At 55.5% G+C, this 57,671-nt stretch carries 47 protein-coding genes (2 of these 47 running past the window's edge); 25 read left to right on the forward strand and 22 right to left on the reverse strand.

Going from position 1 to position 57,671, the window contains the following annotated elements; translation table 11 throughout:
- Window positions 1–167 carry the final stretch of an HD domain-containing protein gene (locus tag RA157_RS17095; RefSeq protein WP_350334323.1) on the forward strand. Its footprint begins 1,117 nt before the window's first position, so the window shows 167 of its 1,284 coding nt (coding positions 1,118–1,284); its start codon lies off the left edge, out of view; the stop codon is at window positions 165–167.
- The gene (locus RA157_RS17100; protein WP_350334324.1) at window positions 168–2,039 is read left to right on the forward strand and encodes a 5'-methylthioadenosine/S-adenosylhomocysteine nucleosidase family protein; all 1,872 of its coding nucleotides are present in this window, start codon (window positions 168–170) and stop codon (window positions 2,037–2,039) included.
- On the opposite strand, the gene RA157_RS17105 is transcribed toward RA157_RS17100, so the two are convergent.
- Entirely contained in the window at window positions 2,026–2,934 is a 909-nt protein-coding gene (locus tag RA157_RS17105) for a winged helix-turn-helix domain-containing protein (RefSeq protein WP_350334325.1), read from the reverse strand. The genes RA157_RS17100 and RA157_RS17105 overlap by 14 nt on opposite strands.
- A gap of 398 nt (window positions 2,935–3,332) precedes the next feature.
- Complete coding sequence (locus RA157_RS17110) at window positions 3,333–4,235, reverse strand: LysR family transcriptional regulator (protein WP_350334326.1); 903 nt, start codon at window positions 4,233–4,235, stop codon at window positions 3,333–3,335.
- Window positions 4,236–4,411: 176 nt separating this feature from the next.
- Here RA157_RS17110 and RA157_RS17115 point away from each other — a divergent pair, with 176 nt between their 5' ends.
- The 4 genes from RA157_RS17115 to RA157_RS17130 all read left to right on the forward strand — a co-directional run bounded on the left by RA157_RS17115 (window position 4,412) and on the right by RA157_RS17130 (window position 10,719).
- A complete protein-coding gene (locus RA157_RS17115) occupies window positions 4,412–5,671 on the forward strand; it encodes a urate hydroxylase PuuD (protein ID WP_350334327.1) in 1,260 nt (419 codons plus the stop codon).
- Between the two features lie 182 nt (window positions 5,672–5,853).
- Window positions 5,854–8,574, forward strand: coding sequence for a TrlF family AAA-like ATPase (locus tag RA157_RS17120; RefSeq protein WP_350334328.1), 2,721 nt, complete (start codon window positions 5,854–5,856; stop codon window positions 8,572–8,574).
- Between the two features lie 573 nt (window positions 8,575–9,147).
- On the forward strand, window positions 9,148–9,495 hold the full coding sequence (locus tag RA157_RS17125; protein ID WP_350334329.1) for a hypothetical protein: 348 nt from the start codon (window positions 9,148–9,150) through the stop codon (window positions 9,493–9,495).
- Window positions 9,496–10,092: 597 nt separating this feature from the next.
- Entirely contained in the window at window positions 10,093–10,719 is a 627-nt protein-coding gene (locus tag RA157_RS17130; RefSeq protein WP_350334330.1) for a dioxygenase family protein, read from the forward strand.
- A gap of 48 nt (window positions 10,720–10,767) precedes the next feature.
- On the opposite strand, the gene RA157_RS17135 is transcribed toward RA157_RS17130, so the two are convergent.
- Window positions 10,768–11,202, reverse strand: coding sequence for a DUF4265 domain-containing protein (locus RA157_RS17135; protein WP_350334331.1), 435 nt, complete (start codon window positions 11,200–11,202; stop codon window positions 10,768–10,770).
- A gap of 116 nt (window positions 11,203–11,318) precedes the next feature.
- Entirely contained in the window at window positions 11,319–12,260 is a 942-nt protein-coding gene (locus RA157_RS17140; protein ID WP_350334332.1) for an aminotransferase class IV, read from the reverse strand.
- Window positions 12,261–12,390: 130 nt separating this feature from the next.
- On the opposite strand from RA157_RS17140, the gene RA157_RS17145 reads away from it, so the two are divergent.
- Window positions 12,391–12,873 carry an Lrp/AsnC family transcriptional regulator gene (locus RA157_RS17145; RefSeq protein WP_350334333.1) on the forward strand — a complete coding sequence of 161 codons (483 nt, stop codon included), beginning with the start codon at window positions 12,391–12,393 and terminating at the stop codon, window positions 12,871–12,873.
- Between the two features lie 378 nt (window positions 12,874–13,251).
- Here the strand turns inward: RA157_RS17145 and RA157_RS17150 are convergent, their stop codons facing one another.
- Complete coding sequence (locus tag RA157_RS17150) at window positions 13,252–15,243, reverse strand: methyl-accepting chemotaxis protein (RefSeq protein ID WP_350334334.1); 1,992 nt, start codon at window positions 15,241–15,243, stop codon at window positions 13,252–13,254.
- Window positions 15,244–15,709: 466 nt separating this feature from the next.
- Here RA157_RS17150 and xdhA point away from each other — a divergent pair, with 466 nt between their 5' ends.
- The 6 genes from xdhA (at window position 15,710) to RA157_RS17180 (ending at window position 25,903) form a co-directional block, all read left to right on the forward strand.
- Window positions 15,710–17,191, forward strand: coding sequence for a xanthine dehydrogenase small subunit (gene xdhA / locus RA157_RS17155; RefSeq protein WP_350334335.1), 1,482 nt, complete (start codon window positions 15,710–15,712; stop codon window positions 17,189–17,191).
- Between the two features lie 14 nt (window positions 17,192–17,205).
- The gene (gene xdhB, locus RA157_RS17160; RefSeq protein WP_350334336.1) at window positions 17,206–19,554 is read left to right on the forward strand and encodes a xanthine dehydrogenase molybdopterin binding subunit; all 2,349 of its coding nucleotides are present in this window, start codon (window positions 17,206–17,208) and stop codon (window positions 19,552–19,554) included.
- The gene (gene xdhC, locus RA157_RS17165) at window positions 19,547–20,410 is read left to right on the forward strand and encodes a xanthine dehydrogenase accessory protein XdhC (RefSeq protein WP_350334337.1); all 864 of its coding nucleotides are present in this window, start codon (window positions 19,547–19,549) and stop codon (window positions 20,408–20,410) included. The genes xdhB and xdhC overlap by 8 nt, the downstream gene beginning before the upstream one ends.
- A 195-nt stretch (window positions 20,411–20,605) precedes the next feature.
- Window positions 20,606–22,201, forward strand: coding sequence for a xanthine/uracil/vitamin C permease (locus RA157_RS17170; RefSeq protein ID WP_350334338.1), 1,596 nt, complete (start codon window positions 20,606–20,608; stop codon window positions 22,199–22,201).
- Between the two features lie 75 nt (window positions 22,202–22,276).
- The gene (gene guaD, locus RA157_RS17175; RefSeq protein WP_434058456.1) at window positions 22,277–23,584 is read left to right on the forward strand and encodes a guanine deaminase; all 1,308 of its coding nucleotides are present in this window, start codon (window positions 22,277–22,279) and stop codon (window positions 23,582–23,584) included.
- A 246-nt stretch (window positions 23,585–23,830) separates the two neighbouring features.
- Entirely contained in the window at window positions 23,831–25,903 is a 2,073-nt protein-coding gene (locus RA157_RS17180) for an ATP-binding protein (RefSeq protein WP_350334339.1), read from the forward strand.
- A 398-nt stretch (window positions 25,904–26,301) separates the two neighbouring features.
- On the opposite strand, the gene RA157_RS17185 is transcribed toward RA157_RS17180, so the two are convergent.
- From RA157_RS17185 to RA157_RS17210, 6 genes are all read right to left on the reverse strand, one after another.
- Complete coding sequence (locus RA157_RS17185) at window positions 26,302–26,661, reverse strand: hypothetical protein (protein WP_350334340.1); 360 nt, start codon at window positions 26,659–26,661, stop codon at window positions 26,302–26,304.
- A 232-nt stretch (window positions 26,662–26,893) separates the two neighbouring features.
- Window positions 26,894–28,402 carry a trimethylamine methyltransferase family protein gene (locus RA157_RS17190; protein ID WP_350334341.1) on the reverse strand — a complete coding sequence of 503 codons (1,509 nt, stop codon included), beginning with the start codon at window positions 28,400–28,402 and terminating at the stop codon, window positions 26,894–26,896.
- On the reverse strand, window positions 28,390–29,220 hold the full coding sequence (locus RA157_RS17195) for an SDR family NAD(P)-dependent oxidoreductase (protein ID WP_350334342.1): 831 nt from the start codon (window positions 29,218–29,220) through the stop codon (window positions 28,390–28,392). The genes RA157_RS17190 and RA157_RS17195 overlap by 13 nt, the downstream gene beginning before the upstream one ends.
- Window positions 29,221–29,223: 3 nt before the next feature.
- The gene (locus RA157_RS17200; RefSeq protein ID WP_350334343.1) at window positions 29,224–30,015 is read right to left on the reverse strand and encodes an SDR family NAD(P)-dependent oxidoreductase; all 792 of its coding nucleotides are present in this window, start codon (window positions 30,013–30,015) and stop codon (window positions 29,224–29,226) included.
- Window positions 30,012–31,073, reverse strand: coding sequence for an LLM class flavin-dependent oxidoreductase (locus RA157_RS17205; RefSeq protein WP_350334344.1), 1,062 nt, complete (start codon window positions 31,071–31,073; stop codon window positions 30,012–30,014). The genes RA157_RS17200 and RA157_RS17205 overlap by 4 nt, the downstream gene beginning before the upstream one ends.
- Window positions 31,074–31,178: 105 nt before the next feature.
- Window positions 31,179–32,153, reverse strand: a complete 975-nt coding sequence (locus tag RA157_RS17210) for a LysR substrate-binding domain-containing protein (protein ID WP_350334345.1) — start codon at window positions 32,151–32,153, stop codon at window positions 31,179–31,181.
- A gap of 95 nt (window positions 32,154–32,248) precedes the next feature.
- Between RA157_RS17210 and RA157_RS17215 the strand changes: the two genes are divergently transcribed.
- A complete protein-coding gene (locus tag RA157_RS17215) occupies window positions 32,249–32,746 on the forward strand; it encodes a flavin reductase family protein (protein WP_350334346.1) in 498 nt (165 codons plus the stop codon).
- A gap of 63 nt (window positions 32,747–32,809) precedes the next feature.
- On the opposite strand, the gene RA157_RS17220 is transcribed toward RA157_RS17215, so the two are convergent.
- The 5 genes from RA157_RS17220 to RA157_RS17240 form a co-directional block, all read right to left on the reverse strand.
- Window positions 32,810–33,628, reverse strand: a complete 819-nt coding sequence (locus tag RA157_RS17220; protein WP_350334347.1) for a hypothetical protein — start codon at window positions 33,626–33,628, stop codon at window positions 32,810–32,812.
- A 150-nt stretch (window positions 33,629–33,778) separates the two neighbouring features.
- Window positions 33,779–34,675 (reverse strand): DNA/RNA non-specific endonuclease, encoded by an 897-nt coding sequence (locus RA157_RS17225; protein ID WP_350334348.1) that lies wholly within the window; start codon window positions 34,673–34,675, stop codon window positions 33,779–33,781.
- Window positions 34,676–34,909: 234 nt separating this feature from the next.
- Window positions 34,910–36,481 carry a putative bifunctional diguanylate cyclase/phosphodiesterase gene (locus RA157_RS17230; protein WP_350334349.1) on the reverse strand — a complete coding sequence of 524 codons (1,572 nt, stop codon included), beginning with the start codon at window positions 36,479–36,481 and terminating at the stop codon, window positions 34,910–34,912.
- Window positions 36,482–36,682: 201 nt separating this feature from the next.
- Window positions 36,683–37,966 carry an ABC transporter substrate-binding protein gene (locus tag RA157_RS17235; RefSeq protein ID WP_350334350.1) on the reverse strand — a complete coding sequence of 428 codons (1,284 nt, stop codon included), beginning with the start codon at window positions 37,964–37,966 and terminating at the stop codon, window positions 36,683–36,685.
- A 120-nt stretch (window positions 37,967–38,086) separates the two neighbouring features.
- Window positions 38,087–38,773 carry a hypothetical protein gene (locus RA157_RS17240; RefSeq protein WP_350334351.1) on the reverse strand — a complete coding sequence of 229 codons (687 nt, stop codon included), beginning with the start codon at window positions 38,771–38,773 and terminating at the stop codon, window positions 38,087–38,089.
- A gap of 135 nt (window positions 38,774–38,908) precedes the next feature.
- Here RA157_RS17240 and RA157_RS17245 point away from each other — a divergent pair, with 135 nt between their 5' ends.
- From RA157_RS17245 to RA157_RS17290, 10 genes are all read left to right on the forward strand, one after another.
- On the forward strand, window positions 38,909–39,562 hold the full coding sequence (locus tag RA157_RS17245) for a TetR/AcrR family transcriptional regulator (RefSeq protein WP_350334352.1): 654 nt from the start codon (window positions 38,909–38,911) through the stop codon (window positions 39,560–39,562).
- Window positions 39,563–40,030: 468 nt separating this feature from the next.
- Window positions 40,031–41,407 (forward strand): Na(+)-translocating NADH-quinone reductase subunit A, encoded by a 1,377-nt coding sequence (locus RA157_RS17250; RefSeq protein ID WP_350334353.1) that lies wholly within the window; start codon window positions 40,031–40,033, stop codon window positions 41,405–41,407.
- Window positions 41,408–41,412: 5 nt separating this feature from the next.
- On the forward strand, window positions 41,413–42,621 hold the full coding sequence (locus RA157_RS17255; RefSeq protein WP_350334354.1) for an NADH:ubiquinone reductase (Na(+)-transporting) subunit B: 1,209 nt from the start codon (window positions 41,413–41,415) through the stop codon (window positions 42,619–42,621).
- Window positions 42,614–43,417, forward strand: a complete 804-nt coding sequence (locus tag RA157_RS17260; protein ID WP_350334355.1) for a Na(+)-translocating NADH-quinone reductase subunit C — start codon at window positions 42,614–42,616, stop codon at window positions 43,415–43,417. The genes RA157_RS17255 and RA157_RS17260 overlap by 8 nt, the downstream gene beginning before the upstream one ends.
- Window positions 43,417–44,070, forward strand: a complete 654-nt coding sequence (locus RA157_RS17265) for an NADH:ubiquinone reductase (Na(+)-transporting) subunit D (RefSeq protein WP_350334356.1) — start codon at window positions 43,417–43,419, stop codon at window positions 44,068–44,070. Before RA157_RS17260 ends, RA157_RS17265 begins: the two co-directional genes overlap by 1 nt.
- The gene (nqrE, locus tag RA157_RS17270) at window positions 44,070–44,678 is read left to right on the forward strand and encodes an NADH:ubiquinone reductase (Na(+)-transporting) subunit E (protein ID WP_350334357.1); all 609 of its coding nucleotides are present in this window, start codon (window positions 44,070–44,072) and stop codon (window positions 44,676–44,678) included. The genes RA157_RS17265 and nqrE overlap by 1 nt, the downstream gene beginning before the upstream one ends.
- A 14-nt stretch (window positions 44,679–44,692) precedes the next feature.
- A complete protein-coding gene (gene nqrF, locus RA157_RS17275; RefSeq protein WP_350334358.1) occupies window positions 44,693–45,913 on the forward strand; it encodes an NADH:ubiquinone reductase (Na(+)-transporting) subunit F in 1,221 nt (406 codons plus the stop codon).
- A gap of 382 nt (window positions 45,914–46,295) precedes the next feature.
- Window positions 46,296–46,856, forward strand: a complete 561-nt coding sequence (locus tag RA157_RS17280) for an META domain-containing protein (protein ID WP_350334359.1) — start codon at window positions 46,296–46,298, stop codon at window positions 46,854–46,856.
- A 290-nt stretch (window positions 46,857–47,146) separates the two neighbouring features.
- Complete coding sequence (locus RA157_RS17285) at window positions 47,147–48,556, forward strand: DUF4856 domain-containing protein (protein WP_350334360.1); 1,410 nt, start codon at window positions 47,147–47,149, stop codon at window positions 48,554–48,556.
- Window positions 48,557–48,635: 79 nt separating this feature from the next.
- Window positions 48,636–49,757, forward strand: coding sequence for a sterol desaturase family protein (locus RA157_RS17290; RefSeq protein WP_350334361.1), 1,122 nt, complete (start codon window positions 48,636–48,638; stop codon window positions 49,755–49,757).
- 101 nt (window positions 49,758–49,858) lie between these two features.
- On the opposite strand, the gene RA157_RS17295 is transcribed toward RA157_RS17290, so the two are convergent.
- The 4 genes from RA157_RS17295 to RA157_RS17310 all read right to left on the reverse strand — a co-directional run bounded on the left by RA157_RS17295 (window position 49,859) and on the right by RA157_RS17310 (window position 54,776).
- The gene (locus RA157_RS17295; RefSeq protein WP_350334362.1) at window positions 49,859–51,013 is read right to left on the reverse strand and encodes a sirohydrochlorin chelatase; all 1,155 of its coding nucleotides are present in this window, start codon (window positions 51,011–51,013) and stop codon (window positions 49,859–49,861) included.
- 124 nt (window positions 51,014–51,137) lie between these two features.
- Entirely contained in the window at window positions 51,138–52,511 is a 1,374-nt protein-coding gene (locus tag RA157_RS17300) for an MmgE/PrpD family protein (protein WP_350334363.1), read from the reverse strand.
- 3 nt (window positions 52,512–52,514) lie between these two features.
- Window positions 52,515–53,717: a pyridoxal phosphate-dependent aminotransferase gene (locus RA157_RS17305; protein WP_350334364.1), complete on the reverse strand. Its 1,203-nt coding sequence runs from the start codon at window positions 53,715–53,717 to the stop codon at window positions 52,515–52,517.
- Window positions 53,718–53,867: 150 nt separating this feature from the next.
- Window positions 53,868–54,776, reverse strand: a complete 909-nt coding sequence (locus RA157_RS17310) for a LysR substrate-binding domain-containing protein (RefSeq protein WP_350334365.1) — start codon at window positions 54,774–54,776, stop codon at window positions 53,868–53,870.
- A gap of 152 nt (window positions 54,777–54,928) precedes the next feature.
- Between RA157_RS17310 and RA157_RS17315 the strand changes: the two genes are divergently transcribed.
- Entirely contained in the window at window positions 54,929–55,681 is a 753-nt protein-coding gene (locus RA157_RS17315; protein ID WP_350334366.1) for a VOC family protein, read from the forward strand.
- A gap of 39 nt (window positions 55,682–55,720) precedes the next feature.
- On the opposite strand, the gene RA157_RS17320 is transcribed toward RA157_RS17315, so the two are convergent.
- Window positions 55,721–56,584, reverse strand: coding sequence for a DNA adenine methylase (locus tag RA157_RS17320; RefSeq protein WP_350334367.1), 864 nt, complete (start codon window positions 56,582–56,584; stop codon window positions 55,721–55,723).
- Window positions 56,581–57,671 carry the 3' portion of a hypothetical protein gene (locus tag RA157_RS17325; RefSeq protein ID WP_350334368.1) on the reverse strand. Its footprint extends 397 nt past the window's final position, so only the last 1,091 of its 1,488 coding nucleotides appear in the window; its start codon lies off the right edge, out of view; the stop codon is at window positions 56,581–56,583. Before RA157_RS17325 ends, RA157_RS17320 begins: the two co-directional genes overlap by 4 nt.

Genomic DNA, 57,671 nt, shown 5'->3' on the forward strand with positions numbered 1-57,671 from the left:
TGAGGGTAACAAGACTGGCTGAACGTGGTCAGGGGTTCGACTTGGTGAAAGATGGCTCACATCGGTCTGAAACTGAATTAGACCATGTGGACGTGGATTATACTGTCGATAATAGTGGAAATATTGATGCGCTTGAAGCCTCCGTAAGGCCTCTGATCGGCTATTAAATGCGCAAGAACATTTTTCTCCATTTCTTGAACCGTGATACTCGCGAGATTTTCCGTGTTTATGATGTACTCCGACGGCCTGATCATGCAGCAATCTTGCGCCAACCTCTGAACGCTGCTGCCATTCTTTGCGAAGATACGTGCTACGCGCCTCCTGGATTTGTACTTGAGGATGATATTGCGTTTGAATTGTTTGAGGGCCAGTCGTCTTACCTTCGTACGGGCTTGATAAAGTTACCTATTCGTGAAAGGAGTTTGGTCGACTATGCCGAGAAAAAGCGCGGCGAATACGCTCCTGCGAGAAATCGATACTCTGGATTGTTCGATGACAGTAGGCTTATGTCTTTGTCTTCTTACAGCGATGCGCTGGTCGATCGAAAGGCGCAAATTGGGCCTGCCATAATTGCAGGTTTTGAAGGAGGAGTTGATTCCAAAGCAAAAGTTTGGAAGCACATCAAAGAAAATGCCTCAACTGACGCAATTGACAATCTCAGAGAAACACCGGCAATTCTTGCAGATCAAGGGAAAGCTTTGACTTGGTCGATCATCTCACCTCATCTGATAGACGAGACAGCTCCCATCCATAAGGAGATGAGAGATGCACTACAGCATGTGTATTTTAAAGAGTATTGCAGTGAGTTCAGGCTTATTTTGTTATCAGATGTCCCTTACATGCCAGAGCTGTTTTTCTTGCCTTCGGATCGTAAGGTTTACAGCTTTCGGAGATTGAAAGTGTTCCTTGAAGCTTTCTGTAGCTCGACACTGTTCCTCAGAGCGTCCGCTGATTTTATTACAAGAATGAGGCGAGCTACAGGATTTACTGATTTATTCGATGCGTATGTACAACTCGCGAAATTATACCCAAAAGATGGAGATTTGGCCTATCACGTTCGACGTTCGGTTGAAAAAGCTAAGTTCAAATGGGACGACATTGCGGCAAGAAGAATCGGTGTCTTGAGTGACCCTACTGAAATAGAATCTATTGAAATTGCAGATGCTTGCGCAGAACTTGCGGCCTCACTATCGGCTGAGCACGGGTTAACTGCACGAGGGGAAAATTCAACTAAGCCTCTTGCAAAAGCATCCATAAGATCTACTGGAGATAGAAGATTGAAGATAGCAATATTTGTCGCCTTGGAAGAAGAGCTCGATGTCCTGCTGAAGCAGCTCGATTTTACGCGTGACGCCAGCGGCGGCGCCAGCGGTTTGATCGGCAAGATAGAAGTTGACGTGCTTTGTCCTCGTGAAATGGGTCGTGTTGCAGCGGCAGTCGAGATGACTAGGTATTTGGGTCAAGCACAGAAAAAACCTGAGATGGTTTTCTGTATTGGGCTTGCGGGTGGGTTTGCTGAAGAGAATGTTGATCCAGGGACCGTCATCTGCTGCGAGACGGTCGTCGATCTTGCAAATCGCAAGGTGATGGATGACAAAGATGGCAATGCGAACTCTAAGTTCAGAAGACGAGACTTCGAGTGCAACAGAACAGTTTACTCTGTATTGAAATCATCAGATTTCGGTTTGGATGATTGGGAAAGGTATTGCCGTGATAGCTTTGATTGGCCTGCTGGTCGCGTTCCTTCACTAAAAGAAGGGAAAATTGCGAGCGTCGATGAGGTTGTGGCAAGTGACAACCATAGAAAAAAAATGGTTGCAAGTGTTGATAAGCTTTTGGGTGTAGAAATGGAAGCTGGTGGTGTTTGCGCCGCAGCACATAAGTTTCTAGTGCCAGTGTCAGTGCTGAGAGTCGTATCTGATATGGCAGACCCATCGAAAGCTGATGATCAATGGCGGTCGACCGGTATGAAAACGCTAGCAGAACTTGTGAAACGGCTTCCTTTAGGTCAGGTAATCGACCTTGCTAAGAACTTATAGAAGCAAGGGCTCCTTCGTTCGCTAATATCTTCTTGGATAATGGCTCCAACGCACTTACATCGTTGATTTCACTCGGCAGTCGAACCCATCTGGGACTTCTATGAGTTGGTATATGTGACGCAAATTCTTCAGGTTGATCGCACTCAAAGGAGGTTAACACTACCACCGAGTTCTGTGCTTCTGAGCTATCTAATAGCCTCAAGCAATCGATTGCATCAAGTTCGATTGATTTGGTTAATTGTTCTACGGTCTGGCGAGGCAATCCGATTTGTTCTTGGAGTGTGCGAAATGAGGCTTCTTTCAAGCCCCAATGATCTCTAGAGAAGAGATCGATATCAACGCCTTTGAGGTACCCAAGGAACCCAAATGACTTTCCTTGACCATAGCTAGGATCACGTTGCGAGTTCACAGTCAAAACTCGGCCAAGGTTCTTGACTGATACCAATAACCGAAGGTGAACTAGATGCAAAGATTTCTCTGCTTCGACCAATGGAACCTGCTTCGAGAAAGCTGCTAAGACTGACGTCAGAGGAACAAAGCTCTCTCTATCTTTCCAAATGCTATCTAACTCATCTTTATCGGCGCAAATGACGTCGAATTTCTTTAGTTGATATGTTCTAAGTGGTGCAATGAACTCTTCAGATGATTGGCCTTCGGCACCCAGCCGTGACCTTAGAACAAATCTACCGGGTGCCACTCTGGCAAAAACTGTCCGATCTCGGTTTCGTAGCAAATCTTCCGACAAGCGAGCTTGCAGCGTTTTAGACTGCGTCTTTCCAAATAGATGTTCTGGAACTAATTGAAGCCGGTAGGCGGCCTCCAATATCTCTGAAGCCGATAATGGTTGGGTGGTGTTTCGAAGGACCGCTTCAGCGATTTGAAGATAGGAGTTCATGGCGATTAGGACTTGCGTAGAAACATTCGTAGAGCAATAGACCTATTGTTGATACTTCACGATGGATTACGTGAGGCTTATCGTGTGATTGTACGATGAAGTGACTTTGTTGGCTACCCTTCAAAGTCGGCTTGTGGGTCGCAAATGAATTCACTTTTTACATGCTCTTGTCTCAGGATGCGGAACACGTGCGCATTCGTTAGTAATCAAAACGAGACGTTAGCCTAACTTTTTGTGTTAACGGTCAAGCCATAGCGAACACAGTCGCCTATTGTTTGCAACCACTAGCAGAGCATATTGTCTTCCTCTTTGAGCGAATGTCTAAGTTGGGGCTGCCGGCGCAGCAAAAAGCACTACTTATCAATGTCGGCTAAGGGCCGTTTGCAATCGCTCCCCCCTCACCCCATCCCCTGTAAGATCCGCTCAACAATAAAATCAATAAACAACCGCGTCTTGGGGTCCTGGCGTTTGCGGTGCATGTAGAGGCAGGCCATTTGGACGGTGACGGGTGGGGTATCTGTGAGGATGGGGACGAGGCGGCCGGATTGCAGGTGTTCGGCGATTTCGAATTCCGGTTTGAGGATGATGCCGTGCCCGTCCAGCGCCCAGGCGGTGAGCACATCGCCGTGGTCTGATTCAAGCGGGCCCGAGACCGGCACCCGCTTGACGCCCTCTTCCGTCTCGAGCGGCCACTGGAATTCCGGCGCGCCGGGATAGCGCAGGATGAGGCAGTCATGCGCCTCGCTCTTCAGCGCTTCGATGCTGTCGGGCGAGCCGCGGGCGGCCAGATAATCGGGCGAGGCGCACAGCACCCGTCTGCAATCGGTTATCTTGCGGATGCGCAGGTTGGAATCTTCCGGGATGCCAAGGAAAAAGGCCGCGTCCAGCCCCTCTGTGGCCAGGTCCAGCTTGCGGTCAGACAGGCGCAGGCGCACATTGATCAGCGGATATTCAGCCCGGAAGGCCGGCACAGCCGGGGCAATCAGCCGTTTGCCAAGCCCGAGGGGGGCGGCCACATAGAGCGTGCCGCGCGGCACCTGTGTCACCTGGGTGATATCCGCCTCGGCCTCTTCCACCGCGTCCAGAATCTTGGTGGCCCCGCGATAGAACAGATCCCCCTGCTCAGTGGGGTTGATCACCCGGGTTGTGCGCTGGAACAGCCGGATGCCCAGATGATCCTCAAGCTGGGAAATCCGCGATGAGGCCACCGCCGCCGATATCCGCAGGTCGCGGGCCGCCGCCGAAATGTTGCCCAGCTCATACACCCTGACAAAGGTGCGCACATTATCCAGATAAGCCATCTTGTCCCCACTCCTGGCCCCACGTCTGACTCTACTTCCGGCATCCATCCGCCGGGCCAGTTGTTTTATTGTGTCAGTCTTCGGTTTTTTTTGAAACTGATCTCTTTTTTATGCAAATACACGACAATCACCCGCTGCGCTAGTGTGGTGCGATAAAAGACGGCTGGGAGGCTTTGATGGAAGAGCTGGTATTTATCTGGGACTGGGCGGCGTTTGCGGTGCGCTGGCTGCATGTGATCACGGCGATTGCCTGGATTGGCTCATCCTTCTATTTCATCGCGCTGGACCTGGGTCTGCGCAAGGCCCCCGGCCTGCCTGTGGGCGCACACGGGGAAGAGTGGCAGGTGCATGGCGGTGGCTTCTACCACATCCGCAAATATCTGGTGGCGCCGGAAGACATGCCGGACCATCTGACCTGGTTCAAATGGGAGAGCTATTCCACCTGGCTGTCGGGTGCGGCGCTTCTGGCCATTGTCTACTGGGCGGGTGGCGAGCTGTATCTGATCGACCAGACCAAGGCCGAGCTTGAGCTGTGGCAGGGCATCGTGATTTCAGCCCTCTCGCTGACCATTGGCTGGATTATCTATGACATGCTGTGCAAATCGCCCCTGGGAGAGCGGCCCACGGTGCTGATGGTGCTGCTGTTCGCCCTGCTGGTGGTGATGGGCTGGGGCTATAACGAGATTTTCACCGGCCGCGCCACCATGCTGCATCTGGGGGCGTTTACCGCCACCATCATGACCGCCAACGTGTTTTTCATCATCATGCCGAACCAGCGCATCGTGGTGAAGGATCTGCAGGAAGGCCGCAAGCCCGACCCGAAATACGGCAAAATCGCCAAGCTGCGCTCCACCCATAACAACTACCTCACCCTGCCGGTGGTGTTTCTGATGCTGTCGAACCATTATCCGCTGGCCTTTGCATCAGAGTATAACTGGGTGATTGCGGCGCTGGTCTTCCTGATGGGCGTGACCATCCGGCATTACTTCAACACCCAGCATGCCCGGGCCGGAAACCCCACCTGGACCTGGCTGGCCACCGCGCTTTTGTTCCTCGGCATTGTCTGGCTGTCCATGGCCCCCCTGCAGCAGGATGACCTGGAAACCTCAGAGGCCCGCACGCTGACCGGCCCACAGGCCGTGTTCGCCAAAGCGGAAGGGTTTGAGGATGTGATGGCCATCGTGCCCGGTCGCTGTTCCATGTGCCACAGCCGCGAACCCTTCTACGACGGCATCCGCCGCGCCCCCAAGGGCCTGCTGCTTGAAACCGAAGCCGACATCACCCTGGCCGCCCGCCAGATCTACCTGCAGGCCGGCGTAACCCCCGCCATGCCTCCGGCCAATGTCACCTTCATGGAAGAGGAAGAACGGCAGGCGATTGTAAAATGGTACCGGGCAGCCCTGAAGGAGCTGCCGCTGTCTATGGCAGTGCGGTGAGTGGGGGGAGATCCTAGGGGTGCTCGCTGTCTTGCGGCATTTTTCTATCATTCATTCAAACTAAAGTTGTGTTTTCCTTTCAGTCCAAAACAGACATTTACTTGCGGTTGATATAAGCTGACTTGTGTGCACCCAAATTGGTGTTTGTGGTTCTCGTATGACTGATGAGGCAAACTACTTCAATGAAGAGATTTTTAGATCCCGCACTCGCTACCCTAGTTGCCCATGGAGCAACACCACAGGGTATTAAAGATGCATTGTCTTCATCAAATGGTAGTCAGTATGTGAAATGCGCCTTTCAGGTAAACCCGTTCGCCTATGGAAGCCGCCATGCAAAAGGAAATGGGTTTACGAAAGAGGACGAGTTTAATAATGCGATGGTCAAGGCATGCCAAGAGAACGGTGTAGAAGTAGTCGCGCTTACTGATCATTTCCGTTTTGACCATTCTGAAAGTCTTAGAACGAAGTTGGAAGAGGCTGGGATCACGGTATTTCCCGGTTTCGAGGCAAATTCCGCAGAGGGAGTACATATTCTTTGTCTCTTTCCACCCGGAACAACCAGCTCCGATATGAATGAGAATGTTGGGGCTTGTGACATTCGAAATCGCGACGATCCTTCACCGATCGCCCGCAAAGGTTTTGAGGAAATACTCGAAGTCGTACATGATCGTGGCGGCATTACCATTTCGGCGCACGTAACCCAGAGTAATGGTTTGCTGAAGGCGCTCTCTGGTCAAACACGAATGAATGCGTGGAAGTCACCAATGCATTTGGCGTCAGCTATCCCCGGTCCACGTGGTGATGTACCTCCGGAATATCGACAAATTTGTCTCAATAAGGACGATGCACACAAAAGAGATCGGCCCGTTAGCTTTATCAACGCGTCTGATGTTTCAGCACCGGGAGATTTCGCAAAACCTGGCAATACGACCTTTCTCAAAATGACTGAGGTCTCGATAGAGGGCCTGCGACAGGCTTTTCTTGATGGTGAAAGCCGGGTCATGCTCAACTCAGACGAACTTCCATCCGAATTCACGCGAGTTGTTGCCGTCACTTGGGATGGTGGGCTGCTCGATGGTCAGTACGTAGCGCTGAATGCCGGATTGAATGTGATGATTGGCGGTCGTGGTGCTGGTAAGTCCACAATCGTTGAAAGCCTGCGTTTCGCCTTTGACATACCACCGCTGGGTGCAGATGCAGCGAAGAGCCATGAATCGATGATCAAGCATCTGTTGGGGTCGCATTCAGCGGTTTCGGTCTTGATTTTTTCGCCTAGCCCATCGCCTGGTTACTACTTGATTGAGCGCGCTTACAAGCAGGAACCACGAGTTAGAAATCAGTCGGGTGATATCGTGGCTGCCCTGAAGCCGGGTGACATCATTTCTGACTTGGAAGTTTATGGCCAGCATGAAATTTCTGAGATAACGAGGCATAAAGGTCAACTTGCCGAGCTGCTCGGGCGCTTTGTCAGTACGGATAATGAAGCGACGGTTAGTGAGGACAGGATCAAGGAACGCTTCCGAACCTCGCGAAAGAAAATCACAGCCCTTGGCGAAAAAATCGCCGAACTGGACCTTGCTTTGGCCGCACTGCCGGGACTCAAGGAACGACTCAAACGCTTCGAAGAGACCGAGCTTGCGACACGCCTGAAAGAACATGCATCTATCCAGCATGAACATCGAATACTCGACGACTTCTCCAAAGCTATAGCTGCATTTGAACAAACGGGAGACGCACTAAAGCCGGACAGGGAAACGGCATCAACCGTTTTACCATCAGAAGAAGAAGCGGAATTACCGCACAGAGAAGACTTGGCCAAAATCCAAGCGATTGCGCAGGATATGCACGAAGCCCAAGTGCAAGCGGCAAGTGTGCTGGCAAAAGCGGCTCAGAAGGCTACTACCGATTTGGTGGCGATACGCTCTGAGTGGGAACCAAAGGCCGATGCTGTTGAAGCGACGTACAAGTCGTTAAAGAAAGAGCTGGAGGGTGAGGGCTTCGAACCCGACACTTACCTGATCGTGAAACAACAAGTCTCTGTACTCAAACCGAAGCAAGCGCAGAAGGATCAGGCTACTTCGGAACTGGTAACCGAACAAAGGGCACGACAGGGCATAGTCGATGAATGGGAAAAAGCTGACCGAAAAGCCTACCGTGACCTTGAGAATGCGGCGAAGAGGGTCAGCAAAAAGCTAAAAGGCACGGTTCGTGCCAGTGTTCGCCCCAGTTCCGACCTGGGACCATTGGAGCAGGTCTTGCGGGATGGAACTGAAGGACAGATCAGTCAAGCCTTGACGAAGTTGCAAGAACTTGAAGATTTCCTGCCCTCGAAATTGGCTGCGACGATCCGCAAGGGTACGCAAGCGCTTAGCGATGAATTTGGCTTCACCAATTCATCCTCTCAAAAGATCGCTGCTGGGGGCGAAACACTGGCTTTGCTGGTTGAAGAAACGCGGATACCGCCTGAGGCTGTTATTGAACTCAACATTGGTCGGGATGGAGTCGAGAACTGGAAGGAACTCGACCGCTTGTCTGCCGGTCAGAAGGCGACGGCTGTTCTGATGCTGTTGCTGCTGGAGTCAGACGCTCCCCTGATCATCGATCAACCCGAAGATGACCTCGATAACCAGTTCATAGCCGGACATGTCGTCGAGAAAATGCGCATTGCCAAGAAGCAGCGCCAGTTCTTATTTTCAAGCCATAATCCGAATATTCCGGTTCTAGGTGACGCTGACCAGATCATTGGTCTTACGCCAGTCGTTGAAGATGGCCTAGACCGGACCAAGATTGAGCAAGAACTGTGCGGTTCTATCGATAAAGAAGAAGTCCAAGAGCTAATAAAAGAGCTTTTGGAAGGCGGCGAACAAGCATTTTCGATGCGTCGAAGAAAATACGGCTTTTAGTCATTGGAGTAGAGGTTATATTTTGAATCACTTTGTTTTTTGTGGAAAACTGACAGTCTTCGGGAAGGCATAAATCTGCTGCGCAAATAGCTCATCACTTGAACGTGACAGGGCATAGCGAATGCTTGCTCTCCGCCCATTTCCGTCGTCGATCTCATCTCGCTCTCCCTCGGAACCCCCATTCAAATAACTAGCGAAGTTATCCCCCACATCCCCCTTGCCCACAACCGACAAATCACTCTATAGTTGCATCGGGGTCGGGCATATACGGCCCCGGGGCTTGATAACCCCTTATAGAGCGGCTGACATCAGCCGTATAATGGTGTCTCCTCACTCATGTGATACCGTCACATGACGATTCGTCACGACGTTTCTATGGGCGGGGAGGCATCGGCCATAGAGAGTTGGGCCCTCGGGTCCGGCTTAAAAGCCGATGCGGCCGTCTCTATACGGTTTATCAACTCCCCGTCCGCCAGAGATATAAGAAGGCGTGCCCCTTGAGGGGGACCGTCGGGTCTTGTTCCCTCTCGTTTCTCTCTGGCGGTTCCATGAAACGCAAGCGGGGTTGTGACGATGGAGAATAACGGGTCCTTTCTGTTCGATATGTTCGACACGCTCCAGTCCATGCCGGACTGGATCAAGATGGCCTGGGTGCTGATGCCCTCCCTCACCTTTATTGCCGCTCTGGCGCTGGTGTTGAACTACCGGATCCGCCGGATGGAGGCCCAGAGAGAAAGGGAGTGGCAAAAGGAGGATGAGGCGGCCTTCCGCACGGCGCGCAATCTGGGGGTCCACATGCTGCCTGATGATGCTCTGGTGGGCATCGTCTACAAGACCAGCGACGGCCTCTTCCGCATTCGCCAGCTAACCGACGGCGGCGAGATTGAAGGCCGGGAGCTTGAGGCTTTGCCGAAGGGGTGAGGTCTAGGTCTGCGCCTGTGCCTGAGGCAAGGCCGCTCTGGATCCTGCATCGAGTGTGGGATGACATCCTGTGGGTGGCGCAGAGGCAGGGGTGGAGCAGAGGCGCAGAGCGCGCCACACGCTCCGTGTCATCCCGGCCCCCGAGCCGGGATCCAGCCCGGAAGAAGCCCCACTCTCAGAGCCTGCCGCCTCTGGTTCCCGGATCTGCGCTTTACTTGTCCGGGATGACAGGCGGGGGATGGGGTGGAGCAGAGGCGCAGAGCGCGCCACACGCTCCATGTCATCCCGGACTTTATTCTGTCGCGTATTCTTGTCTGAAAAGTCTGTAACTTTTCAGGAATGCGCTTGATCCGGCATCCAGTCGGGAAGACGTTCCACACTCAGAACCTGCCGCTTCTGGTTCCCGGATCTGCGCTCCACTTGTCCGAGATGACAGACTTTGGGTGGGGTGGAGGAAACGGCCTTTCCCCTCACGCCCATGTGTTCGGGGGTGAATGACTTCTGCTGATCTGTTGCCACACTCCCCCTGTATGAGCGGGGGAGTGCAGCGTTTGGCTGGCGATATTGAATTCTTGGACAGGATGAAAGGAGCGGATCATGAAACCGGTTCAACAGGCAAGACGTGGCCTGCTGGCGGGCTTCGCGGCGCTTGTGGGGCAGGCGTTTCTGCCGCAATCTCTGAAGGCGGCCCCTTTGACACCTGAGGGGTTTGAAGGCCCGTTCTACCCGACGCCCGGAATGCGGGTGAGCGACACGGATAATGATCTGGTGAAGATTGCCGGGCGGGTGCGCGAGGCCGGTGGCGAGATCATCACCCTCAAGGGCCGGATCACTGACCACACGGGCACCCCTCTCTCCGGCCTTCGTATTGAAATCTGGCAGTGCGATGTGAACGGTAAATATCTGCATCCGGGCGACAGCCGCCGCCTGCGCCATGACCAGGGCTTCCAGGGGTTCGGCCATGATGTGACCGATGATGAAGGCCGCTATCGCTTTCGCACCATCAAGCCGACCGCCTATCCCGGTCGCACCCCGCATATTCATCTGAAGGTACTGGACGGCGGGCGCGATATCCTGAGCACCCAGCTCTACATCAAGGATGATCCGCGGAATGCTGGCGATTTCCTCTACAACCAGATGACAGCAGAAGAGGCCGCACTGGTCTCCATGGTGTTTGACGATGAGCTTGACCAGGTGGAGGCCGTTGTCAATCTGGTGGTGTGAGGGCTGACACTGGGAGAGTTGGTATTCAAAGTACGATAGTCGACTGGTTTATGACAGGTTGTGACCGCAGTGAGCCTCCTCAAACTCCCAGGCTTTCTGATTTTCTCCTGCTTCGAGTAAGGAATATACTTTATAGATATCTGTTTCCGCTGGCACGTTGATACTGAGCAGATTCAGCTTACCACCATAACTCTCATACGTGCATCCGAGCTCTGAAAGAGGGCTCCAGAGCGTTTCAAAATCAGCCTGATCGCAGCTCCAGATAACTCTATATGTAGAATTCCCAGAGTCCTTTATTTTCCGGTTGAAGTGTAAAGTGCCATCTTCGACTTTGGCTGATACGATATCTTGATAACTTATGCCGTAAATGAAAAAGGGTGAATTGTTCACCGTGAAGTTCCCATCGCTGCATTGCTCCACCCACATTGTTTCTATGAGATCTTCGACGGGATCTAAGAAGTTCATCTTCATTTCTTCTGTCATCTGAAATTAGCCTGCCTATGTGGGAGATAACCTGGATCCGGCAATGGGTCTTTCAATAAGTGATAGAGAAGCTATAGCTCTATTCCAAGTCGCTTTCATGCTTCATTCATTGGCCATCACTCCCGATAAGCCACCGGATCAATAAACCGGGCATCCTTGTGCCAGGCCCAATAGGTGGTGCGGATGCTGTCTGTGACGGGGCCGACCTGCCCGTCGGCAACCGGGTTTCCATCCAGTCGGGTGACAGGCATGATGCCGCCTGCGGTTGAGGTGATGAAGACCTCCTCGGCCGACCGCAGGATATCCGGCGACAGGGCCATGGCCTGAACGGTGCGGCCCTGTTCCGCGCCTATATCCATGACCGTGCGGCGGGTGATGCCGGGCAGAACACCCTCTGCCGGGGTCAACAGGGTGCCGTTCCGCACGCAGAAGACATTGAACCCCGGCCCCTCGGCAATATTGCCATTGGCGTCGAGCAGCAGGGCTGTCTCCCCTCCCCGGTCGTAGGCGTGGAACAGCCCGGCGATCAGATCCAGCCAGTGGTAATTCTTGATGCGAGGATCAACACTGCCCGGTGGAATGCGGGTGGTGTCGGTAATCGTGATATCGAGACCGCGCTGCATCTGCGCGTCATTGGCCACAGAGCCATAGGGAACCGCAAAAGCCAGAAAGCGGTTGGTCGCATCGCGCGGGTCACGGCTGAAATTGCTGGCCGTACCGCGGGTGCAGATCATCTCCACATAGGCTTTCCGGTGGCCGGACAGGGCAACGCATCCATGCAGGATGGTGCGGATGTCATCGGGCGAAACCGGCAGGGTCATCCGCAACCTGTCGACGCTTCCCAGAAAGCGCTCCATATGGGCATCGAGGCGGAAAAAGGCCCCGTCCCACACATGCACCGTGTCATAGGTGGCATCGGAATGCAGGAAGCCATAATCCAGAACGGAGATCTTCGCCTCCGAGACCGGGATATACTGTCCGTCCTGCCAGGCCACCCCATGCGGATAGGGATGCGGGTCTCTGTAATGCGGGGCAAGGTCCGGAAACGCGTCAGTCATCTGCAGAGCACCTTTTATCGTTGGTCTATCTGCTCAGCATAGCCAGAAAACTTGACATATTTTGCCCGAAGATATGCTATAAAATGGCTGTTTTTGACCCTAGTTGAGCTTCAGGAGATATAATTTGCCCATGACGCTGGACAGGATAGATCGCAAGATACTCTCAATCCTGCAGCAGGATGCCCGGCTGTCAGCAGATGCTCTGGCGGAGCAGGCCGGTATTTCCCGGTCATCTGTTCAGCGACGGCTGAAACGGCTGAACGAGACCGGAGTCATTCAGCGCGATGTGGTGCAGCTCAACCCTGAAAAGGTCAACGCCCTGATGACCTTTGTTGTGGAGGTTGAGCTTGAGCGGGAGCGGGTCGACCTTCTGGATGAATTCAAGCGCTCCATGCTGGCGCTGGATTGTGTGCAGCAGTGCTACTACATCACCGGCCACGCGGATTTCATCCTCATCGTGCTGGCCCGGGATATGAAGGAATATGATCTTTTCTCCCGGCAGGTCTTTGTCGAGAACCCCAACATCCGCCGGTTTACCACCTCCGTGGTGGTGGACAGGGTCAAGGCAGGCCTTCATGTGCCAGTGGCCGAGGAAACCCTTCTGAAGGGGTGAGGGTTGAGATTGGAGTAATCCCCAGGCCCGCGAGAATATCATCGAAAACCGTTGTATTTGCCGCAGAGGGGGAAAGCATAGGTTTCGGACTAACCCGCTCTGGACCCCGCATCCCGTGCGGGATGGCGGTCTGTGGGAGGGGCAGCGGCCGGGAGGCATTCTACCTGCCCCGTGTCATCCCGGCCCCTGAGCCGGGATCCAGCAGGGAAGATGCCACACCCTCAGTGTCATACTGGATTTTATTCTGTCGCGTATTCTTATCTGGAAAGTCTGCAGCTTTTCAGGAACACGCCTGACCCTATATCCGGTCAGGAAGGCACCACAGCCCCGGAGCCTGGCACTCCGTAGGCTTCAGAGTTACCCGCTCAAAGCTCTCTCCTAAACAGCTGCCACCCGGGTCAGGAAGGTGCCGACTTCGTCGCGCAGGGTTGCGGTGCGGTCTGCGACGTCGGTGGAGGCTTTGCGGACGATTGTGGCGGCTTCGTTGGTGCGCTCGGCGGCGGCCCCGACGTCCTGGATGTTGTCGGAGACCTGCCGGGTGCCGCTATGGGCTTCTTCAGCGCGGTGATTGATGTCACGGGTGGTCTCGTTCTGCTGTTCAAGAACCCGGGTGATATCCTCGGCGCTGGCCTTGGCGGTATCCATAGTGGCGGTGATCGACTGCATGGCGTCAACAACCCGCGTCGTATAGGTCTGGATGTCGCCCACCCCTTCGCTGATGCGTTCGGTGGCGGTTGCGGTCTGCTGGGCCAGAGCCTTCACCTCGCCGGCCACGACAGCAAAGCCCTTGCCGGCTTCACCCGCGCGGGCTGATTCAATGGTGGCGTTCAGCGCCAGAAGGTTGGTCTGTTCGGCAATCGCCTTAATCAGGTCGACAATCTCGCTGATGGCGGTGGCCCGTTCAGAGAGGACGCGGATATCGTTATTGGTGCCTTCGGCTTCTGCGGTGGCGCGGGTCACGATCTCTGCCACTTCGGTGGCCTGTCCCTGCAGCGCGCTGATGGAGGTGGCAATGCCTTGCGCCGAGGCGGCAACGGTCTTCACATTGTCAGAAGAGGCGCCGGAGGCAGAGGAAACGGTGGTCACAAGCGAGCTGGTGCCCTGGGCTGCATCATGCAGCACGTTGGACGTCTCTTCCATCTCGCGCACGCTCATTTCGGTCGCCTCCAGAAGAGCGGTGGTTTTCTGGCGGAAGTCATCAACAATGGCGTCAATTTCCTTCTGCCGGGCCGCTCCGGCTTCAGAGCGGGCACGTTCTTCATCTTCCTGCATGCGCTCCACCACGCTATCGCGGAAGAAGCCCACGGCACGAGCAATCTGGCCGATCTCGTCTTTGGCTTTTGCCTGTGGCAGCTCGGCCATCAGGTTGCTGCGGTCATTGCCATCGGCCATGCCGCGAATGGTGCCGTCCAGTCTGGTGATCTTGCGCAGGATGGTTGAATAGACCAGAACAGAGAGACCGACAGCGACCAGGATAACCATCAGCAATCCGCCGATCAGCATCATGGCGCTCTGCTGCAGACCTGAAATATTCTCGGCCCGCTCAGCCCGAAGCATCCGGGCAAAGTTCTGCCAGAGACTGTCAATGACAACCACATATTTGCCGAATGTGGTCTCGATCTTCGAACGGTCGAGCTGTGACCCGTCGGTCGCCTTTTCAAGCTGGCGGCCATATTTGACAAGCCCGCCCTGCAACTGGCCGTTATAGCCGCCAAACTGTTTGGACAGATCCAGCACAGTCTGTTCCGGTGACAGGCCGATATCCTCATAGGTCTTGACCAGACGGCTGATCGTATCGGCAATGGCTTTATAGCCACCGGCATTGACGTAGAGCATCATCTTGGCCGGGCCGCCCAGTTCCTTCTTTTTCTCGAAGCTGCGGGCGGACTTCATCACCCGGGACAGGCGCACGGCAACGGATGGCAGTTGCTCAAGGGTCTGCTTGGTCAGGAACAGCTGGCCGCGATCGGTGATCTGGGACAGATGGGCAACCTCGCCGACACAGCGCATGAAACTGGTGACCTTGGTGCTGCTCACCTGATGCAGAGGTTTGGTGTCGACCACCTTGGTGACCTTCTGGCCGTTGACATCCACCTTTTTGCGCACTGCTCCGGCTTCATTGAAGCAACCGGCAAACCGCGGGTAGGCAGCGGCATCAACCACCGGAGTCTCTGCTGCGGGGCGACCCTGAACCTTGGCCATTAGAACCGGCCAGCTGGCCTCAATCAGCGCCTGGCCTTCCTGTCGGCTTTCTGCAGCTTTCAGGCCCGTCCAGACATCATTGAGAAGATATCCGCCAAGGCCAAGCAATGGCACTGTCAGCGACAGCACGAAAACCATCAGGTTCTGCTTGATTGAGAGTTTGTTCATGTGCCCCATCCAACCACTCACATATGTAGTGTGCCTAGTTTTTGGGCAATCGTATTAACAAGTAATTATTTTTACTTAAAATAATACCGCAAAAGGGCAATTATATTGGTATTTATTACTATAATATACATCGCAATGTTTGAATGTATTATAGGTAAGACAGAGTATAGCCAGCGCTATATATCTGTTTTCAGGTTGCTTAGGGTCAGAACGCACTGCAAATCGGAAATGTTCTGTCGCGGGATCCCGGCTTGGCGCTTCGCTTGACCTGGAGGACAGCGGATAGCTGAGGTGGTGCAGAAAGCTAAGCGTTCACCCAGTGTCAAAGCAGTGGACCGCGCAACGGGTATTTTCAAGAAAAGACAGAAAGTATTTCGTGAAACCCCTCGTTTTTCTTGAAAACCGATGCCTGTAAGGTCAGACTCCATAAGAACATGCTCCACAAAGCGGAGCCGGGAGAGACCTCATGACCACTGAAGCCCTGCCTATACGCCGGGAGATCCGATTTCTGCTGAACGGACGGGATGTCAGCCTTTCTGATGTGCCCGCGAGCCGGACAGTGCTGGATTTCCTGCGTCTGGACCAGCGCCTGACCGGCTCCAAGGAAGGCTGTGCGGAAGGGGATTGCGGGGCTTGTACCGTGCTGGTTGGCAGTCTGAAAAATGGCGCGCTCTGCTATGAAACGGTCAATGCCTGTATTCGCTTTCTTGCCAGTCTTGATGGCTGCCACGTGGTGACTATTGAGCATCTGCGGGGGTCCGATGGCAGTCTGCATCCGGTGCAGCAGGCCATGGTGGACGAGCATGGCAGTCAGTGCGGCTTCTGTACGCCGGGCTTTGTCATGTCGCTTTATGCCCTCTGGATGGAACAGCCCGAGCCGAGCCTTGAGGCGATTGAAACCGCGCTTCAGGGCAATCTCTGTCGCTGTACCGGTTATGAGCCGATCATCCGCGCTGCGCACGCCATCAGCCGCTACGGTACGCCTGCCTCTGATGCACTTGAGGCAGAGCGGGAGGCCGTGCGTGCCCGGCTGGAGGCGTTGAGAGACGGTGCGCGGGTCGTGACCGGACCGGAGGATAATCAGGCCATTCTCCCCGCTGATGTGGATGATTTCGCCGCCGCTTATCAGCAGCATCCGGAGGCAACGATTGTTGCCGGGGCAACAGATGTGGGTCTGTGGGTGACCAAGTTCCTCCGCCCGATCAGTCCGGCCATTTTCATTGGTCATCTGGACGGGCTGCGGCAGGTCTCGCTCATAGAGAATACGCTGACCCTTGGTGCGGGCCTGTCTTATACGGACAGTCAGGCGGCGCTCACCGAACATGTCCCGCATCTTGAAGCCTACTGGAAGCGGATTGCCGGCTGGCAGGTGCGCAATATGGGCACAATCGGCGGCAATATCGCCAATGGTTCGCCAATCGGGGATACCCCGCCGGTGCTGATCGCTCTCAGGGCTGAATTGAGCCTGCGCAAGGGAGACCATCGCCGCCGGATGCCGCTTGAAGACTTCTTCATTGATTATGGCAAACAGGATCGCCAGCCCGGCGAGTTTGTCGAGGCAGTCCATATTCCGCTGCCGTCTGACGGGCAGATTGATGCGGCCTACAAGATTTCCAAGCGGCGGGATGAGGATATCTCGTCTGTGGCCATGGGGCTGAGCGTGTCCGTTGAGAACGGCACCATTACCGACTGCCGGATTGCCTGCGGCGGCATGGCCGCAACACCGAAACGGGCGAATGAGGCAGAGCAGGCTCTTCTGGGGCAGCCCTGGAGCGAGGCCACGTTTGAGGCCGCAGCCGTGGCCATTGCCAGGGATTATACACCGCTTGATGACTGGCGGGCTTCATCTGACTACCGGATGATGGTGACGCAGAATCTGATCCGCCGGTTCTGGCTCGAGCATGGTGACGATGCCAAAGGCTCCGGCTCTATCCGGTTGAGCGCGTGAGGGAGGGTGATCCGATGACAGAGACCATGACCACACGCAGCAGCGGGATCAAGGGTGCCGTGCATACGGACCTGAAGCATGACAGTGCCATCAAGCATGTGACGGGGCGGGCTGATTATACCGATGATATTCCGGAACCCGTCGGCACATTGCACGCCTATCTGGGCGTCTCGGACGTGGCGCACGGGCATATCCGCGCGATGGATCTGAGCACGGTGGAACGCGCGCCCGGTGTTGTGGCTGTGCTGACGGCCGAGGATATTCCGGGGCATAATGATGTCTCACCCACGGGCCGCAACGATGAGCCGGTCTTCCCGACCGACAAAATCGAGTTTCACGGACAGCCGCTCTTTGCGGTGATTGCCGAAACACGGGATCTGGCCCGGCGGGCGGCGCAGCTGGCTCAGCTGGATGTGGAGACCCTGCCCCATGCCCTTGACCCCGTAGAAGCCCGTGAGGCTGACTATCCTTACGTGACCGACCCGCTGACGCTGAAGCGTGGTGATGCGGCCTCAGTGCTCGATCAGGCGCAGAACCGGATTGCCGGGCGCATGGTCATTGGCGGTCAGGACCACATGTATCTGGAAGGTCATATTGCCTTTGCACTGCCGGGCGAGGATGAGGACGTCTCGGTCTTCTGCTCCACCCAGCACCCGAGCGAGGCCCAGCATATGGTGGCCCATGTTCTGGGTGTGGCGTCCAACGCGGTCACCATCAATGTGCGCCGTATGGGTGGCGGGTTCGGCGGCAAGGAAAGCCAGATGAACCTGTTCTGTGCCGTGGCGGCTCTGGGGGCGAAAAAACTCAACAGGCCCGTGAAAATCCGACCCGATCGCGATCAGGATATGACCGCCACCGGCAAGCGCCATGATTTCGTTGTCGATTATGATGTGGGTTTTGATGATCAGGGCCGGATTGAGGCTGTGGCTGGAGATTTTGCTGCTCGCTGTGGCTATTCCTCCGATCTGTCCGGGCCTGTGACGGACCGGGCGCTGTTTCACGCGGATAACGCTTATTTCTATCCCCATGTGCGGCTCTCAAGCCATCCGATGAAGACCAACACGGTCTCCAACACGGCCTTTCGTGGCTTTGGCGGCCCGCAGGGTGTGATTGCAGCAGAGCGGATGATTGAGGAAATCGCCTATGCGCTTGGTAAGGACACGCTCGAAGTCCGCCGGGCCAATTTCTACGGCGAGGGCCGCGATGTCACCCCCTATCACCAGACGGTCGAGGATTGCGTTATCGGACGCATCATCGATGAGCTGGAAGAGAGCGCCGATTATCAGGCTCGCCGGGCCGAACTTCTTGCAGCCAACGGGGCAAACCGGATCATCAAGCGCGGTCTGGCGCTGACACCGGTCAAGTTCGGCATCTCGTTTACGGCCACCTGGTACAATCAGGCAGGCGCGCTGATCCATATCTACAATGACGGGTCCATTGCGCTCAATCACGGCGGCACCGAGATGGGCCAGGGGCTGAACACCAAGGTGGCCCAGGTGGTGGCTGATGCCTTTCAGGTGGATATTGACCGGATCAAGATCACCAAAACCACCACCGAGAAAGTCCCGAATACGTCGGCCACCGCTGCCTCGTCTGGCTCTGATCTGAACGGCATGGCGGCTCTTGATGCGGCTGAACAGATCAAGGCGCGGCTCGTGGCCTTTGCGGCTGAGCACTGGCAGGCAAAAGCAGAGGATATCCGCTTTCTGCCGAACCGGGTGGCAATTGGCGCTGAGGAAATCGCTTTCTCCGACTTTATCAGACAGGCCTATATGGCCCGGGTGCATCTGTCGGCGGCGGGTTTTTACAAGACGCCGAAAATCCACTGGGACCGGGCCAGCGGCCAGGGGCGTCCCTTTTATTACTACGCCTATGGTGCCGCCTGTTCCGAGGTGGAAGTGGATACGCTCACCGGTGAATACCGGGTGCTGCGCACGGATATCCTGCATGATGTGGGGCGCTCGCTGAACCCTGTTCTCGACAAGGGACAGGTGGAAGGAGCCTTTGTGCAGGGCATGGGCTGGCTGACCACGGAAGAACTGTGGTGGGACAGTCAGGGACGTCTCAGAACCCATGCGCCCTCCACCTACAAGATTCCGCTGGCGTCTGACCGGCCCCGGATTTTCAACGTCAATCTGGCGGACTGGTCGGAAAACCGCGAAATGACCATCAAGCGGTCAAAGGCCGTGGGTGAGCCGCCCTTCATGCTCGGGATTTCTGTCTTTGAAGCCCTGTCCATGGCCGTGGCCAGCGTTGTGGATTACGCGGAATGTCCGCGCCTTGATGCGCCTGCCACACCGGAACGGGTTCTGATGGCCATTGAGCGCCTGAAGGCAAAGGCAAAGGGAGGTAATGATGGCTAGCTTTGCAAGCACGCCCGCAGCCTTTCTTGAAACTCAGAAGACTGTGGTCGAGATTACCCTTTCCGAGGTGCGGGGCTCGTCTCCGCGCGGGGCGGGCACCTTTATGTTGGTCTCAGAAAAGGCGTTTTGGGGCACTGTCGGTGGTGGCCGTTTCGAGCAGATAGCCATAGACCACGCGCGTGCCATGCTGAAGAGCGGAGAGGAGCAGGACCGTCTGGATGTGCCCCTTGGCCCTGAAATCGGCCAGTGCTGCGGTGGTCATGTGACGGCCTCATTCAAAATCATCAACCCGTCTGACCGGGCACGGATCAAACGCCGGATGCGCTCTGAAGAAGCCGCGCGACCTCATGTGATTATTCTGGGGGCCGGTCATGTGGGCCGGGCGCTTGCGGACCTGCTGCAGCATCTGCCGGTGAAGGTTCAACTGGTGGACAGCAGGCCCGAGGAACTCGGTCGCTGCACGGCCCGTGTTGAGACCTGCCTCAGTGCCCTGCCCGAATGCGAGATTGCCGACGCACCGCCGAAAAGCGCCTTTGTGGTGCTGACCCATGATCACGGGCTGGATTTCCTTTTAACAAGTGCAGCCCTTGACCGGGGAGATGCGGCTTATGTGGGGCTGATCGGATCCGCCACCAAACGGACCCGGTTCGAGCGATACAGACTTGACCAGGACGGCGATGGGGACTGTTCCGGCCTGACCTGCCCGATTGGCGCAGGTGGTCTTGACGACAAGCGGCCAGAGGTGATTGCCGCCTTCGTTATCCCTGAGATTTTATCGGCTCTGGCGAAGGCCGGAGTGATGGAGAAAGGAGGCACGCATGGGAAGACCAGCTTGCCTGAGAACGTTTCAGACTGAGAAAGTTTCAGACTGTGAGACACCATAAAACCCGGCTCTGACCGGACCTGAAGACCAGAAAGAGATCAAAGAGAAACTGGCGCATCCGCTCCTCATACCGGAGCAGCGGCACAGAAGACTTGCGCCTGATTGACCCCGCGGGAGGCGGGAACCGGCCCCATCACAGAGGTGTTCGGGCCAGAGGAGGAGACGAAAATGACCCCTAACGGAACCGGGCAGAGTTACAGCTACAGCCTGTTCTCTCGCCATGATTTCAGTGCCTTCTGGGCGCTGTTCACGGATAACCTGATTAACCTGATTGTCCTGTCGGGCATCTGTCAGTTTGTCTTTCAGATGCCGGCGGAGATCGTCTATGGCCGCATTGTGCCGGGCGCGGCAGTCGCCATTCTCGCCGGTGTGATTGTCTACACGCTTCTGGCGAAACGCGTGGCAGAACGCGATGGCCATGATGTGGCCGCCATGCCTTACGGTATTTCGACCCCGGTGATGTTCGTCTATCTGTTCGGCGTCATCGGACCCATTTACTGGTCCACCAATGATCCGGTGCTGGCCTGGCAGGTGGGCATTGGTGCGGGCTTTATCGGCGGCATTGTTGCAGGCCTCGGGGCGATTATCGGCCCGTTCCTGAAGCGGATTACCCCGCGTGCGGGCATGCTCGGCACGCTCTGCGGCATCGCGCTTGTGTTTATCGGCACCGTGCCGCTGGCACAGGTCTTTGTTGACCCGCTTATCGGCTTTGCCTCGCTGATTATCATTCTCTGGGGTCTGGTTGGCCGCTTCCGCCTGCCGTTTAACATTCCCGCCGGTCTTCTGGCGTTGATTGTCGGCACTGTTGTGGCACTTGGTATCGGTAAATCCACCATCACCGTGGATGGTATGGGCTTCTATCCGCCCCTGCCCTACATTGGCGACCTGATTGCCGGTATTCAGCACCTGTTTGCCAACCCGGAACTGTTCCTGGTTCTGGTGCCGGTGCAGATCTACAATTTCATCGAGACCATGAACAATGTGGAAGCGGCTGAAACCGCAGGCGATCGCTATCCGGTGGCCACCTGTCAGGTGACGGACGGTGTCGGCACCATGATAGGCGCCGTGTTCGGCTCCCCCTTCCCCACCACCGCCTATATCGGTCACCCGGCCTATAAGCGCATGGGCGCCCATTCCGGCCATGTGATCGGCGTTGGGGTGGTCATTCCGCTGGCGGCCTTCTTCGGCCTGCTTGCATTCCTCAACAATCTGATCCCGGTGGCAGCCGCTGCACCCGTGCTGATCTTTGTGGCGCTCAGCCTCATCACCAACACGGCTCATTCGGTGAAGCCTGCCCACATGGCGGCGGTGACGATCGCGATGATGCCGCATGTGTCGTCCTTCCTGATGGTCAAGTGGGGCTCTCTGATGGGCGCGCTTGGGGCAAGCGGGGTCGAAGGTCTGCCACGCCTTGGCGATGAGGCCCTGACCGCAGCCCTTCTGCAGCAGGGTGCACATTTCACCGGCCATCAGGCGCTCAGTCAGGGGGCCATCCTCACCGGTCTGATCTGGGGAGCGATTGTGGCTGATGTGATTGACAAGCGCTTCCGCACCGCTGCAGGCTTTGCGCTTGCTGCCTTTGTCATGGCGCTGGTGGGTATTATCCATTCGCCAAGCCTGCAATGGCCGACCTTCAGCCATATCTCGATCGGATATCTGCTTGCTGCCGGCTTCCTGTTCCTTTACCCAATGCTGCACAAGGATGAGGACCTGGAAAACCATGCGGTGGTGACCGACGAGGTGCAACCCGAACGGGCCGGATAATCTGGCACAGTAATTTCTGAACTCATCCGGGGGCGGGCTGGTCCGCCTCCGGTCTTGCCTTGATAAAGAACCAAGATGATGACTGACACCCTGCTTCTGCGCGGCCGCGTTCTCTCCTTCAAGTCTGAGCCCCAGGGCCCGGACGATACCGATGCCTTCACCTATCTGGAGGATGGGGCGTTGCTGGTCTCAGACGGCCTGATCCGGGCGGTCGGGCCTTATGACAGTCTCGCACAAGAGGCCGGGGATGCCCGTCTTGTGGACCATCGGCCCAACCTGCTGATGGCCGGGTTTATCGATACCCATCTGCATTTCCCGCAGGTGCAGGTGATTGCCTCCTGGGGCGCGCAGCTGCTCGACTGGCTCAACACCTATACGTTTCCGGAAGAAACCCGCTTTGCCGATGAGGGCCACAGCGCCGAGATGGCCGGGCACTTCTATGACCAGATCATCGCCCATGGCACCACAACGGCCGTGGCCTATTGTTCTGTTCACAAGGCCTCGGCAGACGCCTATTTCTCAGAAGCCGCGCGCCGCAACATGCGGATGATCGGCGGCAAGGTGCTGATGGACCGCAACGCCCCCGATGGCCTGCGCGACACACCACAGAGCGGCTATGATGACACAAAGGCACTGATTGAGGCCTGGCATAACAAGGGGCGCGGACTCTATGCCATCACCCCGCGGTTTGCCATCACCTCAACCCCTGAACAGATGGAAATGGCAGGTGCCCTGGTGCGGGAGCATCCCGATTGCTACATGCAGACCCATCTGTCTGAGAACCATGATGAAATCGCCTTCACCAAAGAGCTGTACCCGGACGCGCCGGACTATCTGGGGGTCTATGAGCATTATGGGCTTCTGACGCCGAAGGCCCTGCTTGGCCATTGTATCCATCTGGAAGAGCGCGAGATTGATGTGCTGGCCGGAACCGGGGCAAAACCGGTCTTCTGCCCTACCTCGAATCTGTTTCTCGGCAGCGGGCTGTTTGATGATGCAGGCCTGCGGGCGCGCGGCATAACCAATGCCATTGCCACCGATATTGGCGGCGGCACCAGCTATTCCATGCTGCAGACCCTGAATGAAGGCTACAAGATCCTGCAGCTCCAGAACCAGAGCCTGCACCCCTTGCGCGCCTTCTACTGGATCACCCGCGGCAATGCGGAAGCCCTGGGCCTCTCAGGGCAAATCGGCACACTCGAGGCAGGCGCCGAGGCCGATATCGTCGTCCTCAACGCCAGCGCCACACCCCCCATGGCCCTCCGCTCAGAACGCACCAGAACCCTCTCAGAAGAACTCTTCATCCTCCAGATCATGGGCGACGACCGAGCCGTGGATGAGGTCTACGTGGCCGGGGTAGCGCAGAAGGGGGTTGGCGGGTAAGCCGGGTGATGGGGGGCTTTAGGGGCACTCACGAAACGCTGATTTTGAACAGGATGGGCGGTAAGCTGAATTTTGATGCAAGTGCGAAATCAAGTGAGGACTCTGGGTAAAGCGGACTCTGAATAAATTGCTCTGAAACGCGATACCCCTTCTTTCTCTTGAGCAAATATTAGCTATTACAAGCACGTTGCTTATTTGGCAGCCTTATTGTAGCGTCTGCAACTATAACGTTTGTGAGATTCTGATTTGACGACGCTTTCCCCGAATATTGAAAATCGTGTCCGAAAACTCCCGAAGCCGTCAACATCGGCTCAAGGTTTGCTCCCCCTTTTTGAGGCTGTGAGCAACGCATTCTTTGCCATTGATGATAGGACTGAGACGGAAGCCACGCATCGCGGACAAGTTCGAGTGACGGTTCGTGAACTCTCAAGCATGGACAAAATCCAGATCACTGTCAGTGATGACGGAATAGGTCTGGATGACGACCGCTTTGAAGCATTTTGCGAAGTAGATACAGATTTCAAAAGCGAAAAAGGTGGTAAAGGTGTCGGACGCCTCTACTGGTTAGATGCATTTTCGAACACAACCGTATTGAGTCGTTTCATGGGTGAATCGGGCCCACAGACACGAGCCTTTCAGTTCAAACTTTCTAACGAAGAACAAATCGAAGATACATCGCCAGGTGACCTTGGCGAGGCACCATCTGGTCTTGGTACTGTCGTAATTTTCTCTGGCTTGCGTGCCGAGAGTTATAGAAAGCAGTTTCCCAAGAGAAGGGACACTTTCTTACGCTATTTCAGTGCACACTTTATTTCTGATTTTTTGGTTGGGAACGGCGCAGAAGTTATTGTCGACCTCGACGGCGAATTGTCTAAATACCCACAAGCTGTGTCAGACCTGGTCGTGGGTGAGGCATACAAGGGAGATACGTTAGAGCACGAAGAGTTTGGCTCCTTAAGTATTACTGGCTATACTTGTAAGCCTGAAGCTAGTACAGGTCTGGATGGCACTCATCAGTTGCATCTTTTAGCGCACGGTAGAACCGTCGAGCCTAGGAAGATTGACAAGCTTCTCGGAGTGCTCAGAGTCAGCCGCGAAGATAACGAAGACCTTGTTTTCCATGGTTGTGTTTCCGGTCCTTACCTTGATCAGCACGTCAATGAGGGGCGCACCGCTTTTAATTTAAAGGAGTCAAAGCTTCGGGAGCTTTGCCGTTTCTGTGCAGACTTTGTGAAGGAGAGTTTCATTTCCGAGCAGATAAAAGAGTTCGAAAAGGCTCGGAAGAAAGACTATCAAGATTTTGTTCAGCGCTACCCAATTTACGGGTTTGCCGATGATGATACGCAGTTGGATCGGGTTCCATTCGCAGCTCGCTCTCCTGAGGAGTTTGCCACAGGACTCGTAAAATATCAGATCAGGCGAGATGAAAAAAGGCAAAACGATTTAGAAAGAGTGATTAGCCTGTTGGAGCAGGATAATGATATCTCTGAGAGTTTTGCAGATACGCTTACTTCGGCGACTCGTGAACTGCAAGATTCGGAAAGACTGGCGCTGGCTCAGCATGTGGTACGCCGCAAATTGGTTCTCGAATTACTTGAGAAGCTTATCACACGCATTCGGGCACGAGGTGATAAAGAAGAGGATTATCACCTCGAGAGTACATTGCATTCATTCATAGTCCCGATGCGTATCAATGGAGCGGACCCCTCGCAGGTTGAGTCTACAGCGCATGATCTTTGGATTGTTGACGAAAGACTGGCGTTTACACGGTCATTCTCATCAGACCAAAGACTTGCTCAAACGTTGGAAAACTCTGAAAGCGATGTACGTCCAGATTTGTTCGTGTGGAACCTTGCTCATGGCTTGGGTGTAGTCGACCCCAATGTTGTAGACGCTGAAGTTGATGTGTCTGAACCGCTGAGGAAAGTCATGATTGTAGAGTTCAAGCGACCAGGTAGGCGCCAATACGGTAAGGTAGAGGACCAAATTGAGCAACAGATTACAAAATACCTCCGGCAGTTAAAGGGTGGTCAGATCGAAGCTTTCAATCGTCAAAAGGTCCGAATTGCAAACGACTGCCTGTTTTACGTTTATGTTATAGCGGACATTGTTGGCGACCTTGAGGAGCAACTTGGTGGTTGGACAACCACAGCAAACGGTGAAGGTCGAATTCGGAGCTTAGACAACGATTTTAAGGGTTCAACTATTGAAGTTATCCAGTGGCAAGATTTGGTGAATGACGCATGGGTCCGTAATGAGGCGACCATCCGTGCCGCAGGCTTGTCACGAACGAGACCACTACGAAGCCGTAAAAAATGAAGAAACTCATTTTTTCCAAGCTGGTTAGGTGTATTTTCTACCAGAAAGCCGTTGGATCGCTTTCACCATTTTAGAACTGGGAGTCGAATCTCTCGGATAGACTCCAAGGAAACGTTTTGAGCCCTGAAACCCATATCTCGACAACCTGTCCAGTTCCAACTTCCTATAAACCCGTTCATCAATTCGATATATATGGTCTTTGAATTACGGAATCACGGCAACAGTTTACTGAATCCTGCCTCTCACATAGCATCATCTTGCCAAGTAATGGATAGCCGTGATCAAGCCACAATAGATAGAGCATTTTGTGCGAAAACGGGTTCACCTCAAATGCTCTATCTCTTTGTTTCCAAGCGTTTTCTTATCCGAAAACTGTACACCTTTTTCGTGAATGTACTCTAACGCGCTATTCTGGCGCATTCTGTGATGATTTCTCCATTCAGCGTGTGCGCTGTCTCGTGGACTGTGATTTGAATAATTTCGTCGCCCAGTCCTTCAAAATCTCCGCCCAGGCCACTTTCTATGGTTTTCATGCATTCATCCGCGTAACCATCACTCGCAATCACCAATGGCTCTTTGTTTCCCTTGATGAAGATCTGAAGTGGAATCGGGTCTTCAACTTCGGTCTCTCCAATAGAAACCTTCTCTATTTGAGACAGTGGAATGCGATATTCTGAAAATTTTTGAAAAGCGTAGCTCGGCAGGCTTGTCGTCAATCCAATCATTAGAAAAGAGCAAAAGAATTTCCTGAGTTTCACGTCTCACCTCGTCCAGTCCGATTATTTCAGGGTAAATTACGGTGACAGTTTAGAAATTACGGTGACAGTTTACGTAATTCGGTCTCTCTTATGGCATCATCCTGCCAAATAGTGTGTAGCTGCGATCAAGCCACAATAGCCAGTAAAATGCACCATCTGAAATGTGAGGCGCAACTCGTAAACTGTCACCGCAACACCCTCATCTCAGAGGACGTTGCTCATGCCTTTGCCCCTAACCCAGCCCAATCTCCCGCTTGCGGCGCATAACAAACGCATCCAGCTCTTCTCTTGTGCTGGGGTCCATGTCAGGAACTGTGAACTCTTCCAGCAGGGTTTGGGCTTTCTTGCGGCAGCGGGTGGCCATGTCGTTGGCGCCTGCGGCGTTCCATTGTTCGTAGCTGGAGAAATCCATGATGTCCGGCATGGCAAACGCGTCCCGGAAATGGGCCAGCGTAAATTCGTCGCCCAGATAGTGGCCTGCCGGGCCGATCCGTCTGACTGCCTTGAGCGCCTCGTCGAAGCGGTCGAGGGAGATTCCGCCTGCATAGCGGGCCATCATCTGGTTCTGCTCATCATCGGCGATGAATTTCGCGTAGCAGATCGTCAGGCCGCCCTCGTCCCAGCCTCCGGCGTGCAGCATCAGATTGGCCCCGGCATTCATCGCGGTCATCAGGGTGGTTGCCCCTTCATAGCCGGACTGGGCATCAAAGGCTTTCGATGAGGCGTGATTGGCGGATGTCCGCCATGGCAAACCATAGAGACGCGCCAGCTGACCAACGGCAGAGGTAATCAGCGCAACTTCAGGCGTACCGGCCATAGGCGCCCCGGACTGCATCGAAATCGACACCGTATATTGTCCATAGACCACCGGGGTTCCGGGACGATAGAGCTGGAGATAGGCGATTGCGGCCAGGGCCTCAGCATTGACCTGCGCCAGCGTGGCTGCAACGTCGGCCGGTGTGTTGGCCGCAGCAAGCACGAAAGGCGAGCACAGGACAGCCTGCCCGGCATCGGCAAAGACGCGGGCTCCATCCAGCATGGCCTGATCCCAGACCAGAGGCGAATTGCCCGAGGCATGCATCCAGATTGCAGTAGCATCGTCCATAACGTCACCGGCCACAATCCGTGCCATGGCAACGCAATCTTCTGCCCGTTCCTTTGATGTGCCAATGCCAAACAGCGGCAGCTCTGTTTCTGTCATATGATGTTGCATCATGATCAGATGGCGGTGGGGAACGGGGATATCCATCGGCTCACAGGTGAACCCGCCTGCCATATGAAAACTGCGGCAAGCCTGGGTCAGGCGTGCGAAATTGATCACGTCCTGTTCTGTTGTGGATCGCCTTATGCCATCCAGATCACGGGTGAATGGTGCGCCCTTCATCGTGCAGAACACGCTGGTATTGCCGCCCATGGTAAAGCCCGTTTCAGCACCCCGGCCCTGGACCCGGAACTCGGATGGCGCTTTCCTGACCAGATCCATCAGCAGATGGCGGTCAATGCGCACGCGCTCGCCCTGTATATCCGCCCCCGCTGCGCGCCATTCGCTCAGCGCCTGAGGGTCGCGGAATTCAATGCCCACCTCTTCCAGAATGGCCATTGAGGCGTCGTGGATGCGCTGCAAGCCTTCCTCATCCAGAACCCTGATCGGATTGAGGTTCCGACGAACCGGGGCCAGTCTTGGTTTTGCGGCCTGGCGCGTACGCACGCGCGCTGTTCGGCCAGACCTCAAACGCGACATGACACCCCTCCATCAACGGTGATTTCGGTTCCGGTGATGTAGGACGCGTCATCGCTCGCGAGGAACGCGGCGGCATTGGCCACATCCCAGGGCGTTCCCACCCGGCCCAGAGGAATACGCGCCGCGCGCTGCTGGTCCAGTGCATCCCAGTCTATGGCGTCCGGAGTATCTGATTTTTGTATGGTGACCTCACGCGCCATCGGTGTGTCGACAAACCCCGGCAGAATGGCATTGGCCCGGATTCCGTGCGGGGCAACCTCTGCAGCCAGGTTCCGTGTGAAGGAGATGATCGACCCTTTGGTGGCGTTGTATCCGATATAGGGTGTGCCGAGATACCGAAGCCCGGCGATTGACGAAATGTTGGTGATGACACCGGCACCGCGCTCCACAAAATGCGGCAGAGCATGCTTGGTGGGCAGGAAAACCGCCTTCATGTTCACATGGACCATCAGATCCCAGTCTTCCACCGTGCTGTCCATGGCGCCGCCTGTGCGCAGAATGCCAACATTGTTCTGCAGGATGTCGATCCGACCAAAGGTCTCGAGACATTTTGCAATTGCTGCGATGACCTCGTCCTCACGCGTCACATCAGCGGCCACAGCATGTGCCGTCCCGCCTTCTGCACGGATCAGGGTGCAGGTTTCCTCCGCTGCCTCCAGATTGAGGTCAAGCGCGCATATTGCGGCGCCGTCCCGGGCCAGCCGAATAGCTGTGGCCTTGCCGTTCCCCATGCCGCCATTCCCCATACTGCTGGTCATAGACCCGGCACCGGTAACCAGAGCGATTTTTCCTGCCAGTTTTCCTGCAAGACGCGTCATGATTTATTCCTCATTGGATTGCAGAAAAGCACTCATGCCCCCATCAACCGCCAGCACCTGGCCGTTGATGTAAGACGATGCTTCAGACATCAGAAAGGCGACGGGGGCTGCAATCTCCCCTGGCTCAGCCCACCGTGCGGCAGGCGTGCGGTTCTCGATGCGCCGGACAAACTCCTGATCATCGAGAATTTTCCGGTTCATTGCAGTCAGCACATAACCCGGTGCAACAGCATTGGCGCAAATGCCCTTTGCGCCGAAATCCGCAGCCAGCGAGCGGGTCAACCCCGACAGGGCCGCCTTGGAGGACGCATAGTTCCCGATGCCGGGGCGCGGATGGCTGGCCGCAATAGACGACACAGACACGATGCGCCCCCGCTGCGGCCCTGGATTGGTCAGCATGATACGGCCTGCTGCCTGCGCCAGAACGAAAGGTGCCAACAGATGCAGCTCATAGATAGAGCGATAATCCTCGACGGTCTGATCCAGAACATGCCCGTGATTGGTAATGCCTGCATTGTTGATCAGCCCCCAGATGCCACCTGCCTGCCGGCTGACGTCCTCCACCCAGGCCCGGCCTCTGTCGAAATCGGTCAGGTCAAAGGCAGAGGCGCGGGCATCAATGCCTTTGCCTCTCAAAGCTTCCGCAGTGTCTGCTACGGCTTCGGCATTCACATCCTGCAGCCAGAGTTGCGCGCCCAGTTCTCCGCAGAGCTCTGCCATGGCTGCACCCAGCCCGCGCGCCGCTCCGGTAATCAGGATGGCCTTGCCGGTGAGTGAAAAGGCCGCCGCATTCATGATGCGATCGCGGTTTTATCGCTTTCGAGGGCCGCATTGACCGCTGGCATGACCTGGTCGCAGAACAGCTCCAGCGAGCGGAGTGTGTTGGCGAACGGGATTGAGGCAATCTGCATGAAGACGCTGAGATGCGTGATGCCGAACTCGCGCGCTTCAGCAACGATACGGCGGGTGACCTCTTCAACATCACCGATAATGGCGCGCTCCATGACCAGATCGAGATCGGGTTCATTGTCGAAGGGCACGATCTTCAGATCCGCTCCATCCATCAGCGGTTCAGGTCGGCGCATGTTGAAGGCCATCCGGGCATGAATCAGAACCTGTTCTGCCGCCGCGCGGGCATCAGCCTTGTCTTTGGCGATATAGACGTAACGCTGCACAGCAAACGGGAAGTCATCACCCGACAGCCCGTTTTCTACCCGTGTTTCCCGGTAAAGACGCCGGGCTGTTTCAACGATGGAATTCGGCCCGATGGCTGGCGTTGTCAGCGTCTCTGCACCGTAATCAATCATCTTCTGGCGCATTTCAGGCGCATTGCCCACAGCGAAGGTGCGAATGCGTTCCTGAACCGGTGCGATGGAAAGGGCGGCATCATGGATGTTGATGTGATCACCCTGATAATCGATCACGCCGCTATAGACGCCCTGTTCAATACAGTCCCAGATTTCCAGCCCGCGCATCAGGCGATCATTGATTTCAAACCCGAACTTCTTGAATTCGCGGGGCTGATATCCGGTGCCGAGACCGAGCACCAGACGGCCCTCGGTCAGCTGATCGGTGAGACAGATATCCTCGACCAGGCGCAGGGGCTCGTAGAATGGCATCACAACAACGGCCGGACCGACCTTTATCCGCTTGGTCTGGCCCGCCATATGGGCTGCCGTCATCAACGGTGACGGAGAAATGCAGTAGTTTGACAGGTGGTGTTCTGCGAACCAGGCAAGATCAAACCCGGCGTCATCAACCATGCGGGTCATCGCGCGCATCTGGTTGAACACATCCGCATGGCTGGATCCGTCCACGGGTTTGGTCATCAGGTTGAACAGCGAAAATTCCATGCCACCGGCCTCCACATTGCCATCACTTAATCTTTCAGGGAGCACTGTTCCCGAGATGAGAGCTGTCGACAAACGGTCAATTCTAAAGCACTGGAAAAGGAATTCTTATGCAGACCGGGCTTCATCCCGTAACCAGGTGAGGAACGCCTGCACGCGGGGCTGTTCTATGCGTCGTTCAGGGCACAGGAAGAAGTAGGAGAATGGCCCTGGTACTGATTGAAACGGCAGAGCGATCAGCTGGCCGCTTTTCAGCAGAGGCTCGGCAATGATGTTGCGGACAACGCCAATCCCCTGCCCTGCTGCTATGGCTGTCTGGGTCGCACTTGAATCGCCGAAATATCCACCATGTTCGAAGTCGTCCGGGTTGCCGCCATTGACTTCGATAACAGTGCGCCACTCGCTGAAATTTGTATCGTGCAGAAAGGGAAAGCCTTTCAGATCGTCGATATCCGACAGGCCGTCCAGCGCAGGGGAAAGCCCGGCTGAGGCGACCAGCAGATGGTGCTCGCCAAACAGGCGTTCCTCATAGACACCTCTTGCGCCACCGGTTCCCCAGCGGATGGCCACATCTGCGTCTTCCTGCCCGAAATCCGTTCTGGCGACGGTTGACAGAGTGACCAGGTCAATGGCCGGATTTCTGCTTAGAAATGATCCGCACCGTGTTGCAAACCATGTGGATGCAAAGGATGGCAGAAGGCTGACGGTCAGGGTTGATCGGCCGGACCCCGGGCCCAGTTCCTGAACAGTTTCCCCCAGTTCATTCAGGGCGTTTGTGACAGCCTCCAGAAACCGCTCTCCCTGCTCTGTCGGGACGATCTGGTTGTTCTTGCGCCGAAAGAGGTCCACCCCCAGTCTTTGCTCCAGCAGTTTGACCTGTTGACTGACCGCGGGCTGTGTCAGGTTCAGCTCCGCTGCAGCCATGGTGAAGCTCTGCAGGCGTGCGGCAGCTTCAAACGCGATCAGCGTCTGCAGGGGTGGCAGCGTGCGTCGCATCCGGTTGCTGTCAAAGCCCACGGGTTCCAGCTTTGACAGGGCGTTGGGTCCAAGTTGATCCAGTTTTGTCTGAAGGGCGCGTCTCATAGCCTGCTCTGCATAATCAATCGTTGGGCAAAGTCTAAGCAATTCCATCTTGTGGTCAACGCTCTCTCTCCGCCAGAACTCATCTGGACAGGAGGATGATCAACATGCTGGACCCGAGTGATTTCATTTCTGCCATGCGGAAGGCACCAACGCCGGTCTCAATTGTGACGACCAGCGGTGAGCACGGCTCTCATGGTGCAACAGTCAGCGCCGTGTGCTCGCTGTCTGCCGCTCCGCCCTCCGTCCTGATCTGCCTCAACAAGGCCAGTCGCATTCTCGGGATGATAGAAGAACACGGCGTTTACTGCGTGAACTATGCCGCGCAACAGCACAAGGACCTCGCCCTGGCTTTTGCCGGTGTGCCTGACTATGCAGACAGGCGCTCGTTCTCCGCCGATCTGTGGGACACAGACCCACAGGCCGGCCTCCCCATTCTGCGCGAGGCCGCTGCAGTCTTCTCATGCCTGCACATCGAGACCGTCAGTTTCGGGTCCCACCGGATCATGATTGGCAAGGTGGAACGGACAGACTGGTCTGACCAAAAACCGCTAACCTACTGGGACGGCAATTTTCAGGGTATCCATTGCCTTTGACGGTTTGGGGGATGCAGCCTCGCGAAAGTGTCATATAGCAAATATTGTGATTTGTGTCGGAGCTTACTCCGATGCGAGGGATACTAGCATTTGAGCCATAATCGCGTCTCGTCGTACCACCCCTGTCGGCTTTCCTGTTGTATCCACGGAAATGAGCACCGGCACATCTTCAGAAAGCATTGCTCTAAGAGCTTCAGAATTGGTGGTTTTTGGTTCAACGGAAGTAGTCGTAATTGCGACTAACTCTTGCAGCATCCGGATACCCTTGGGCATCCCCTTTTCAATCGCCTTGATGAATCTCCGTTGTTGTTCTCTGCCCTGCGCGTCGCTGAGCGCGTCACGAAGTTTCACGCCCATAGTAGAGGCGATGAACAGGCCGTCGGAATCTACAAAAATCACAGGCATGTCTGCATCTTGAGCAAGCAGAATATTTAAATAGTGGTGTATCCCTCCTTCAGAATAATAATTTCCGCGGCCGAGATGAATGGTGATCGCAACCTTGTCTCCAGGGGAGAGTGTATCGCGACGCATACGAAGTGCTTCATGGCTGCTCTTCTCGATTATATTTATGGTATGTATATCAGCTTCCGCGTCTGATGATGTGGGGCGAGTGGCCACTTCAGAATGTGCAAATTGTGTGAATTTTACCGCTATCCCGCCCGCAGATACTTCTGAAATTCTTTCAGAATACGCAACTAATGCGTAAATGATTAATGGAAGGAACATCAACGCAATAAATGCTCCGTCGCCGATTTTTTCGAGTAATCCTAGCTCGACAAGTAAATAAAGAAAAATCAACCCAATGATTAAAGATAATATGCTTGCAGTCAGTCCGATTTTTTTTGTTTTAGACGAGGGTGTTTCAAAACTTGGCATGTCCATCAAGAGTCTCCAAGAGATATTTAATTGTAAATGACGCTTATTTTGCGTCTATTTAATCGGCTCTTTCATGATCTGACACGCTCACCTTGGCCTATCTCTAACAGAGGTTATCAACCAAGGGAGCTCTGCCGACAGCCGGCCTCTCACCCGTCAGGTATCCTGCCGGGCCAGTATTTTGGCGATCGTGTCGGCTTTGTTGTCAGCGACTGAGGCGTTGAGGCCCATTTTGTTGGCGATCTTTACGACGTCTGTTTCTTTCATGCGCATCAGGGAAGATTGGGTGAACGGGCCTTTGGTTACAGAGGTCCACATCCGGCCTTTGGTTTTTTTCTGATCGTGCAGATCTCCGCCCGCAACCCGGTCCCAGAACCGGCCACCGACATATTGTTCGGCATCATAGGTCTTGATCAGATAGCTGCCGAGATCGTCGTCCTGCCCCTCTTCATTGTCGATCTTGAAGGTCCAGAGCTTGAAGCCGCCATTTTTGTGCTCGGCGAAAACGCTCTTCACAAAGCCATGGGGTATGGGGATATCTATTCCGTGTTTGCTTTCCCGGTCCCCGATTGTTTCGATGACCTTGCCGAAATCAAAGACCGGAGCCGTCAGGACATAGGTTTCCATAATGTCGTCCTGAGCGTCCAGATCCCTGATGGCCTCTTCCAGATGACGCCAGATCTTTCGATTAAGCCCGGGCTTCTGGGGCGACATGTTTGACAGCAGGAATGTTTCGCTGTTCTGCAGCTCTGTTTCGCGCTGATCGGCACTGGCAACCAGATGGCCGCGATCATATCCGCTACCCTTATAGGCCCCCAGACTTGCCCTGAAACGCCATGGGATCCGCTGGTCTGCCCGAAAATTGTCTTGCCGTTCACCGTCGGCAAACTCCCGGTCCAGAAGTCTTTCGAGCGGGTTGATAATCTCCAGAACCCACTTTGCCTGCCTGAAATACCAGGAATATCCAATGGTGAAATGGCGACCAGTCAGAATCTGATCGCAGACCGGCGCGCCATAGCGCAGTTCTCTTTGCATCTGAAACGGATCATTCATCGCGGTCCCCCTCCCCGATTGTCCCGGACATTGCCAGGATCTGTAGAATATCAGTTTGTAGTTTAGAAATGAAGTGTGACGGCGGTTTGACACAACTTCAGAGAGGGTTTTGCCATGCAGAACGCCAGGCCGGAAACGCATAAACCCCGCGATCTGGTGCAGATCGCGGGGCTTTTACCTGAAAAGCCACTCAGCTTTTCAGAAGCACGCTGGATGCTCCGGATGGGCGCAGTGTTATCTGATCACGCGCAACGGGCTTTCGCCACGGCCCAGATGGTTGTTGATGAACCGGGTGGTCTCCTCGGCATCGACCGGTTTGCCGAGATGGTAGCCCTGGCCGTACTGGCAGCCCAGATCTTTCAGTATGGACAGCTGCTCCATCTCCTCAATGCCCTCGGCGGTGGTGTGCAGGCCGAGCCCTTCACCCAGGGACAGGATGGTCTTGACGATCCGCATCTGCTTCTCGTCCGTCTCAAAATTGTTGATGAAGGACCGGTCGATTTTGATGCGATCAAAGTTGAGCTGAGACAGTTGTGACAGATTGGAGTAACCGGTGCCGAAATCGTCAAGTGCGATGCGCACGCCCGCATTGTGCAGGGCCTTGAGGATAAAGCTTGCGGTATCCATGTCCTGTACCAGTGAGGACTCGGTGATTTCCACTTCCAGGCGGTGTGGAGGGAATTCCGCCTCGCCAAGGATGGAGATGACCCGCAGGCCGACCAGACGGTCGGAGAGCTGAACCGGCGAGAGGTTGAACGACAGGGTCAGATCGTCCGGCCAGGTCTTGGCGTCGCGACAGGCCTGCAGCAGCAGTTTGTCAGACAGTTCGGTAATAACGCCGATGTCCTCGGCAACCGAGATGAACTTCTCCGGCGGAACAAAACCGTGCCCGTCGCGGTTCCAGCGTGCCAGAGCCTCAAAGCCGCGCAGTTTGCCGGTCTTGAGGTCGATCAGCGGCTGATAATGGGGTCTGATCTCGTCATTGGCCATGGCCGCCAGCAGGTCCTGCTCCAGCCTGGAGCGCTCGATGCTCAAGGCCAGCATGGGCGTTTCAAAGAAGGCAATCGTGTTCTTGCCCGACCTTTTGGCGCTGTACATGGCAAGGTCGGAATTGTGGATGACGTCTTTCAGCGTGTCGCCGTCCTCTGGATATCGAGCCAGGCCGATGCTGGCACCGATGTGGTTGGTGATGCCGTCTATGAGGATAGGCTGGGATATATCCGCGTGCAGTTGCTTGGCGATGTCATCGAATTTGGTGGCCTGGGTGAGGCTGACAATGGCCAGGAATTCATCTCCACCCAGACGGAAGGCCATTTTCACCGCCTTGTTTGAGGTAATCCGTTCGGCCACCTCTTTCAACAGCCTGTCGCCACCGGCATGACCCAGCAGGTCATTGGCTTTCTTGAAGCCATCCAGATCAACGGAAATCAGCCCGTATTTCTTGTTGCTGTCCTCCATTGAGCCGTAGTCGGTGCGCTCAATGAACTGTTTGAGATAATGACGGTTCGGCAGGCCGGTCAGGTTGTCATGCCGCGAGAGCCAGTCGAGATCGCTCTCGGCCTGCAAGCGTCGTTCCATCTCCTTGCGCTGCCTGAAATGGTAGCGATAGGCATTGAAGAAACCGGCGATGCCCAGCATGATAACCGCAAGGAAAAGCTCGTCGAGATCCCAGCTTTCATGCTCTTCCATAAAGTCCACAAGCATCTCGAACGCTTCATATTCGGCTCCGATCATCCAGATGACAATCGCGAGGACGAAAACCAGCGTCGGTTCGAGAATATTCGATTTAAGTAACTGCCCCAACATGATATACAACTCTTGATGTTTATTTGCTATCCCTTTGTAATTAAAGATAGAAAATAGTCAGGAGTCATTGTCATTTGGTAAAACTGACAGGCCTCGACTTTGCGGATTCTATAACAAAGCTAACAAGTGCTTAAAGTCTGTTGAGCCGGGTCGGCCTTGACCCGCTCATCCACTTCTGCAGAAACCGGTTGTTGTTTGCTGTTACTCCACCGGCTGGCCGTGGAGACGGTTCTCTATCTGCTGGTCCCACATCTGACCATAGGCGCGCATGTGCTGGAGCAGAAGGTCGCCGTGTTTCTCCCACCAGTCGAGGATGGAGCGGTATTCCACAATCCTGGCCTTGCCATCGGTTATGCGTACCACCGGCCATGAGCCCACCAGCGCGTTGTCGATGCCGAACAGCTCTTTGCCCCACCAGCGGGCATCGCCGAAAGCGTTGAAGGAGAAACCCTCTGTCTTCATGCCGGTGAGCACCGCAAAGGGGTCTGTGGTCTGGGCCAGTTCCACCGCCTTGCGCCAGATTTCAAGAATGGAGAAATATTCCCAGGGTACCGCGCTCCATTCGCCCGGATAGCGCAGGTTGAATTCCTTGTAGAAATCATTGGGCCGGTCAAACCGGATGCGCGGGTCGTTGAGGGCTTCGTCATCGAAATCGGGGAACTGGAAGATGAAGCCTTCCATGAACTCCGTCGAGGTCTTGGCGATCAGTGAATGGTAATTGTCACAGGTGCAGGAGAGCAGTTGTCCCTTGAACCCGGCTCTGAAGGCGGCTTCTGTCAGAGCGTGAACAAAGGGCTCATAGGTGGTGTCCCAGCAGAGGATATCCGGCTCGTCCTCCAGCATGACAGCCACCATGGCATCCACATCATTCAGATCGCCGGGGAAGAGAATTTCCCGCGTCACATCCATTCCGGCGGCCTCAAACGCGGCACGGTAGGTAGCAACAGACGGCAGGCCGAGCGCGTCTTTCTGGGCGCAGATAGCGACCTTCCTGCAGTCGGGCCGGTTCTCGGCAATCCAGTCGACCCCGGTCACCACATAGATCGGGTGCACCTCACACGGGGCGATCAGATAGGGAATGTCGGGGCTCAGGTCGCTGGGCAACAGCGTTGTGGCCAGCACCTTCTCCCGGGTCAGGAAATCGCTGATGGCGGGCACCGTGTCGCCGCCCAGCATGACCATCAGCTTGACCTCGTCCTCATGCACCAGCTTGCGCGCGCCGATAAGCGCCCGGGCCGGGTCATACTGGTCATCAAAGGAGGCGATTTCCACCGGGTGGTTTTCGTTGCCGACGCGCAGGCCGCCGGCTGCATTGACGTAATCCGCCCACAGAAGCGAGGCATGGATGCCCGGCAGACCCCAGGATGACTGAATGCCCGTAAAAGGCGCCAGCACACCCACCTTGATCGGCGCGCGACCACGAATGTTGAGACTGGGCATTGTGGCGGTGACAGCCAGATCCGCCCCGAACCGATATGTACTCACCGGATTCCCCCCTGGGCCACAGATGACCCGTGATTCACATGTGCGGAAGTATATAGACCGTGCGCATGTGCTTTCAACAGAGTTTGGTGCGTGTATCGTGCTCGAGGCAGTGGGGCTGGCTCAGTCCTTTTGTGAGACAGCGCGATACAGGATCCAGATCAGGCCGAGATAGGTGATGGCCAGTGTGGGAATACTTGTGTTGAAGCCCGGGTCAAATTCGGGAATGCCGAACCGGTCGCGCAGGGACAGGGTGGCAGTCATCGCCATGAACAGGATTGCGTAGACAAAGGCACCGATAATCACCATCCGGTTTCTCAGGCTGCGCCTGATGCCTGCAGCGGTTTCCTGTGCGAAATAATACCACAAAGCTGCGATAACTAAGACAGCTTCAATCAGAACAGCGAGATAGGCATTGGATTCATACAGGCCGAGCCCGACCTGATGCGTATCCTCACCAAAGACGTGATGGGGAAAGCCCGAGAAGAAGTCGAGGATAAAATGCCCCATGACCAGCGCCAGCGCTAAAAGGCCAATCACATTGCTTCTGAATATAAACCGTCCAATCAGATAGGCGATGCCAGCCCAAAGGGCCTGAGGCAGAAGGTCGTGGCTGTAAACCATGTCCACGGCGATATTGCTGATTGTCACGTCAAGAGCGTTTTCCGGGCTGGTGGGTTCCAGTCCGAGATAGTGAAAGATCAGCCAGAGCAGATCCTGAAACTGCGATACGAGCAGAAAAAACAGCAAAGTCCCGCTTGGATATTTCTGATGGGCAATCAAGGCGGTGGCATAGTGTCCGGCGAGCATGGTTTTGGCCTCTTTCTGGGCACGTTTGTCTGCCAGGGGGCTGTCAGAGACAAAGCGGCTGGTATTTTTCAGATTAATTTCGTACCTATAGTTACGAAAAGCCAATGTCAATAATTAAATACCATATGGTACGAAATGTCGAAGAACCGAGAAACTGAAAAGAAACCCACCCGCGGGCGTCCCAAAACACTGGATCGCGACACTGTGCTGGAGATCGCGCTTGCGGGATATTGGGCTGATGGTCCGACAAATCTGGCGATCGGAGAGATCTGCCAAAGAGCTGGTGTCTCCAAACCAGGGCTGTATCGGGAATTCGGCAGTGATGATGGATTGAAGGCAACGGCCCTTGAGCTTTACAGACAGCGGGCTCTGGTTCCGCTCTGGGACATACTGGCTCGTGATGAGAGCTATGAGGCTGTGGTCGAGGCCTTTATCAGTTTCATTGCCCAGGATCGCCAGGCGCTCGGCATCCCGGACGGATGCCTGCAGATTGCCATGCGCGCTTGCAGGGGTGAGCTGGGGGCAGAGGCTGGCGCAAAGGTTGATGCCATACGGGAACAAATGCTGGATCGATATGAGGATTTCATCAGACGTGCCAAAGCGCGTGGTGACGTCAGACCTGATATTCCAACTGACGTGGCTGCTCTTTGTTTTGATGTCCAGAATGCCGGTGCGATGCGCATGCAGAAGGAAGGTATTCCGGCTGATCTGATCCAGAATGTGCTGAGATACGGATTGCTGTCGCTTTCCTCCTCCCCAATCTTCCCTTCCTTCTCAGGCCCTGCCTGAATGCCGGTTTGCGACAGTGGTTTTCTGCGGTTCATGAAAGAGAGGGCCAGGATGGCAATAGGACATCGCCGGTGAAGAGTGATTCTCTCCGGGATCAAACCGGGCCGGACAGGTTACCGGAAAGGCCAATCCGTTCTTCAGGATGGTGTTACGCTGACAGGAAGGACAGGCTCCGGTTTCGGGAAGGGGGAATTTTTCTATCATTTTGATATTTATAGTATTTTTCTAATTCAAAAATGGATTGAAGCCGTCTGGCTTCGGAAATTTTGACCGAATCCGTCATAAGTATGGTGTTTTTTTGCCCAAAAACGACCGCTGCAGGTTTGATTTCGACCGACGCCCATCGTAAAGGTTCTCTCGGAGTATAAGTTGGGCAATGGAAGCATTTCTCTGGCGGTTGGGACTCCACCCGGTTTGTCGTTTTTAAACACTTGCTCTGCTACAGCCGTAGCGGAACAATCCGACGCCATGAGACTAAGCACGGTAGAACGTAGCGATCATATGCAGAATTTCACATTGAAGAAGGGGCTGGACCTGCCCGTCACCGGCGCCCCGGAACAGACCATCCACTCGGGCCCAGAGGTGGACCGGGTGGCTGTGCTGGGCGCCGACTACATTGGGCTGAAGCCCAAAATGCTGGTGCAGGAAGGCGAAGAGGTCCGTCGTGGCACCCCGCTGTTCTGCCACAAGGACGCACCGGAGGCGATGATGGTCGCACCGATGTCCGGCAAGGTGGCAGCCATCAATCGCGGCGCACGCCGTGTATTGCAGAGCGTGGTGATCCAGATTTCCGATGCTGAGGACCAGGGGATTGATTTCTCCTCTGTCGGCAATGACAGCAGTGCCGAAGGCCTGACGGAAAAGCTCTGTGCTGCCGGTCTCTGGGGCGCATTCCGGACCCGGCCCTATTCCAAGATGCCGGAACCGGGCTCTAAACCATCCGCGATCTTCGTCACTGCCATGGATACCGAGCCGCTGGCTGCTGATGCCGCAACCATCATCGACGCGTCAAAGGATGCCTTTGCTACTGGGATGAAAGCGCTGCCGCTTCTGACAGAGGGCAAGGTTTATCTCTGCCAGAAGACGGGTGACCGACTGCCGGGTGGTGATGCCGACGGCGTCGAGGCTGCATCCTTCTCCGGCCCGCATCCGTCCGGCCTGGCTGGCACGCATATCCATTTCCTTGCGCCGCCTGCACCCAATGAAGTGGTCTGGACTATTTCCTATCAGGATGTGATCGCCATCGGTCATCTGCTTGAGACCGGCCATCTGGATTCATCCGTTGTGGTGGCGCTTACGGGACCGGCGGCTGCAAAACCGCGGCTGGTGCGCACCCTGCGTGGCGCATCCACTGATCAGCTGACCGAAGGCGAGATTGCAGCCGATGGTCCGGTTCGGGTTCTGTCCGGGTCTATCCTGTCCGGTCGCCATGCGGAAGGGCCTCATGCCTTCCTTGGCCGCTTTGCCCGTCAAGTGTCGATCATTCTGGAAGATCGTGAGCAGATTACCCTCGGTTGGGTTCTACCGATGCCGTCCAAATATGCGGTACAGCCGGTGCTGGGTTCTGCCCTGGTGAAGAAACTGTTCCCGCTGACCTCCAATCTGAACGGTGGTCGTCGCGCCATGGTGCCGACCGGTACCTTTGAAGAGCTGATGCCGCAGGATTACCTGCCGACCCAGCTTCTGCGGTCGCTGCTGGTGATGGATACGGATCAGGCCCAGGCGCTTGGCGCGCTTGAGCTGGACGAGGAAGATCTCGCTCTGGTCGGCTTTGCCTGCCCGGCCAAATATGAATACGGGCTCGCCCTGCGCGACTGCCTGACCAAGATCGAGAAGGAGGGCTGAGCCAGATGGGTTTGCGCAGCTTCTTTGATAAAATCGAGCCGCAGTTCACCAAAGGCGGCAAGTATGAAAAGTACTTCCCCATCTATGAGATGGTGGAGAGCTTCATCTACACACCGAAAACGGTCACCACCGTTGCGCCTCATGCCCGCTCTTATGTGGATATGAAGCGGATCATGACCTATGTGGTGATCGCGACCATCCCCTGCATTCTCTGGGGCATGTTCAACACCGGTTACCAGACCAATATGGCCATTCAGACGCTGGGTGCTGAAGCAGCAACCGGCTGGCGTGTGGCACTTCTTCAGGCGCTGGGCGTATCGCTCGATCCGAGCAATCCGTTCGCCAATATCGCCCACGGCTTCCTCTACTTCCTGCCTATTTATGTGGTGACACTGGTGGCAGGCGGTATTTTCGAGGTGATCTTTGCCACGGTGCGCGGCCATGAAGTGAACGAGGGCTTCCTCGTCACCTCCATGCTCTACACGCTCATCATGCCGGCCTCTACGCCTCTGTGGCAGGTGGCGCTGGGGATTATCTTCGGTGTTGTCATCGGCAAGGAAGTGTTTGGCGGCACCGGCAAAAACTTCCTTAACCCGGCCCTGACAGGCCGCGCGTTCCTGTATTTCGCTTATCCGGCCAATATGTCCGGTGACGCGGTGTGGACGCCGGTTGACGGATTTTCCGGCGCGACCATTCTCGGCGTTTCTGCCGCTGACGGTTATGAGGCTGTGATCGAGAAGGGCATCACCTGGTGGGATGCGTTCTTCGGCCTTATTCAGGGTTCGTTCGGCGAAACATCCACCCTCGCCTGCCTGATCGGTCTTGCCTTCCTGCTGGCCACAAAGATTGCCAACTGGCGTCTGATCGTCGGCTGTCTCGGCGGTATGATCGGCTTCTCGCTGCTGTTGAACCTGATCGGTTCTGACACCAATCCGATGTTCGCCATGCCGTGGCACTGGCATCTGGTTATCGGCGGCTATGCGTTTGGTCTCGTCTTCATGGTCACCGAGCCGGTCTCGGCCAGCCATACCAATATGGGCCGCTTTATCTATGGTGCGCTGATCGGGGTGATGGTGGTGCTGATCCGTGTGATCAACCCGGCCTTCCCGGAAGGCATGATGCTTGCCATCCTGTTTGGCAACGTCTTTGCGCCACTGATTGACTATTTCGTTGTCCAGGCCAATATCAAACGGAGAGCGCGTCGCCATGCCTGATCAGGAAAACAAGGGATTCATTGGCCGTTTTCTTGCGAAGCCTGCGGATTCCGTTGAAAAAACCATCGCCGTTGCGGTCGGGGTCTGCCTGATTGCGTCGATGATCGTGTCTATGGCTGCGGTCTCCCTGCGTCCGGTGCAGGAAGCCAACAAGCTGAAGGACAAGCAGCTGAACATTCTGCAGGTGGCCGGTCTCTATGAGCCGGGCCAGGATGTTGCAGAAGCGTTCAAGGCCTTTGAACCGCAGGTGCTTGATCTGGAAACCGGCAAGTTCACCGACCAGTTCGATGCGACAAGCTTTGATGACAAGGCGGCGTCCCAGGACCCGGCTCTCAGCAAGGAACTGTCAGACGACCTGGCCGGCATTGGCCGCCAGTCCCGCTACAAGGTTGTTTATCTTCTGAAGGATGATGCGGGCAGCATCGACAAGGTGATCCTGCCGATCCATGGGTATGGCCTCTGGTCAACGCTTTATGGTTTCATCGCGCTGGAAGAGAATGGCAACGACATTTACGGCCTGCAGTTCTATCAGCATGGTGAAACCCCGGGCCTTGGTGCCGAGGTGGACAATCCGCGCTGGAAGGGCCTTTGGAGCGGCAAGAAGCTGCGTGATGATGAAGGCGTTCTGCAGATCACGGTCGACAAGGCACAGCCTGCAGCCGGTGCCGATTTCTATATCGATGCTCTGGCAGGCGCGACGCTGACCTCGCGCGGGGTCGACAATCTTGTAAAATTCTGGATGGGCGATCAGGGCTATGCCTCGTTCCTCAGCGCCCTTAAAGCGGGAGATATTTGATGTCCCAGACCAAGAGAGAACTTCTGGTCGATCCGCTGGTCGACAATAACCCGATCACCCTGCAGGTGCTCGGGATCTGTTCGGCGCTGGCGGTGACCTCATCGCTGAAAGTGGCGTTTGTGATGGCAATCGCGGTGACCTTTGTGACGGCTTTCTCGTCCATGTTCATCTCCATCCTGCGCAACCAGATTCCAAGCTCTATCCGCATTATCGTGCAGATGGTGATCATTGCCTCGCTGGTTATCCTGGTGGACCAGATCCTGAAGGCCTATGCCTTTGAGATCTCGAAAACCCTGTCAGTGTTTGTGGGCCTGATCATCACCAACTGTATCGTGATGGGTCGCGCGGAAGCCTTTGCCATGCAGAACCCGCCAATGGCGTCTTTCATGGATGGTGTCGGCAACGGACTCGGTTACGGCCTGATCCTCTTGCTGGTGGGCGTGATCCGTGAGCTGTTCGGCGCCGGTTCGCTGTTTGGTGTCACCATCCTTGAGACGGTGAACAATGGCGGTTGGTATGTGCCAAACGGCCTGCTGCTGCTGCCGCCATCGGCGTTCTTCGTCATCGGTCTTCTGATCTGGGCCTTCCGGTCCTGGAAGCCGAACCAGGTTGAAGAACGTGAATACAAGATCCAGACGGTGGAGGCCCACTAATGGAAGGTTTGATTGCTCTGGCCGTCAAGGCGATCTTTATTGAGAACCTGGCGCTCAGCTTCTTCCTCGGCATGTGTACCTTCATTGCCGTTTCGAAGAAGATCTCAACAGCTCTCGGGCTTGGCATTTCGGTGATGGTCGTGCAGGCCATTACGGTGCCGACCAACAATCTGCTGCTGTCGTTTCTGCTGAAACCGGGTGCACTGGCCTGGGCCGGGTTCCCGGATGTGGATCTGACCTTCCTTGGTCTGATCTCCTATATCGGCGTGATTGCGGCCATGGTGCAGATTCTCGAGATGATCCTCGATAAGTTCTTCCCGCCGCTTTACAACGCGCTTGGCATCTTCCTGCCGCTGATTACCGTGAACTGCGCCATTCTCGGCGGTTCCCTGTTCATGGTGGAGCGTGATTACAATTTCGCCGAAGCCACCACCTATGGCATGTCCTCCGGTTTCGGCTGGGCGCTGGCTATTGTGGCCATGGCGGGTGTGCGCGAGAAGCTTAAATATTCTGATGTGCCTGACGGACTTCAGGGTCTCGGCATCACCTTCATCTCTGCCGGACTGATGGCTCTTGCCTTCATGTCCTTCAGCGGCGTGAAACTGTAAGGAGATCAGGATCAATGGAAACATTCAGCCTGGGCATTCTGCTCTTCACCCTGATTGTTATCGCGCTTGTCACCATCATTCTGGTGGCTCGGTCGCAGCTGGTCTCAACGGGTAATGTCAACATCACCATCAATGGTGAGAAGACGATTTCCGTCCCCGCTGGCGGCAAGCTGCTGCAGACACTGGCGGCCGAAAAGCTGTTTGTCCCGTCTGCCTGTGGCGGCGGCGGCACCTGCGCCCAGTGCCGGGTGAAAGTGAATTCCGGCGGCGGCTCCATTCTGCCGACCGAGGAAGGCCATATCACCAAGCGTGAGGCGTCCTGTGGTGACCGTCTGTCCTGTCAGGTGGCCGTCAAGCAGGATATGGATATCGAAGTTCCTGAAGAGGTCTTCGGCGTCAAGAAGTGGGAATGTACGGTCCGGTCAAACGAGAACGTCGCCACCTTCATCAAGGCGCTGGTTCTGGACCTGCCGGAAGGGGAAGACGTCAACTTCCGCGCCGGTGGCTATATCCAGATCGAGGCCCCTGCCCACCAGCTCTCCTACACGGATTTCGACGTTGAGGACGAGTATCGGGAAGACTGGGACAAGTTCAATCTGTGGCAGTACAAGTCCCTTGTGGATGTGCCGATTGAGCGGGCTTACTCTATGGCCAACTATCCGGAAGAGCGCGGCATGATCATGCTGAACGTCCGCGTTGCCTCTCCGCCTCCGGGCTCGGAAGGCATTCCTCCGGGGCAGATGTCATCCTACATCTTCAACCTGAAGCCAGGGGACAAGGTGACGATTTCCGGCCCGTTCGGCGAGTTCTTCGCCCGTGATACGGACAAGGAGATGGTGTTCATCGGCGGTGGTGCCGGTATGGCACCGATGCGCAGCCACATCTTCGACCAGCTGAAGCGCCTGAGCGCCACCCGCAAGATCACCTTCTGGTACGGGGCCCGCTCCCGTCGTGAGATGTTCTTTGTGGAGGATTTCGACACGCTGGCGGCCGAAAATCCCAATTTCGAATGGCATGTGGCTCTGAGTGACCCGCAACCGGGCGATGACTGGGACGGGTATACCGGGTTCATTCACAACGTTCTTTACGACGAATACCTGAAGAACCACCAGGCACCGGAAGACTGCGAATACTACATGTGTGGCCCTCCCATCATGAACCAGTCCGTGATCAACATGCTGCTCGACCTGGGCGTTGACCGCGAAGACATCATGCTGGACGACTTCGGCGGCTGATCCAGTTGCAACAGTCCCAAAAACACCAAAACCGGCCTTCCCTGGAGGGCCGGTTTTTTGTTGGTTGGGTGAAGGATGACGGTCTGTTTTGCCACACCAGTCTCAACGCCTTGCCCTGGATGACAATCCGGTGGGTGTAACGAGTGTCGAAGACTGACTTCTCCTTCACTGTCATGCCGGACCCTGATCCGGCATCCAGCTTCGGGCTAACATGCGCCTCAGAGCCTGTAATTTCCGGTCCCGTCCACCTTTTTTCTCTCCCAGGACCGTTTCGCCTCCCCCTGAACACCCCGTTCAGGCACCATTCACCCTGCATCCACTAAACCACACCCGACAAAGACTGGAGACGCTCCAGGATAGGGTTTGGACAAGAGGCGTTGAGATGAAGAAGAGTGTTGGGCTGATGGCTGTTTGGTTGCTGGCGGTTACGGCTGCGGCGGGTCTGTTGACAGAGACCGGCGAGGCATCAGGCAAGGCTTCGAAACTGGACGGGACGCGCTGGGTTTTTGAGGCTAACAGTCTGGTGGATGTCTGGGTTGAGGCAACTGGCAAGGAACCGCTGACCCTTGAATTCCACGATGGCCGGATGAATGGTTATGCAGGCTGCAACAGTTTTTTCGGCTCATACAAACAGAAGGGACAGACATTGTCCTTCGGGCCGATCGGATCGACCCGTATGCTGTGTGAGGGAGACAGGCAGCATCAGGAAGATGTCATTCTGGAGGCACTTGAGCGTGTCTCTTCCTTTGAGATTAACGGGGCGCTGCTGCGTCTGAATACCGGTGGTGGCACGGCTCTGGTCTACCGGAAAGACCCGCGGGATGGTGCCGTGATCGATCATGGTGGCCTCCACACGTTTGAGACCTGCAAATTCGCTGGCGGGGCGTTGAATGGGGCAAAAACCACCTGCCGGATAGATGACAGACTCTACCATAAAGAGTAATTAGTCAGTATTACTCCCCCTCAAGAATCTACCCGAATTGCGGCGTACGGCCCACTCGACCCGTACGCCGTCCACTTTGTTCGATGACGGGAGAGGCGCGAGATTGGTGAGCTTTATTCCTCTTTAGAATAATTCTAAGATACTGATTTATAAGAAAAATTGATTTTCGTGTCTTTTTGAACGGATTTCCGTACCACGTCCCTTTTTGCACTTGACTCGCAACTGGAACGGATTCTAAGAGTGCCTCCAGAATTCTGACTGTAATTGTTAGGTTTACAGGAGACCCTGCCTTGTTCAGAACCACTCTTAAATCCACGGTATTTCTGGTTGCAACCACCGCACTGGTCGGTTTTGCTCATGCTGGCGACACCTACGGCCCGTTCCCCGTCACGCTGAAAGGCTATAACGGCGACAAAACCAACTCTGTGTCCTATTCCGGCCAGATCGCTCGTCACGTCCTGCATGACAGCCTGAAAAAGCTGGCTGGCAAAGGCAATGGTGGTGCCAATGCGGCCGAGCTGGAAGCACAGCTGCTGTCCTACTTCAACGGTTCTGACGAAGATCTGCCGATCATCGCACCGGCTGGCAAGGACGGTTTTGCCGTCAAGCAGAAGACGCTGAATGAGATCTCCAAAGGCAAGAACATCTCAGGCAAGTTCTACAAGGGCGCAATGCCGGCATGGCCTGGCAATGTGACCGGTAAGGAAGCTGTTCTGCACATGATCAAGCTGGCGGCACAGTCCAATGGCGGCTTTGACGCGGAGAACGGCTATGACTGGGCTCAGCTCATTTCCAAGTTCACCATGGGCGCCATGATGTACAACCAGTCCATCGACAATTACCTCGATGAGAAACTGTCCGCCGACAACAAGCCGAACAATAAGCCTTACAAGGATGGTGCCCAGTATACGGGTAAGGAGCATTCCTGGGATGAGGGCTTTGGCTATTGGGGCGCGCCTGCTCACGCCCTGAGCCTGACCCCGGATCAGGCCTATGCCATCTCCAAAGGCAAGGATCTGGCAGCGGCTGATGCCAATGGCGACGGCGTGGTTGATCTGAAGACTGAAATGGTCTTTGGTCCAGCCTATTATGCGGCTGGTGCAGACAGAAGCGGCACCAAGTCCACCAATTATTTCCACACCATCATGAAAGCCTTCCTGGATGGCCGCAAGCTGATCACATCTGCCAAGGGTGAAGCTCTGACAGATGCCCAGCGTGCCGAACTGAAAGGCTATGCCGCTGTTGTTGAAGAGAACTGGGAGAAGGTTCTGGCGGAAGCCACCTTCAAATATGCCGGTTCTGTTTACAAGGACATCAAGAAGCTGGCCGATGCCGGTGATGATGCAGCCAAGGCGGAAGCCTACCGCAAATATGTCAAGCACTGGGGTGAGCTGAAAGGCTTTGCCATGGCGCTGCAGACCGGCAAGAACAATCTTGGCTCCAGCGCTGTCGAGCTGAACCGGCTCATAGGCTTTGGCCCGGTTACCCTCGACAACACCTATGTGACCGGCCTTGATGCGGACGGCAATTTCGAGCGCAAGCGTCGCCTCGGCTGGAGCGATTACAAGCTCAACATGCTGAAAGTCCAGAAGCTGATGGCGGACCAGTTCGGTGTGAAAGCGCGTGCCAATGATGCAACGGCAGATCTGGCTGCTTTGGCAGACAAGATTGATGCAGTTGAAAACGCTGAAACCGACTAAACTGTGATATGGCCGGGTAGCGCGCCTTGCGTTACCCGGCTGTTTCTCCGGGGCAGAACAGAAAGCAGACAGGGATCAGATGGATTTTCCTGACGTTATCTTTTCGGTCTTCTCGGACTTCACAAACCCCAAGAAGCGGGTTTTTGTGGGCTATCTGGCCCTGTCCATGGTCATCGCCTTCCTGTGGCTGGTTCTTGCCCGGCGGGAAAAGCTTTCCAAATCATGGGCGAGGATCCTCGACAAGCGGGTCTTCTTTTCGTCATCAGCCGTTGCTGATTACAAAATTTTTGTCATCAACCGGCTGTTCTCTCTCTTCATTTCACCGCTTCTGTTTACCCAGCTGCTGATCGCGACAAGCCTGTTCTTCATCCTGCATGAGCAGAGCCTCGTCCCGCAGGGGCATTTTGCCGAAACCAGCAAGGCTGTGGTGATCGCGCTGTTCTCCATCGCCATGTTTGTGATGGATGATTTCACCAAATATCTTGCCCATCGCTGGATGCACCGGTTCCCCATCCTGTGGGCCATCCACAAGGTGCATCATTCTGCAGAAACCCTGACGCCGGTCACCGTCTATCGGGTTCACCCGCTGGAAGGTCTGCTCTATGCCATGCGCGGCACGGTCGCCCAGGGCAGTGTGATGGCGCTGTTTATCTTCCTGTTCGGCAACAAGGTGGACCTCTATACGGTGGTGGGCGTCAATGTGCTGGTGTTCATCTTCCACGTGACAGGGTCCAACCTGCGGCACTCGCACATCAACATCAGCTACTGGCCGTGGCTTGAGCATCTCTTCATCTCACCGGCCCAGCATCAGCTCCACCATTCTGTGGCGGAAGAGCATTTTGACAAGAATTTCGGTGCGGCGCTGGCCATCTGGGACTGGCTGTTCGGCTCCCTGCATATCTCGGATTCCGAGCAGGACCTGACCTTCGGCCTTGATGCCTCCGAGCGCTCATCCGGCGACAAGCTGCTGGTGCTCTACTGGCAACCGGTCAAGGATATCGGACGGATCCTCACCCGGCCCTGGCGCAGGCTGGGGAAGCGGTTTTCAGAGAAATGGTTTTCTGGGGAGCCGGAAAGCAGCCGCATCGGGTTCGGCACGCGTTTGCACCGGCACTATGGCGGAGCGATCAATGATGACATCGCGCCTGCCAGTGGACCCATGCGGAGTAAGACCCCGCACGATCCAATTTCATTTGACTGATCATAAGATTGAAGCGTGTTGTTCCCCGCCAAACCGGTCCCCACTTTGGCGCAACACGCTTTAGAAACACCGCTGCCAATTCAGGTTAAAGGTCTGGCGCTTTAAGCCGGTTTTGCGTCGCCGCCGATGCGCAGGGCCCGTTCCTCATCAACCACGTCTTGCGGGAACTGGCTCATGAAGCAGCAGCATACGCCTTCGTCGATCATGGTGCGGGGGCCGTGCGGGTGCGCGATATGGGTATAGACCCCGTGGCTGTGACCATGCCCGTGCCCATGATGGTGGTGATGCCCGTGCCCATGATCGTGACTGTGCCCGTGATCGTGAGAATGGCCATGGGAGTGATCATGATCGTGGCTGTGGTCATGGTCGTGGCCGTTGCCGCTTTCATCATCAAGCGGGTCGCGGAATTCGGCGTGGTGGTGATGCACATCCACCTCACCGCGCGCCAGACGGTCCTTGAAGGAGGCCATCAGGTCGTGCTCGTCAACCATCTGGTCCCGGCGGGCTTCGTCAATGCGTTCAATGAATGTGTCGATCACATGGTCCTGGTCAGCCAGATAATGGGCCTTGTGGAAGGTCACATCCGGATGGTTCTCCGCAACCCGGTCCACATAATTGTAGATGCGGTCGATCAACCGGCCCGAGAACAGGAAGTAAGGTGCCACGACAACCTTGCGGAAGCCCATTTTCAGGGCCATTTCCAGCCCGCGACCGACAGACGGATAGGTAACGCCGGAATAGACCGTTTCAGACCAGCCGAAGCCCATATTCTCGCTGACAATGCGGGTCAGCCGGGCTGCTTCTGCATTGGCCATTGTGTCCGATGTGCCGCGCCCCACAACCACCAGCATGGTGTCGTAGAGGTCGCCTGAATGCACATGGTCAACGCCGAGCGCTTCCAGAATGCGCGCTTCAAAGGCTGCTATCATCTGCGGGTGCAGGCCGAGCTCGCGACCATATTTCACCGTCAGCCCCGGGTTCTTCTCCTGATATGTGGTGAGAACGGACGGGATATCATTCTTGGCGTGTGTTGCCGCAAACAGCATGCCGGGAACGGCAATGATCTCGTCAACACCGGCATCGCGCAGGGCATCCAGACCCATGTGAATATTGGGGGCTGAATATTCCAGAAAACCATATTCCACCGGGGTCTCGGGGAAACGTGCCCGAAGGCCCTTGGCCAGAAGAGCGAATTCCTCTTCAGCGGATTTGGCGCGGCTGCCGTGGCCGCAAATCATGATGCCGGTCTTGGTCATATGAACTCTCGCATGTTTTGCCTCTCTCTTACTGCGCAGGCGCTGTTTGGGAAAGCCCATTCCGCCATGCCTCCGCATTTTTTCGCAAGAGACTGAATGATAAGCCGAGTGTGTACGCGTCAGGCTATGGTCTGGATTTGTTAGCCTGCCCTTCAAGAGCCAGATCCAGCAGGTGATTGAAACCCTCGTCTGGGAGATCATCAAACCGCAGGGCCAGCGCTTCAAGCTCCCCCGCCCGCTCCGCACCCAGAACAGGGTCGGCAAAAAGGTGGAACTTGCGGGTGAATTCCTCATCACTCAGCGGATTATCCGGGTCTCCCTTGGGGCGGCGCGGGTCTGAACGAAGGGTCCGGCCGTCTGTCAGGGTCAGGGCCACATGAGCCCAGCGTTCTGTTTTTGCCAGCCGGTTATAGGTCTCGTCTTCCTGAAGCTCCGTTCTGCGGCTGAGACGGAGGATATCGGGGTCTGAGAAGATCGCGGGCTGTAGTTCGTCAAGGCCGACTTTCCCGCGGACGGCCATCATGGCAACGGGGAAGCAGATGGAATAGGCCAGCTCGTCCATGCTTTGCGGTTCAGGCCCTGCCAGCTCAACCGCATTGTGGAACGTCACCACCTGAATGCGGTCGATATCCCTATGGGACAGGCGGTGCTCTGTCATCAGGTCCTTGAGAGCGTCCATGGCGGGATGAGCCCAGCGACAGACCGGATAGCGCTTGTAGTGAGTCATGGTCACAATATCCCAGCGTTCGCCAAGATCGCCCCACCAGGCTTCAATCCCGTCTCCTTCCGCTGTGATGGCCGGAGCGCCGGTGAACCCCATCTGCGCCATCTGTATGGCTGAGACACCGGTGGGCGCGCCCCAGCCGACCCCGTCCCGCAGCATGGTGGGATGGGCAATGCAGCGCATCATCTGGCTGCGCGGGGCGTGGTATTCGGCAATGCCTGCGGCGTGGCGGATCTGATCCGGTTCAAGCCCGAGCAGCCTGCCACCGCCGGTGGCCAGCCCCAGTGCGGCCCAGGTGCCCGAGGTGTGATAGTCCGGCACGGTCTCATGCTGGGTGACCCCGGCGCGATAGGCGGTTTCATAGCCGAGCGCCAGAGCCAGCATCAGGTCTCTGCCGGTCACCGTCTGCCCGCCGCAGCGCATCATGTCCACCAGCGCCAGAAGGCCGGGGATGATGCAGGAGCCCGCATGGCCCTTGCAGGGGGAAGAGCCGTCATGGGCATCAATGGAATCCACTGTGAAGGCCCCGGCAAAGGCAGCACCAGCCGGAGAGGCCGTGCGACCGTGCATCAGAATACGGGAGGATGGTGCATTGGGCCCGGACTGCCAGAAGGCGGTGGCGTAGTCGCGGGTGATCCGGGCAATTTCTGTGGTGCTGCCAATGGCGGCCACTCCCAGCGTATCGCACAGGCTGCGGCGCAGCACCTGCCGGACGTCTTCGGGAATGGCCTCATACGTCAGGCCGTCAACAAAGGCGGCATAGGATAGTCCCATAGGTCACCTCAACTGTTCGACCGCGCTGGCAATGGCGGTCACGGCGGCGCGCAGGTCATCTTCAGAGGCCGCGTAGGAAAAGCGCAGATATGGGTCATATTCAAAGCCAGAGCCCGGCACCAGAGCAACGCCCGCCTCCTCGAGCAGATAAGCGGCAAGGTCCGTGCTGGTGGTCAGTGTCTTGCCCCCGGGCGTCTCTCGCCCCAGAAGACCGTCACAATTGGGATAGAGATAAAACGCTCCCTCCGGCCTGTTCGGTCTGAGGCCGGGAATGCCGGACAGCCCGTCAATCAGCAGATCGCGGCGGGTTTTGAAGATCGCGGCCCGGCGCTGTAATTCACCCTGCGGGCCGTCCAGCGCTTCCATTCCGGCATATTGTGCGGGCGTTGGCGGGCTGCCGGTATTCTGCGACATGACCTTGCGTACAGCTGCAATCAGATAGGCTGGTCCACCCACATAACCCAGCCGCCAGCCGGTCATGGAATAGGCTTTTGACAGGCCGTTCAGGGTCAGAACCCGCTCATACAGTCGTGGCTCCACCTCGGCCAGAGTACGGAACCGGAAGCCGTCATAGACGATATGCTCGTAGATATCGTCTGCGAACACCAGCACATGCGGATGCTTCAGCAGAACATGGGCCAGCTCCTTCAACGCGGCCTCGTCATAGGCCGCGCCGGTGGGGTTGGAGGGAGAATTGAGAAACAGAACCTTGCTCTTGGGCGTAATTGCCCGGTCGAGATCATCCGGTGTCAGACGGAAGCCGTTTTCCTCGCGGCAGGGCACCAGCACGGCTTCAGCTCCAGCCAGCGCCGCCATGCCCATGTAGGACGTCCAGGCCGGGGTCGGGATAATCACCTCGTCACCGGGATTGATCACCGCCTGCAGACAATGGAACAGCAGAGGCTTCAACCCCGCATCGGCCATAATCTGGTCCGGGGTATAATCCAGGTTATTGTCCCGCTTGAACTTGCGGCTGACTGCGGCGCGAAAGGCCGTCATGCCCTCAAGAGCCGTATAGGTGTTGAGCCCGTCGCGAATGGCCCTGATCCCGGCCTCCTTGACGGGTTCGGGAATATCAAAATCCGGCTCGCCGATGGAGAGATCGATAATCCGGCGACCTTCCTCCTTCAGCCGGGCCGCGCGGGAATAGATCTCGCTGATGGGGGATGGTTTGAACCGGTCGAGACTGCGGGCGATGGATGACATGAACGGCAGGCTCCTTTCAGACACTGTCAGGAGAGACTGCCCCGGAACGGGCCGCCTGTCGAGGCGGGATTATCCGTGATCGGGCCTATTGTTTTCATCCGGTGGTGAAGGCTTTTCAAAGCCCGGCCCCGGCCCTGGCTCCGGACGCCGTTACTGCGCTGCAGCCAGCAGCATTTCCTCACGCTTTTCCATCACCCAGGAGCGGAAGCTCTTCACATTGCGGAACTTGGCCTTGCGCTCCGGCCAGGTCAGGTAATATTTCCGCCCCGTCTTCACCGGGCTGTCAAAGGGTTTGACCAGTGCGCCGGACTGCAGGGCATCATCGGCATAAGGCGTGCGGCCAATGGCAATGCCGAGGGAATCCTGCGCGGCCCGCATGGCCAGCGAGCGGCCCTCCACATCCACATGGTTCTGCGGACGGCTTTCCGGCACCTGATGCACGGCCAGCCAGCGGTCCCATTCGCCGGGATGGTTGGTGCAGATGATCATGGTGTGCTTGGCCAGATCGGCAGGTGTTTCAACGGGGCCGAAATCCGCCAGATAATCCGGACTGCAGACGGGCACGATCTCCTCCTCGAACAGCAGTGCGGAGGGGTGTTGCGGGTCCGGGTCTTCCGTGTAGGTGATGGCCAGATCCACCTCTGATCCGGCAAAGGGAATGGGCTCATAGGTGGTGATCAGCTTGACGGACACATCCGGGTTCTGCCGCCTGTATTCCGCCAGCCGCGGGATCAGCCAGATCTCCGCAAAGGACGGGAACAGGTTGATGGACAGGCTGGCCTCATCCCGGCGATCCTCAATCCGGCTGGTGGCTTCCTCCAGCAGGTTGAGCGCCTGGCTGACCGGTTCCAGATAGTTCCGCGCCATATCAGTCAGCGCCAGCTTGTTCTGGTTGCGGATGAACAGGCAGACGCCGAGATAATCCTCAAGCGACTTGATCTGGTGACTGATGGCGGATGGTGACAGCGACAGCTCAACCGCAGCGCGCTTGAAACTGCAATGGCGGGCGGCGGCCTCAAAGGCGCGCAGTGCCGCAAATGGCGGTAAGGACCGGCCCATGCCGAAGACCCCGACTCTTTCCCGTTTTGACGTCCGCCTTATTGTCGACCGATAATAAGAGCGATTATTCTGTTGGTATTACAGACTTTTTCGCGCAAAAAGGTCAAGTCACACCGTGTGACATTTCGTGACCATCAACAGAGTTGAAGCCCATGCAGTTTTCGCGCCTGACCCTGAATGCTGAAGACCCCGCCATTCTTGAGCGGTTCTACAAGGATATGCTGGGTATGCGCACTCTGTCTGACGACGGGGGCAGGCCACGGCTCGGCTATGACGAGGCCCAGTGCGGGCTCTGTTTTCAACAGGCCGATATGGGTCCCTATACGCACGACCCGTCAGATTTCTACTGGAAAATAGGCCTCACCGTCCGCAATCTCGACCATGCGGTGGCCTGGCTCACCAGTCAGGGCTGGCCGGTCACCGCCCCGCGCCAGTTCCGCGATATTGGTTATATGTCAAAGGTTCAGGACCCCGGCGGCTTTGTCATCGAACTGCTGCAACAGGGGTTTGAAGGCCGCGAGCAGGATCCGGGGCCGGGACATCCCATCGGCGGGCAGGCCATCTTCGCCCATATCACCCTGCGGGTAACCGATATTGCGCGCTCCAGAGCCTATTGCGAGGATGCGCTGGGCCTTCGTCTGATGTCCATCCAGCCCGTCACAGACTACGGCTTCTGCCTCTATTTCTACACCTGGAGCAGTGAACCCCTGCCCGACCCGGACCTGACCTCGGTCTCAAACCGCGAATGGCTCTGGGCCCGCCCCACCACCATCCTCGAACTGCAGCACCTGGAAGACCCGACCCGCTCCGTCATCATGCCACAACCCGGCTATGCCGGACTTGGCGCGGTGCACTGGCAGGATGCGGATGGCGCGGAGGATGCGGTTGCGTTTGAGGGGTTTTAGAGAAAATCTATCATTTCTGTGAACTTACCCCGTTCAGTATTATGACACCAAACGCTTCTCGGACCAAAGACTCGGAAGTTGTAAATGACTGGGCGCGATTAGTAATTCATTGCCAAGCCGCTTTGTCTGAAGAGAATACTGCAAATCAAAACTATGTAACCTGGATTCCGCATATAGGTTCCGGATTTCTTCAGCATTGTCATATGTGACAACCCAGGGGATGTCCAAATTTTGTATTACTTTAGCTAGGGCTAAATGATCGTCAGGGCGATAGAAACTCGTATAAAGCTGCGATCCTTTGTTAAAATATGGTGGATCTACACATAGCAGAGCTTTCGTTGGTAAGAGCGTTTTTGCACGCTTTAAAAACTCTAAAGCATCGAGTCGATGTAGATGAATTTCATCTTTGTAAACAGCAACCCTTCGAACGCGATCTACTAGACCGTCTTTATTAAAACGACAGTCCATAAGATAGTTGCCTTTCTGAGCTAAACCTCCAATTACTCCACCGTGAGCGATAATTCCTGAGCGGTTAGTACGATTCAGATAGAATGCTGCAAACCCAAGTTCTAAAGTGTCCGAAAGGTCTTGCTTGCGGTAAATTTCTCGCTGACGTTTCCACTCTTCGATTGATAAATCAGCGTTTGTTATCTTTTCGACAAGAGCGTCAGTTTGTTCAAGGACGGAATGCCAAAAAGCCCAAATAGATGCATCTAGATCATTCAGATGAATTTCTCTAACAGCACCGTCAAAAAGTAATGCCAAAGCTAAGCCGGCGCCGCCCGCATATGGTTCTGCATAAGTACGATGCAATAACCCATTTTCGCGTAATATGTCCTTCATTACCCTAAAAAGGCAGGCTTTTCCTCCTGGATAACGTAGAGGTGACGCGGTGCGGGTCATTTTTTAAGATGCTCTCGAAGGTCAGATTCCAAAATTGGCAAAACCACCCCCCAATCAGAACTCAGTTGGGCAGCATCAAACCCTGCAGCTGACTTGTCATGCTTTGTTTCGTTGCCGAATTGGTGCACACGAACTATAGCAGCTTCAATAGTTGCTAACTCTTGTTTCGAGTAGCCCAAGTTTGCGCGGCTCGACAAGTTCTTTTTACCCCAATGCGCTTTTATGTTTCCGTCTAAGTGTCGTCCTAATGCCACAGACAAACTATCTAAAAAAGCCCAAGCGACAACATATAGCGCTGGTACGTGATCTCGCATGGGGATCTGAGAAAGGGAATAGAATAGACTTCTTAGTTTATGATTTCCCAGCTTATTTAGCTGTCTGTCGAGCTCTGGGGAGTATGGAAGTTTCTTTCCTGGTTGTGGTTTTGTAGGAGGTTTTATGTCAGGGGTACTACCTGAATCAGCTTCGTCAATTCGTGGATCATCTTGGTCTGCGTTGGGGAACTCAACTTCGTCGGTGCCTGGTGATGAGGGGCGTGGAGTAGAAGGTTCCGCGCCGTTTGGCGGAAATCCGGAAGGTGCGTCGATCAAGTCGGCACTCAGAAGCGTTGGGTTGCCTAGTCTTCTAGTCGAACATTCTAACTCCGTCTCTAATCGCTTAGCTTTGTCGGAGATTGGGCCACTCTTAGCTTGAGATCCAAGCCTTTTGTATTTTGCTTCATTTAATAACCAAGTTAGCAATTTGTCGAAATCTTCTAAAGGTCGATCTCGAGACACACGGTTGGGGTCTTTGTCAAACCTAAGACCAAGTGTTGACCTCATAATAGGATTGCCGATGAGTCGCACTAAATGCGATAGCATCTTTTCTGCATCATCAGTTTCAATGAATTTACGCTTTACCGCATAGTCCAATATGGCTTGGCCGCGGAGATTTCTGGGATTTTGAAAATAACGTGTCTTCTGAGTAGTATCCCATTGCTTACGCCCTAGTCCATTACTGGCACCAGCATGAGCGCGAGTAATCCACTTTTTACGCTCGTCCTCATCCTCCACCACTACTACTTCAATTTTCCGGGGTGTTTTGTACT

The sequence above is a fragment of the Coralliovum pocilloporae genome, assembly GCF_030845175.1.
GTDB lineage: Bacteria > Pseudomonadota > Alphaproteobacteria > Rhizobiales > Cohaesibacteraceae > Coralliovum > Coralliovum pocilloporae.

Bases quoted from the DNA above. Each gene is read 5' to 3' on its own strand.
- RA157_RS17100 (WP_350334324.1), top strand. From the start codon at position 168: ATGCGCAAGAACATTTTTCTCCATTTCTTGAACCGTGATACTCGCGAG.
- RA157_RS17105 (WP_350334325.1), bottom strand. From the start codon at position 2,934: ATGAACTCCTATCTTCAAATCGCTGAAGCGGTCCTTCGAAACACCACC.
- RA157_RS17110 (WP_350334326.1), bottom strand. From the start codon at position 4,235: ATGGCTTATCTGGATAATGTGCGCACCTTTGTCAGGGTGTATGAGCTG.
- RA157_RS17115 (WP_350334327.1), top strand. From the start codon at position 4,412: ATGGAAGAGCTGGTATTTATCTGGGACTGGGCGGCGTTTGCGGTGCGC.
- RA157_RS17120 (WP_350334328.1), top strand. From the start codon at position 5,854: ATGAAGAGATTTTTAGATCCCGCACTCGCTACCCTAGTTGCCCATGGA.
- RA157_RS17125 (WP_350334329.1), top strand. From the start codon at position 9,148: ATGGAGAATAACGGGTCCTTTCTGTTCGATATGTTCGACACGCTCCAG.
- RA157_RS17130 (WP_350334330.1), top strand. From the start codon at position 10,093: ATGAAACCGGTTCAACAGGCAAGACGTGGCCTGCTGGCGGGCTTCGCG.
- RA157_RS17135 (WP_350334331.1), bottom strand. From the start codon at position 11,202: ATGACAGAAGAAATGAAGATGAACTTCTTAGATCCCGTCGAAGATCTC.
- RA157_RS17140 (WP_350334332.1), bottom strand. From the start codon at position 12,260: ATGACTGACGCGTTTCCGGACCTTGCCCCGCATTACAGAGACCCGCAT.
- RA157_RS17145 (WP_350334333.1), top strand. From the start codon at position 12,391: ATGACGCTGGACAGGATAGATCGCAAGATACTCTCAATCCTGCAGCAG.
- RA157_RS17150 (WP_350334334.1), bottom strand. From the start codon at position 15,243: ATGAACAAACTCTCAATCAAGCAGAACCTGATGGTTTTCGTGCTGTCG.
- xdhA (WP_350334335.1), top strand. From the start codon at position 15,710: ATGACCACTGAAGCCCTGCCTATACGCCGGGAGATCCGATTTCTGCTG.
- xdhB (WP_350334336.1), top strand. From the start codon at position 17,206: ATGACAGAGACCATGACCACACGCAGCAGCGGGATCAAGGGTGCCGTG.
- xdhC (WP_350334337.1), top strand. From the start codon at position 19,547: ATGGCTAGCTTTGCAAGCACGCCCGCAGCCTTTCTTGAAACTCAGAAG.
- RA157_RS17170 (WP_350334338.1), top strand. From the start codon at position 20,606: ATGACCCCTAACGGAACCGGGCAGAGTTACAGCTACAGCCTGTTCTCT.
- guaD (WP_434058456.1), top strand. From the start codon at position 22,277: ATGATGACTGACACCCTGCTTCTGCGCGGCCGCGTTCTCTCCTTCAAG.
- RA157_RS17190 (WP_350334341.1), bottom strand. From the start codon at position 28,402: ATGTCGCGTTTGAGGTCTGGCCGAACAGCGCGCGTGCGTACGCGCCAG.
- RA157_RS17195 (WP_350334342.1), bottom strand. From the start codon at position 29,220: ATGACGCGTCTTGCAGGAAAACTGGCAGGAAAAATCGCTCTGGTTACC.
- RA157_RS17200 (WP_350334343.1), bottom strand. From the start codon at position 30,015: ATGAATGCGGCGGCCTTTTCACTCACCGGCAAGGCCATCCTGATTACC.
- RA157_RS17205 (WP_350334344.1), bottom strand. From the start codon at position 31,073: ATGGAATTTTCGCTGTTCAACCTGATGACCAAACCCGTGGACGGATCC.
- RA157_RS17210 (WP_350334345.1), bottom strand. From the start codon at position 32,153: ATGAGACGCGCCCTTCAGACAAAACTGGATCAACTTGGACCCAACGCC.
- RA157_RS17215 (WP_350334346.1), top strand. From the start codon at position 32,249: ATGATCAACATGCTGGACCCGAGTGATTTCATTTCTGCCATGCGGAAG.
- RA157_RS17220 (WP_350334347.1), bottom strand. From the start codon at position 33,628: ATGGACATGCCAAGTTTTGAAACACCCTCGTCTAAAACAAAAAAAATC.
- RA157_RS17225 (WP_350334348.1), bottom strand. From the start codon at position 34,675: ATGAATGATCCGTTTCAGATGCAAAGAGAACTGCGCTATGGCGCGCCG.
- RA157_RS17230 (WP_350334349.1), bottom strand. From the start codon at position 36,481: ATGTTGGGGCAGTTACTTAAATCGAATATTCTCGAACCGACGCTGGTT.
- RA157_RS17240 (WP_350334351.1), bottom strand. From the start codon at position 38,773: ATGCTCGCCGGACACTATGCCACCGCCTTGATTGCCCATCAGAAATAT.
- RA157_RS17245 (WP_350334352.1), top strand. From the start codon at position 38,909: ATGTCGAAGAACCGAGAAACTGAAAAGAAACCCACCCGCGGGCGTCCC.
- RA157_RS17250 (WP_350334353.1), top strand. From the start codon at position 40,031: ATGAGACTAAGCACGGTAGAACGTAGCGATCATATGCAGAATTTCACA.
- RA157_RS17255 (WP_350334354.1), top strand. From the start codon at position 41,413: ATGGGTTTGCGCAGCTTCTTTGATAAAATCGAGCCGCAGTTCACCAAA.
- RA157_RS17260 (WP_350334355.1), top strand. From the start codon at position 42,614: ATGCCTGATCAGGAAAACAAGGGATTCATTGGCCGTTTTCTTGCGAAG.
- RA157_RS17265 (WP_350334356.1), top strand. From the start codon at position 43,417: ATGTCCCAGACCAAGAGAGAACTTCTGGTCGATCCGCTGGTCGACAAT.
- nqrE (WP_350334357.1), top strand. From the start codon at position 44,070: ATGGAAGGTTTGATTGCTCTGGCCGTCAAGGCGATCTTTATTGAGAAC.
- nqrF (WP_350334358.1), top strand. From the start codon at position 44,693: ATGGAAACATTCAGCCTGGGCATTCTGCTCTTCACCCTGATTGTTATC.
- RA157_RS17280 (WP_350334359.1), top strand. From the start codon at position 46,296: ATGAAGAAGAGTGTTGGGCTGATGGCTGTTTGGTTGCTGGCGGTTACG.
- RA157_RS17290 (WP_350334361.1), top strand. From the start codon at position 48,636: ATGGATTTTCCTGACGTTATCTTTTCGGTCTTCTCGGACTTCACAAAC.
- RA157_RS17295 (WP_350334362.1), bottom strand. From the start codon at position 51,013: ATGACCAAGACCGGCATCATGATTTGCGGCCACGGCAGCCGCGCCAAA.
- RA157_RS17300 (WP_350334363.1), bottom strand. From the start codon at position 52,511: ATGGGACTATCCTATGCCGCCTTTGTTGACGGCCTGACGTATGAGGCC.
- RA157_RS17305 (WP_350334364.1), bottom strand. From the start codon at position 53,717: ATGTCATCCATCGCCCGCAGTCTCGACCGGTTCAAACCATCCCCCATC.
- RA157_RS17310 (WP_350334365.1), bottom strand. From the start codon at position 54,776: ATGGGCCGGTCCTTACCGCCATTTGCGGCACTGCGCGCCTTTGAGGCC.
- RA157_RS17315 (WP_350334366.1), top strand. From the start codon at position 54,929: ATGCAGTTTTCGCGCCTGACCCTGAATGCTGAAGACCCCGCCATTCTT.
- RA157_RS17320 (WP_350334367.1), bottom strand. From the start codon at position 56,584: ATGACCCGCACCGCGTCACCTCTACGTTATCCAGGAGGAAAAGCCTGC.